We start from the raw sequence: 56075 nt of genomic DNA, 5'->3' as shown, positions 1-56075 counted from the left end.
GCGGGTGGCCAGCAACTTTTTGGGGCCAACGATCACCTGCCGTGCATCCGCATCCAGCTTGACCACATAGAGCGGATCGGCCAGCCCACCGATGCCCAACCCCCGGCGTTGGCCGATGGTGTAGTTGATGACCCCGTCATGCTTGGCCAACACGCGGCCCTCGGTGTCCACGATGTCGCCGGGTGCGGCTGCTTCGGGCCGCAATTTGCGGATGACCGAGGCATAATCGCCATCGGGTACGAAACAAATGTCCTGGCTGTCGGGTTTGTCGGCCACGCTCAATCCGTATTTTTCCGCCAGCGCGCGCGTGTCATCCTTGGACGGCAAGTGCCCGAGCGGGAACCGTAAATAGGACAGCTGCTCCGGGGTGGTGGAAAACAGGAAATAGCTTTGGTCGCGCGCCTCATCGGCTGCTGAATGCAGTTCGGGTCCATGCGCCCCCATCATGCGCTGGATGTAGTGGCCAGTGGCCATGCAATCTGCCTCCAGATCCTTGGCCGTTTCCAGCAGGTCTTTGAACTTCACCCGCTCATTGCAGCGTATGCAGGGCACCGGCGTTGCACCGCCCAGGTAACTGTCGGCAAATTCGTCTATCACCGCGTCTTTAAACACGTTTTCATAGTCGAGAACGTAGTGCGGGAACCCCATTTCCTCGGCCACGCGGCGCGCATCGTGGATGTCGATCCCGGCACAGCATGCGCCTTTCTTAGCCAGTGCCGCGCCATGGTCATAGAGCTGCAGGGTCACGCCCACCACGTCATATCCTTGTGCCTTCAGTTCGGCGGCCACAACGGAACTGTCGACGCCACCGGACATGGCAACGACGACGCGTGTGTCTTCGGGCGCTTTGGCAAAGCCGAGCGAATTGAGCGGACCGGTCTGGTCAAGCATGGCAGGTCTCCGGGGGGTGTTAGGCGCATATATATGAAAATGCGAAATAGTCTCAAGGGGGCGTTTAACGCGCCATTAAATGCGCAGGCTCATGGTCCGCCCAACGCAAAACAAGAGCTGTGCAATGTTTTTAAAGAAAGTCGACGGACCGCGCGCCGTCACCTTGCCCGATGGGTCTGTTCTCTCTCAGGCAGATTTGCCGCCCGCGTCCACGCGCCGTTGGGTCGCCTCACGCAAGGCGGCGGTGGTGCGCGGTGTGCTGTACGGGCTGATCAGCCAAGAGGCCGCATTGGCGAAATACGGGATCAGCGAGGACGAGTTCGCCGAGTGGGTGCGTGCCGTGTCGACGCACGGCGAAGAGGCGTTGAAGGCAACGGCGCTACAAAAATATAGACAACCTTAAGTTGTTATGGTATTAGTTCATCAAGGGTAACGTGTGGTTAACCTTTTCAGTTCACGTTTAGTTCGACCCCTTAGACACCCCCAAGTGCGGAGACCGACGAATGCGTGTGCTGCTTGTAGAAGACGATCCAACGACCTCCAAAAGCATCGAGTTGATGCTGACCCATGCCAACCTGAACGTCTATGCGACGGACCTGGGTGAGGAGGGGATCGATCTGGCCAAGCTCTATGACTATGATCTGATCCTCCTTGACCTCGACCTGCCTGACATGAACGGCCACGAGGTGCTGCGCCAGCTGCGTCTTGCACGCGTAGAAACACCGATCCTGATCCTGTCGGGCGCGGATGACACGGAAAACAAAATCAAAGGTTTTGGTTTCGGTGCCGACGACTATCTGACCAAACCGTTCCACCGTGAAGAACTGGTCGCACGCATCCACGCCATCATTCGCCGGTCAAAAGGGCACTCGCAATCCATGATCGTCACTGGCGAAGTGTCGGTGAACCTTGATGCCAAGACGGTGAGCGTCGACAACAAGACCGTGCACCTCACGGGCAAGGAATACCAGATGCTCGAACTTCTCAGCCTGCGTAAGGGTACGACGCTGACGAAGGAAATGTTTCTGAACCACCTCTATGGCGGTATGGACGAACCGGAACTGAAGATCATCGACGTATTCATCTGCAAGCTGCGCAAGAAGCTCAGCACCGCAACGGGCGGCAAGAACTACATCGAAACGGTCTGGGGCCGGGGCTATGTCCTGCGTGATCCCGAGCCTGTGGAACACGTGGATGACGGCCGCATGGCCATCGGCGCCTGAACAAAACGCAGCTGCAAAATGCAAGGCCGGGCAATCATGTTGCACCGGCCTTTTTTGTGCCCGTGGCTGCGTGGAGATTCCCAAAACCAAGCTATGAATGACTGGACCCTCGGCGCAGGCGCTTCTATCTCTTGACCAGATCGAGCCTGAGGGATGCCGTGACAGCCGAAATCGCCACCACCGACCTGACACCGGACGAGGCCCGCGCGGAATTGGCGCGTCTGGCCCAAGCTTTGGCTGAGGCGAATGCCGCCTATCACACGGATGACGCGCCCGAGATGTCCGATGCCGACTATGATACGTTGAAACGGCGCAACGCCGCGATCGAGGCACGATTCCCCGAGCTCAAACGTTCAGACAGCCCATCAGATCAAGTTGGGGCAGCGCCTGCGGACGGGTTTTCCAAGGTCACGCATGCAGTTGCGATGTTGTCACTGGCCAACGCCTTTGATGACAGCGATGTCACCGAATTCGATGCGCGGATCAGGAAATACCTTGGCGTTCCACTGGATGCTCCGCTGGACTACACGGCGGAGCCAAAGATCGACGGCCTGTCCCTGTCGCTCCGCTATGAGGCAGGCCACCTCGTGCAGGCAGCGACCCGCGGTGACGGCTCGGTTGGCGAAAATGTCACCGCCAATGCCCGCACCATAGAGGACATCCCGCATATTCTGGACGACGCGCCCGAGATCCTCGAAGTGCGTGGAGAGGTCTACATGTCTCATGCCGATTTCGAAGCCCTCAATCTGCGCCAAACAGAGTCCGGACAAAAACCCTTTGCCAACCCGCGCAATGCAGCCGCCGGATCGCTGCGCCAGCTGGATGCAGACATCACGCGCGCCCGGCCGCTGCGCTTTTTCGCTTATGCCTGGGGGGCGCTGTCGGAATCGTTGGCGGACACGCAATTCGGTGCGATCGAACGGCTGAAAGCGCTGGAATTTCAGACCAATCCGCTGACTGCACTCTGCGACGGACCAGATGCCCTGGTCGCTCATTACCGCGAGATCGAGCAACAGCGCGCGGATCTGGGCTATGATATCGACGGGGTGGTTTACAAGGTGAACGACCTGTCGTTGCAAAAGCGCCTCGGCTTTCGATCCACGACGCCGCGATGGGCGATTGCACACAAGTTTCCGGCTGAACTCGCCTGGACCCGCCTCGAAGCGATCGACATCCAGGTCGGGCGGACCGGCGCACTCAGCCCCGTGGCCCGTCTGACGCCGGTGACAGTGGGCGGGGTCGTGGTGTCAAATGCGACGCTGCATAACGAAGACTATATCGCCGGGCGTGACAACAAGGGCGAGGAGATCCGCGGCGGCAAGGATGTCCGCGTGGGCGACTGGGTGCAGGTCTATCGCGCGGGCGACGTCATTCCCAAGGTCGCTGATGTCGATTTGTCCAGACGCCCCGACGATGCCGTGCCGTTCGAAATGCCCGACCGCTGCCCGGAATGTGGCAGCGCCGCAGTGCGAGAGCCCGGCGATGCAGTGCGGCGGTGCACTGGCGGTTTGATTTGCCCCGCGCAAGCCGTTGAGAAAATGAAACATTTCGTTGGTCGCTCCGCCTTCGACATCGATGGTCTCGGCTCCAAGCAGGTCGAGCAATTCTATGCGGATGGATGGATCAAGGAGCCTGCGGATATTTTCGAACTGCGCGCCCGGTACGGGCATGGCATGCAGCAGCTCAAGAACCGCGAGGGATGGGGCGAGAAATCCGCAACGAACCTCTTTGATGCCATTGATGCACGTCGCGAAATAGGGCTGGGCCGCGTCATCTTTGCTTTGGGCATCCGCCACGTGGGCGAGGCTGCGGCAAACCTGTTGGCCAATCATTATGGGACCTGGGATCAATTCGATCAGGCCATGCGGACCGCTCGGGATGGGAATGACGCGTGGCAGGATCTTGTCGGCATCGATGGTGTCGGTGCGGTCATGGCACAATCGCTGGTCACCACGTTCGGGCAAGATGCGGAGACCGCCAGTATCGAACGCCTTGTTGCACAACTGGACATCCAGGCCGCCGCGCGCCCCGACACGGATGGGAGCCCCGTTGCGGGCAAGGTCGTCGTCTTTACCGGCACGCTGGAAAAAATGACGCGGGCCGAGGCCAAGGCCCGCGCCGAGGCGTTGGGGGCCAAGGTGTCGGGGTCGGTCAGCGCAAAAACGGACTTGCTTGTGGCAGGTCCCGGGGCGGGGTCAAAGGCGAAAAAGGCCGCTGATCTGGGCATTGAAACGCTGGACGAAGACGGCTGGCTGGATCTCATCGGCGCGACATGAGCCGCCCCGAGATCCTGTTTCCGCTGTTTGCCGGGCTGGAAACGCTCGAAGGTGTCGGGCCAAAGACCGCCCAGAACATGGCGCAGATGGGGATCTCCGCGCCGCGAGACCTGTTGTTTACCTTGCCGCACACTGGCATAGACCGCGCGCTGCGGGATACGGTCGAAGGTGCGCCGCTGCCGGCCACACTCACCGTTGCGGTCAAGGTTGGCGCGCATCATCCGTCCCGCAATCGCGGTGGCGCGTACCGGATCCATGTCGAGGATGCGCGCACCAGCTTCCAGTTGGTCTTTTTCCATGGGCGCAGCGACTATCTGAACAAGGTGCTGCCCGAAGGCAGCCGCCGGATCGTGTCGGGCAAGGTCGAGATGTTCGATGGCATCGCCAACATGGTTCACCCCGAACACATCCTTCCCGAAAGCGAGGCGGACGAGATACCGGCCTTTGAACCTGTCTATCCCCTGACCGCAGGTGTCACGCAAAAGACGATGTTCAAAGCGTCCAGGTCTGCCCTGACCCGCATGCCGGAGTTTTCGGAGTGGGCGGATCCTGCGCAAGTGGCGCAGGCGCATTGGCCCAGTTTTGGTGCGGCAATGTTGGCGGCGCATGCGCCACAGGCCCAGGCAGACCTTTCGCCTGACAGCCTGGCCCGGACGCGTTTGGCCTATGACGAACTGCTTGCGCATCAGCTGACACTGGCGCTGGCGCGTGCATCGGAACGACAGGTCAAAGGACGCAGGTCTGCTGGCACGGGTGACTTGCAAGCCAAGGTTCTGGAGGATTTGCCCTATGCGCCCACGGGCGCGCAGACCCGTGCCATCGCAGATATCGCGGCCGATATGGCCGGCGCGGCGCGAATGAACCGCTTGCTGCAAGGCGACGTCGGCGCGGGCAAGACGCTCGTCGCGTTCATGGGGCTTTTGATCGCCGCAGAGGCGGGCGGGCAGGGGGTCATGATGGCGCCGACGGAGATTCTCGCGCGGCAGCATCTGGAAGGGTTGCAGCCCCTGGCGCAAAGCGCGGGCGTGGTGTTGGAGATCCTGACCGGGCGGGACAAAGGGGCCGAACGGCGCGCCAAGCTGGCGGCCTTGGCCCGCGGTGACATCCACATTCTGGTGGGCACGCATGCGGTGTTTCAGGATGACGTGCAATTCGCCGATCTGCGCCTCGCCATCGTCGATGAACAACACCGGTTTGGGGTCCGCCAACGATTGGCTCTGGGTAAGAAAGGCGGGGTGGCGGATGTTCTGGTGATGACGGCCACGCCCATTCCGCGATCCCTGGCCCTTGCGCAATACGGGGACATGGACGTGTCCGTCCTCGATGAAAAGCCGCCCGGGCGCAAGCCGATCAAGACCGCCATGGTCAGCACAAGCCGCATGGACGAGGTGGTGGAGCGGCTTTCGGCGGCAATGGCGGAAGGACGTCAGTGCTATTGGGTGTGCCCATTGGTCGAAGAGAGCGAGGCCGTCGATCTGACGGCGGCCGAAGAGCGGTTCAAGCGATTGCGGGCAGTCTTGGGCGAGGGGCGGGTTGGCTTGGTGCACGGCCAGATGCCGCCATCCGAAAAGGACGCCGCGATGGCACGGTTTCAGGCCGGCGAGACCGGCGTGTTGGTCGCAACGACGGTGATCGAGGTGGGCGTGAACGTCCCAAATGCGACGATCATGGTGATCGAGCGGGCCGAAACTTTTGGGCTGGCACAGCTCCACCAATTGCGTGGCCGGGTGGGGCGCGGGGATGCGGCCTCGACTTGCCTCTTGCTTTATCAATCGCCGCTCTCGGACGCAGGGCAAAAACGTCTCGAAGTGCTGCGCGAGACCGAAGACGGGTTCCGCATTTCCGAAACCGATCTGTTGATGCGCGGCTATGGCGACCTGATCGGTACCGCACAGTCGGGTGTACCGCGATTCCGCATCGCCGATCTGGACCGGCAGTCCGGGTTGATGGCCATCGCACAAAGCGACGCGCGCAAGTTGCTGGCGGATGATCCCACCCTGCAAAGCCCGCGCGGGTACGCCGTGCGCGTTCTGTTGTGGCTGATGCGGCAGGACGAGGCGATCCGTTTGATTTCAGTCGGTTAACTCGAGATGTTCCAAAAAGTTCGCAAATGTTCTCAAAAAGTTCTTTACCTTTCGTTAATCATATGAGAACAAAGGGGCAACTCAAGACGGAGACGCCGACATGACCACGTTACGCCACATCAAGGATATCGCCACCCGCGCCGAAGCCACCTTGCTTCAGGATGCAATCGGTGCCGCCGCCCTTGCCGTGATGCTGGTGGTTGGTCTGCACCTTCCCGCCTTGATCTGAGTTCTGCCTGCGATCTTGCCATGATCCCTCACCCGCGCCCGTCCCAATTGGCGCTTTCGTGACCGGCTCTGCCTGTCGGTTCACGCCCCGTCTGCCTTCGGGGTTACCGGATCTGTCCCAGCAAGAGACGCTTTCCTCGCGCCGCCATCCGCCCGGATGTGCGGCGCTTTTTTTGCGTGGGGATCAGAACGTGTAGGCCAGCCGCAATCCACCCCAATGAGATCCGTTCACAACGATGGGGGCCGACAGATCCTTCATCATCTTGAACGCGCCGCCGCCCATATCCCGGCGATAGACCTGTAAGAGGAAGGGCGCGGTATTGCGTCCGGCCTTGAGGCCTACGCGGTCGTCAAAGATGCGGCGATTGCGGCAATGTGCGGTATTCCAGATCACATCCTGCGATTGCGGCTGCGCGAACTTGGCATTGTGCGTTGGCAAATAACCGTTGATGTCCACCGCCGCGCAGAACACCACCTTGGGGTCGAAATCCAGCGCCGGTTCCTGAATGGGCGGCAGGATTTCATCGAACAGATCAACATAGCGGGTGCGCACCTGTTCGGGGGTCGTACCGGGAATGGGTTCGTAGCGCCGGTCAAAAAGCGTAGTTTCGTCCAGGCGCCCAGTGCTCAACAAGGCTTCGAATGCCACGCCGATCGTAGCGGCCCGGTTCCGGACATAGTCGATAAATGGCGCATCCTCGGTCATTCCGCCAAGTGCCGCGCTCGATTGCACTATTGCTTCGGACGTATCGATCAGGCGCTGAATGCGTTCGTGTGCTTCGTGAATGCCGTCCGTTGTCTTGGCGATACTGCCACCAATCCCGCGCATGTCGGGTGCAAATTGATTGATCGCGCCGCGCACCTTTTGCGTCTGCGTATCGATCCGTGCCGCCTGATCCTGCGTGTCGGTTACGGATTTCTCCATCCGTGTCAGGGCCTCATCCGTTTCGCCAGACCGCGCAATCAGATCGGTCGCGGTCTGTGCCACTTCCGTGGCTTCGGCCCCCAGCGTCGCGATCCAGTCGGTCAGCGTCTCGATATTGGCAGAGATTTGCCCTGCCGCATCCTTGGTCTTGCGCGACAACTCGTTGATCGCTTCGGCCACCACCGCGAAACCGCGCCCCGCGTCACCTGCGCGCGCGGCCTCGATCTTGGCGTTGATAGCCAATGTATTCACCTGCATGGAGATTGAGGCGATCTGCGCATTGTTGGATTTGACCGCCTTGAGCGTATCACTGACTGTGCCGCTCCGCTCGGACAAGTCTTGAACCCACGCGGCCACATCGCGGGACTGAACGCCCAAGGCACGGACCATTTCAGCCGATGCCTCAACATCCACCGCAGTCCGCGTCACGCTTTCATCAAGATCGTGCGCGGCGGATTGCACTGCTGTATTTGCCGCTTCGATATCATCCGCACCTTTCTCAACCGCAGAAAGTGCGGCGCGTTGTTGCCGCGCCTGTGCCTCGACCAGATCGAGAAACCCGGCAATATCCACGATTTCATAGCCCAGCGTCGATGCAGCGCGCGCCAGAACATTCAATTCGGGCGCATCGGGGAAATTTGGCTGTACGGTCATGCGCGCACCTTCGTGGCGTTACGGATGGTCCGTGCCTAGGTGCGAAAGGTTCAAATATGCCTAATGGCTGCCGCTCAGGCGCAATCGGATTGCAGTGCCTGTTCCATCGCCTCGGCGGTCGCCTCGATGCTAAGGAGGATCGAGGCGTGGCGGTTCTTGTAGTCCCGCGCGGGCGCCAGCACCTCAAACCCGTCGAAAGGGGCGGCCGGCACAGGGCCACCAGATTTCAACATGGCCCGCAAGGCGTCGCGTGCGGCAAGGACTTCGTTCAATGTCCGGCCGATCACTGCGCCACCCGTTACGGCCGCTGCCGCCTGACCGAGTGCACAGGCTTTTACATCCTGGCCAAAGGCGCTGATCCGTCCGTCCTGCACACTGACATCCACGGTCACGGTCGAGCCGCACAGGGGCGAGCGTTTCTTGACCGTCGCATCCGCGCCGTCGAGCCGTGCGTGGTGCGGGATGTCGGCGGCAAGGGCAAGGATGCGCGTCGAGTAGAGTTTGATCAGGTCTGTATCGGCGGGCATCGGGCGGGTCCGGGCTGGTGTCATACTGTCTTTGTCCTTACATAAGCGGGCCTGACGCAGATGCAAAAAGGTTTTCCCATGTCCACCGCATTCGACCCCGCAAACCTGCTTTATGATGCACGTGGGCTGATCCCCGCCATCGCGCAGGACGCATCCAGCGGAGAGATCCTGATGATGGCATGGATGAACGCGGAGGCGGTTGCGCGCACCCTCGACACTGGGCGGGTCACCTATTGGTCCCGTTCGCGGCAATCGTTCTGGGTCAAGGGCGAAACCTCGGGCCATGTGCAGGAATTGGTGTCGATGCGGGTGGATTGCGACCGCGATTGCATCGTCGTGCAGGTGCGCCAGACCGGGCCTGCCTGCCACACCGGGCGGCGTACCTGTTTCTATACGGACGTCACTGACGGCACGGAAACCGAGCTGATGGCGCCCGAAGCCCCTTAATCCCGGCGCTCCAATCCGACCATGGCGCGGATGTCGTCCGGGCTGCACCCATCGGCGCGGTATTTGGAGATTGCGCGCGCGTCATCCCGTTTGGCCAGCCGCTTGCCTGTATCGTCGCGGATCAGGCGGTGGTGGAGGTAGGTGGGCGTGGGCAGCCCCATCAGCCGTTGCAACACCACGTGGATCTTGGTGCTGTCGTAGAGATCGGCGCCGCGCACCACATGGGTCACCCCCTGAAACGCGTCGTCGAGCACCACGGACAGGTGGTAGGATCCGATAAAATCTTTGCGCGACAGGACGATATCGCCGACGTCCGTACGCAGATCCTTTGCGGAATGAGAGATCGTCGTGGCGGTATGGTTGGTCGGCTCACCGGTTTCGATAAAGCCGAAATCCGTCCGACCCATCGCGGCCTCCATATCCAGCCGCAGCGCTGCGCCGTCGGGGAACGCACCCATGCGGTCGGCCTCATGCCGACACGTGCCGGGATATATCAACCCGTCCGGCCCGGAGGGGAGCGCAGCACCCTCCTGAGGCGCACCCAAAGCGCCAAGAACATCGCGACGCGAACAGGTGCAGGGAAACAGAACACGTTCATTCCAAAGCCCGTGCAGCGCGTCCAGATAGGCCGGGATTCGGTCCGACTGGCGCAGCGGCGGCGCATCCCATGTGACACCCAGCCAGCGCAGATCGTCATAGATCGCCTGTTCCCAGACGGGGCGGGACCGTGTGGTGTCAATATCCTCGATCCGCAGCAAAAACTGCCCGCCCGCCGCGCGCGCCATGTCATGGGCCAAGAGCGCCGAATAGGCATGGCCCAAATGCAAAGGCCCTGTCGGCGAAGGTGCAAATCGTGTGGTGAATCTCACGCTTTTTCAAGCACGTAGACGTTAGAGTTCAAGTCGATACCGGGCAGATGTGCCCCGTGTTCCTTGAACAACAGACGCGCCGCTCCACAGTCGGTCCATTCGGACACGCCACCTTCATTCGCGGGGTCCTCCAGCGCATGGTCGTTGAAGGAGAACACCAGTTTTCCGCCGCGCGGCAGTGCAGACATCAACGTGTGCAGCACCGAGATCGGGGCCGCGCCCGCGCCGATGACTCCGATGGCTGCGATCAAGGTGTAACCGTCGCGCGGCAGAGGGGCGCCGGCCTCGATCTGGTCGAGATGGCGGTACACACCTTTGGCGCGCGCACCTTCCAGCATCTCGGCTGACAGATCCACGCCATCCAGTGTCTCAAAACCCGCAAGCCGCAACGCAAGCCCGGACAGGCCCGTGCCACAGCCGAAATCCAGCACGGGCTGCTGCATGTCATCGGTGAGTGACTTCAATGCTGACGCACAGCGCCCCGGCGTAGCATAGCCGTTTTCGCTGACCTCAGCCTCGTAGCTGGCCGCCCAATCGTCGTAAAGCACACGCGTAGATGCCGCATCCCGCGCCTTGTATGCCTTGTCCAGAAAACCTGTCATGACCCGACACTAGAACCGCGCGCGGGCTGCGTCCAGTCTGTCAGGCCGCACGCGCCTGCGGCGCCAGCCACGCCTGCCAATCGACCTTGGCCCGGTCGGTATAGGCCTTGTAGCGATCCTTGCGACCCCGACGCCCGCCCCGCAGTCCTTCGACCGGGGGAAAGAGACCGAAGTTTACATTCATCGGCTGGAACGTCTTGGCCTCGGCGCCGCCGGTGATGTGGTTGATCAGTGCGCCCATGGCCGTGGTCAGGGGCGGAACCTCCAGCGTGCCACCCAGGATCTCGGTCGCCGCAATCCGCCCAGCCAGCAGCCCCATGGCCGCGGATTCCACATAACCCTCGACGCCCGTGATCTGCCCGGCAAAGCGGATATGCGGCCGCGTCCGCAACCGCATGTCCGCAGTCAGCAAGGTCGGCGCGTTCAGGAACGTGTTGCGATGAATGCCGCCCAACCGGGCAAAACTTGCATTCTCGAGGCCCGGAATGCGTTTGAATACATCGGTTTGTGCGCCGTACTTCATCTTGGTCTGAAAGCCCACGATATTGTACAGCGTACCGAGGCTGTTGTCGCGCCGCAGTTGCACCACCGCATAGGGTTTCACATCCGGCGCATGCGGATTGGTCAGGCCCACGGGCTTCATCGGGCCAAAGCGCAACGTCTCGCGCCCGCGTTCGGCCATCACTTCGATGGGCAGGCACCCGTCGAAATACGTCGCTGTCTCGCCCTCGTGAAACTCGGTCTTGTCGGCGGCCAACAGCGCATCGATAAACGCTTCGTACTGATCCCGGTCCATGGGGCAATTGAGGTAGGCGGTGCGCTCTTCCTCCGTCTCGCCCTTGTCATAGCGCGACTGCATCCACGCCTTCGACATGTCGATGCTGTCGAAATAGACGATGGGTGCAATCGCGTCGAAAAAGGCCAGCGCATCCGCACCGGTTTCGGCCGCGATCGCTTGACCCAGGGTCGACGATGTCAGCGGCCCGGTGGCAAAGATCCAGTGACCATCCTCGGGCAGGGCAGTGACCTCACCATATTCCACGGTGACATTCGGATGCGCCATCAGCGCGTCGGTCACCGACTGGGCAAACGGATCGCGGTCTACGGCCAGCGCGCCGCCCGCAGGCAGCCGGTGCTTGTCCGCGGTCTGCATGATCAACCCGTTGGCTGCGCGCATTTCCCAATGCAACAGGCCGACGGCATTCTGTTCGCTGTCGTCGGACCGAAACGAGTTCGAGCACACCATCTCGCCCAAAAGCCCCGTTTGGTGGGCAAAGGTGCCAACCTTGGGGCGCATTTCGTGGATCACCACGCGCACGCCCATCTGTGCCGCCTGCCAGGCAGCTTCGGACCCGGCCATGCCGCCGCCCACGATGTGCAAGATATCTGTCATGGCGCGGATGTAGGGCACGCGGCGATGCTGTGCAACGAGAAGCTTGCGTTTGCGATTTAAGGGGGGCTTTTGGGGTCGCCGCTGCGGGGATGGTCGGTCAGAGAGAGGCTGACCTGGAGGGACCTTCCGCCCACGGCGACCCAAAAATCGTCACGGTTGCGTTAACCGTGTCCTATTTGTGCCTCATTTGCGCCCAAATTGCCAGCACGCATTTGGAAATAATCGGATGCCGATTTGGAAACAACCATTGGTCGTACGGTTTTTTATGTAAAAAAACGGCTATTGCGACCATTTCGGATCGCGCTTGTCGATGAAGGCGGCGATGCCTTCGCGCGTGTCGTCGCGCAGCATGTTATGCACCATGACTTCGCCTGTAAATTCATAGGCTTGCGCGACCGGCATCTCCATCTGCGCGTAAAACGCCTGTTTCCCGATGCGCACTGCGGATCCCAGTTTGGACGCCACCTGTTCGGCCAGTGCACGGGTCTCCGCCTCCAACGCCTCCTCCGGAACGGCACGGTTGATCAGGCCGAGGTCGGCGGCGCGGTCGGTTTCGATGAACGTGCCCGTGGTTAACATTTCAAAGGCCTGCTTGCGCCCGATGTTCCGGCTGAGCGCGACCATCGGAGTGGAGCAGAACAGCCCGATGTTGACACCGTTGACGCCAAACCGCGTGCCATGGGCGGCTACGGCCATGTCACAGGTGGCCACCAGCTGGCAGCCCGCCGCGGTGGCAATGCCATGCACCTGCGCAATCACCGGCTGGGGCAGGGACTGGACGCGTGCCATCATTGCGGCACAACGGTCGAAAAGGTCCTTGAAATAGGCCGCCCCGCCATCGTCCGCCTGACGCCCCGCCGTCATCTGCTTGAGGTCATGGCCCGCGCAAAACGCTTTGCCCGCACCGGACAGCACGACGGCGCGCACTGACTGATCCTCTGCAATCTCGTCGAGCGCGCCATGCACGGCGGCAATCATCTCGTCCGACAAGGCATTCAACCGCTCCGGCGCATTCATCCGCAAATGCGTGACCGCGCCCGTGACCTCACGTTCCAGAATTGCCATCTTGCTCTCCGTCTGGTTTCCGGCGAACCCTACGTCAGGCAAGCCACGAGGGAAAGCATGGGCGTTGTAATGACAGCCGCAGACATGAACGCGTTTCTGCAAAAGGTATTTCTGGAAGTGGCAGGCGAATTTCACGTCGAAGAGGTGACGGAAACCGGTGTGGTCTTGCGGCTGTTGGTGCAGGACCGGCATTTACGCCCGGGCGGCACGATCTCGGGGCCTGCGATGTTCGGGCTGGCCGATGTGACGGCCTATATGGTGACGCTGGCGCAGATCGGGCCGCGCGCGCTGGCGGTGACGACCAACTGTTCCATCGATTTCATGCGCAAACCCAAGGCGGGGGTCGATCTGATCGCGCATGGGCGCCTGCTGAAGCTGGGCAAGCAGCTGTCAGTATCCGACGTGTTGCTTTACTCCGAAGGCGACGACAAGCCGGTCGCACGTGCCAGTCTGACCTATGCGATTCCGCCCCAGGGCGTTGATCTGCCGGGGTAGGGCCGGACGCAAAAAAAGCGGCCGGGACGAACCCGACCGCCAAGGAAGAGGTCTGGCGGGTGCCACGGGGATGTCACGCCCGCCAGAACACGCGCCGGGCCTCGATATAGGCGTCGGCGGGTGTCAGTCCCACATCGCGCAGCTGATGCGCGCTCAGCTGGCGCAGCGCCAACCGGGTGCGCCGGCGTGTGGCCCATTTCGACAGGACGACCGCGACGCGCAAGGCCAGCACCGACGCCGCAGGCATGCGGGGTTGCGCCGTCAAATAGGCGAGGTGTGGTTCAGCAGCGTGGATCGAACGTGTCATTGGGAAACTCCTAAATTGTATTGACACAATACGGCGCAAGCGCCATGAGATAGTGGTACAATACAGAATTCATCGAATCCACGGATATATTGTAATGGATACAATTTGGTCGCCGGATCTGCTGGACGGGCAGGGGCCGAAATACAAGGCGGTGATGCATGCCATCCGGGACCGGATCGCCGCGCGGCTTCTGGCGCCGGGGGACAAGCTTCCGCCGGTGCGGGATCTGGCCTGGGCTCTTGGGATCACGCCCGGTACAGTGGCGCGAGCCTACACGCTTCTGACTGATGACGGCACGCTGACAGCGGCGGTCGGGCGCGGGACGTTCGTGGCGCAACCCGATGAAAAGGGACCTCTTTTTGCGGATGTCCCTCTCGAGATCGACAGTGCAACACACCTTGCCGAGGAGCAATCCTGGCAGGTCAATCTGTTCTCGCCCCATTTGCCAAGCGTTGGGCAGGCGACGTTGATCCGTGGGTTGCTCGCAGAGGTCGCCCAGGATCCGCCCTCGGGCGTGATGCACTACCCCACGCGCAGTGGTGGTCATGCCGCACGCGTGGCCGCGATGCATTGGCTGGACGAGGCGCCCCTCGGCTCTTTCGACGCGGATGACATCGTTTTGGCCAATGGCGGTCAGAATGCGATTCTCATGGTCTTTCAGGCGCTTCTCAAGGGGCGACGTCCGGCGATTCTGGTCGAGGATCTGGCCTATCCCGGCTTCCGACGCGCAGCTGAGTTGCTGCGCGCGGATGTGATTCCGGTGGAGATGGACGCGCATGGCGTAATCCCCGAGGCGTTGGAGGCAGCCGCGCGCGCACATGATGCCCAGATCTTCTGCACCTCACCTGAAGTGCACAATCCCACCTGCGGGTTCACACCACTGTCGCGCCGCCGGGCACTGGCGGACGTGGCGCGGCGGGCCGATCTGCAAATCCTCGAGGACGATTGTTACAGGTTGGGGCAGGCGCAGGAACCCGGCTACCGGATGATTGTACCAGAGCGGTCTTGGTACATTTCCTCGATCTCCAAATCCATCACCCCTGCATTGCGTATCGGCATTGCCGTCGCCCCAGGCGGGCGGGCCAACGTGTTGCGGCGCACGGCTGAATATTCCTTTTTCGGTCTGGCCACACCGCTCACCGATCTGGCCGCCAAGCTCTTGGTGCATCCCGAACTGCCGCGCCTTATGGCCGCCGCCCGGACCGGGATCGGGACCTATGTGCAGCGTGCGGTGAACATCCTGGGCAGCTACGACATTGTCTGGCGCAAGGATGTGCCCTTTCTCTGGCTGCATCTGCCCGAAGGGTGGCGCGCCAGTGCCTTTGTGCAGGCCGCCGAACAACAGGGCGTGCGCATCCGTGCCGCCGAGGAATACGCGTGCCGTGATGCACGCACCCCCCACGCGGTGCGCATGGCCATCAACGCAGGCGTCAGCCTGCCCACCTTCGAGGCGGCCATTGAACGGTTGCGCGTTCTGTTGGACAACCCGCCAGAGCATATCGGCGTTTGAACCTTGAAAAGTGCGCTCCAATATGGGGTATAATGATACCTTAATTTCAAACCATTGTTTTTCAATAATTTATTCGACCCAGCGGCCATTGACGCGCGTTTGCGCTGCTGTATAACCGCGCAATCTGAAATTCCACACGTCTTGGAAGTGACTTATGAAAACCTTTACCGCAACACCGGCGGATATCGAGAAGAAATGGATCATCATCGACGCCGAAGGCGTGGTGCTGGGCCGTCTTGCCTCGATCGTCGCCATGCGCCTGCGTGGCAAGCACAAGCCGTCGTTCACACCCCACATGGATTGTGGCGACAATGTCATCATCATCAACGCTGAAAAGATCCAGCTGACCGGGAACAAGCGTCAGGAAAGCCATTACTGGCACACGGGCCACCCCGGCGGGATCAAATCGCGCACCAAGGAGCAGATCCTTGAGGGCGCGCATCCCGAACGTGTGGTGACCTTGGCCGTCAAGCGGATGCTGCCCGGCAACCGCCTGAGCCGTCAGATCATGACCAACCTGCGCGTCTATGCAGGCGCGGAACACCCCCACGAGGCGCAAAGCCCCGAAGTTCTGGACGTCAAGACCATGAACTCGAAAAACACGCGGAGCGCATGAGTATGTCCGACGAAATCAACACACTCGAAGACCTGCAGGCAGTTGCAGGCGACGCAGCCCCCGAGGCGGTCGAACTGGTGCACCGTGAGCCCGTCCGCGACGAGCTGGGCCGGTCCTATGCCACAGGCAAACGGAAGGACGCGGTTGCCCGCGTCTGGATCAAACCCGGTTCGGGCAAGGTCACCGTGAATGGCAAAGAGATGAACACCTACTTTGCCCGCCCCGTGTTGCAGATGATCCTCGCGCAACCCTTCACCGTTGCCGGTGTCGAAGGTCAGTTCGACGTGGTCGCAACCGTCAAGGGCGGTGGCCTCTCCGGTCAGGCCGGCGCGGTCAAGCATGGCGTGTCCAAGGCGCTGCAGCTTTATGATCCCTCGCTGCGTCCCGCGCTGAAGGCCGCAGGCTTCCTGACCCGCGACAGCCGCGTGGTCGAGCGTAAGAAATACGGTAAGGCCAAAGCGCGTAAGAGCTTCCAGTTCTCCAAGCGTTAAGCCATTCGATATTCTTGGAAAAGGCCGCTCCGTTTTGGGGCGGCCTTTTTCGTGGGTGGTTGGTGTTAACCGACGGGAAACCACTGTCGCGTTAGGTGTCCTTCACTCGCAAGGACAAACATGCCGTGACCACAGGCGCTTTGAACACTCAGACCACGCCCGCCTACTATGAGCCTGAGGCGGCCGGGTCTGACCCGACTCAGCACCAGTTGCGTATTCTGATTGATGAGGCCGCCACATTGCGGGGGCTGACAATCCAGATGTCGATGCGGCTCATGGCACTGGCGGCGGCGGACACCGACGCACAGCGGGCGCAGGTCCGCGATGAATTCCGGGTGTTGCTGTCGCAGTTCCACGTGAACATGGACCTCCTTTTCGGCACTGGCACGCCCCAAGGCGCGCAGCGCGAACACATCCTCTGGATCCGCGCGATCGTGGCCAGAAACACCGAACGGCGCGTTACCCTGCTCGCGGCGATGCGCCGGTTTGATGATCTGTCTGACCAACTCGACACCGGCCATGTTCCGGATTTTGAGGCCGCACGACAGGTTTTTGACCAGAACTGGCCCGTTATCCGTGACAAGATCACCGAGGTGATCTGGGACCTTTGGGCCGATCTGGACGCGCAAAAGGCAGATGCTATCGGCGAAAACGCGGCATTGAAATCGACGCTCAAACACACGTTGTCGGATATCCGGCAATTCTCGGCCGCCATTCGCATGATCGCGATCAACACGGCCGTGTTGGCCACGCGACCGGACGAGGCAGGCGCGGGTTTCAAGCTGATCGCCAAAGAGGTCAAGCAACTGTCCGAAGACATTGATCAAAGCACCGGGCGCGCCACGGACGCGTTGTCCGGACTGATGTAACCCTGTTAGCTGTCGGGCCGGATCAGCCCCAGACCCCGCAGATAAATCCCGATCCCGGTCTCAAGCAGGTCCTCAGGCGGAAACGGCGATGCGCGGCCCGGAGAGTTGCGCGCAAAGAGCTCGACTACCCCGTGGCTCATGGCCCAGATATGCGCTGAGAACATCGAGGCAGGGGGGCGTTTGTCCGCAGGGATATGTTCGCTCAGATCCCCGGCGGCCTTTTCCAGCACCGCGTTGGCGCGGCCCGCCACATCGGCCAGTTCCGGCGTGCGGTTCACCGAAATGCCGCTTTCGAACATCGCGATGTAGTGGCCGGGGAACCGGCGGGCAAAGGCCAGATAGGCCCGGCCCGTTGCCTCGAACGCGGCCAGCGCCGAGGGTTGGCCGGATTGGTAGGCGTGTTCCATCAGGTCCGCAAAGATGCCGTATCCCTGCCGGGCGCATTCCGCGATCAGATCTTCGCGGCCTTCGTAATGACGATAGACCGCCGCGGGCGTCACACCCGCCTGCTTGGCCGCTTCGGACAGGGTGAACCCGGTGGGCCCCTTTTCCTCGATCAGCACAAGGGCGGCATCGATCAGCGCCTGCCGCAGGTTACCGTGATGGTAGCCGCGTTTAGGCATCCCAGATGTCCGGCGTGCCACAGATGGAAGTGTCAATGCTTCCAATGGATTCTGCGTCTTTGTTCGTGTAATCCAGCCCGTGCAGAACCGTGCGGATGGCATTCAACCGCGCGCGTTTCTTGTCATCCGACCGCACCACCGTCCAGGGCGCATGATCGGTATGGGTCTTGGTCAGTGTCTCACGGATCGCGTCGGTGTAGGCATCCCATTTCTGCAATCCCTTTACGTCGATCGAGCTGAGCTTCCACTGTTTCAGTGGATCGCGTTCGCGGGCCATGATCCGCCGCAACTGTTCGGCACGGCACACGTTCAGCCAGAACTTGAACACGTGGATACCGTCATCGACCAGCATCGCCTCGAATGGATTGACCTGGGCAAAGAAGTGCGTGCGCTGTTCGGGCGTGCAAAAGCCGAACACATGTTCCACCACGCCGCGATTGTACCAGCTGCGATCGAAAAAGGCGATGTCACCTCCCGCAGGCAAGTGCCTGATATAGCGCTGGAAATACCATTCCGACGCTTCGGTTTCCGTGGGTTTGGACAGGGCCACGACACGTGCGCCGCGTGGGTTCAGGTTCTCGCGAAACCGTTTGATCGTCCCGCCCTTGCCAGCCGCATCGCGCCCCTCGAACACGCAGGCCACGCGCGCGCCGGTGGTCGACACCCAGTCCTGCATCTTGACCAACTCGATCTGCAGCGCCTCCATCTCGCGCTCGTATTGCTTGCGGCCCATGCGCGCGCTGTGCGGATAGGTGGGGGTCAGGATGTCTTTTTTGTCCGCCGTGCGGATCTTGTCACGGATGTCGTCCGGGGCCTCGGTTTCGTAGAAATCCGTGATGGCTCCGTCAAAGGGAAGGCGCATGGCGTGTCCTGTCCAAGTTACTGCTCTTAACATGTAATATGGGGGAGTGCCGCCCTTAACGCAAACCCGCGCGCTCCGCGACGCGGTCGATTGCGGCGATTACGGACCGGGGATGGGTGTGGTGCGGCATATGCCCCACACCTTCGAGGACAGTGACGCTGGCTCCTTCGATCTGGTCCGGCAATTTGGCCGAATGCACCGCAAGCGGCACAATCGTGTCGGCGTCGCCGTGCACAACCTCGACCGGGACCGTGATCGAACCATATTGCGCCGACATCTCGACCACATGGGGCCGCAGCCAGTTCACCTGCCGCGCATTGGCCCGCATCGATGCACGGCGCAGTGTCAGGGCCGGGCCCACATGCTCAAGATACCCGTCCGGCGCGGTTTGCGGGGCAAAGATGCTGGCCAGAGCGCTGTCGATATAGCTCTGCGGGACAAAGGCGGACAGGACCGGCACGACCAACGCGCCACCCCAGGCCGACCCGTTCACCGTGTAGGTCCAGCCCAGATCGCCGGGCCATGGGTTGGCCACGCCCGCCACGGACACAACGCCTGCCAGATCGTCGTATTCCAGCGCCCAGGCCAGCGCCACGATGCCGCCAAAGGAATGGCCCAGAACGATAGGGTTTTCGACACCCAGCTGATCCGTGGCACCGCGCAGCAGCCGAGCCTGCGCCCGCGGATCGGCGTGCCCGGTCGACCAGGCTGCCTTATGTTCGGGCGCGATCTGTTCCGTCCAGCCAAGGCCCGGCCGGTCGAGGATCGTCACGCGGTAGCGATCCCGCACCAGATCGGCGAAGGCAAAGGTATAATCGCGCGTATTGCCCGACGCGCCGTGGATCAGCACCAGATCCGGGCCGGACCCCATCTGCACCGCATGCACCGCGACCCCGTCCACATCGACCAGTTGCCCCGTGGGGGGATAGGCCGCGGCTGCATCGCGCTCGCGTTTCAGGGCAAAAAGCTGTACTGCGGCAAAGCACAGGACGCCAATGCCCAGCAGGAAAAACAACCCTGTTTTCATCACACTACCCTCGCAGGTCGGTCCGGTCCTGCCCAATGCGGTCCATATCGTATGGGGTCGTCAGATAGATCTCTGACAGCCAGTTTCCATAGAGAAGATGTGCATGGCTGCGCCAGCGATTGGCGGGTGGCTGCGTGGGATCGTTTTCGGGGAAATAACCTACGGGCAGGGCGATCTCCGCGCCCTCCACCTGCACCGAGTCTAAGTCGCGGTCATATTCCTGTTTTAGCGTGTCGCTGTCATATTCGAAATGGTTCAGGATATAGAGCGCGCGGTGGCCCGGATCTTCGATCAGGCAGGGCCCGGTGACGTTGGATCCCAGCAGGATCTGGAGGCCTGCGGCCTCGACCTCGGGTGCTCGCACTTCTGTCCAGCGGCTGACCGGCACAACACAGTCATCCGAGAACCCGCGCAGATAGGGCGACGCCGGGGCGAGGTTGCTGTGCCGGTAGGTGCCGAACAGTTTCGACCCCAACAGGTGTTTCGGCACCTTGTGGAAATGGTGCAGCATCGCCATCCCGCCCCAGCAGACGCCAAAGGTGGAATGCACGTTGGTCTGGGTCCAGTCCATGACCTCTTCAAGCTCTGTCCAGTAGTCGACATCCTCGAAATCGAGATGTTCGATGGGCGCCCCTGTGATGATCAGCCCGTCGAATTTCTGCGCCTTCACCTCCTGAAAGGTGCGGTAAAAGCTCTCCATATGTTCGGCGGCGGTGTTGCGCGTCTCGTGGTTGGACATGCGGATCAGGGTCAGTTCGATCTGTAGTGGGGTCGCGCCGATCAGACGGGCAAACTGGGTTTCCGTCTGGATTTTCTTGGGCATCAGGTTCAACAACCCGATCTTGAGCGGGCGGATGTCCTGGTGCTGCGCCAGATCTTCGTCCATGACCATCACGCCTTCGTTCGTGAGAACGGAATAGGCGGGCAGGGTGGAAGGGAGCTTGATCGGCATTTTGTCTGTCCTGACAGGTGTTTGGGATCGGTGCGGCCGGGGTTCTTTGCATATTTGAAGAACAATGAAGGCCCTAGATAGAGCTAGGGCATGCGACGCTCAAGAGCGGCAGCAACGAGGTCGATGAAATCGGCTTCACCTTTGAGAGAGGCAACCTCGTCCGCGGTGACGGTGACACCCCAACGGGCCATTGCCTCGTATCGCGGCTGGCGGTGGGCGAGGGCACGGGCATAGGTCCAGCGGACAAAGGCGTCGGGATCGACGCGCGCGGGTGCGGTTCCGGTCTCGGCCAGGTAGGTCTGCCAACAGGTCAGCAGAAAGTCGGGCTGATAGGCCATCGGTTTGGGGGCCGCGTCAAAGCGCGCAATCAGCGCCTGTGTGTGTGCCGCGTCGCCCTTGATCCACAGCGGCAGGCAAGTGGCGCTGAGCGTGGTCATCAGCGGGTCGGCGTCATCGTCCGGGTCAACCCATTCACAGATCGATCCGCCGGTGTCGCAGATGAAATGCGGATAGCCATAGAGCCGCTGTGCCCGGTCGGCGAAGTGGGCGGTATCGTGCAGGGCGGCCAGTTCCGATTGCCGGAACTGTTCCTGACGGCGGCGGTATTCGTCGATCGGCAGGCCGCCGCGTGCGGGGTCACCGGGCTTGCCCAGATAGGTCGAGACGGGGCTGAGGTTGTCGAATGTGATGTTGGAGCCGATATAGATGCTGTCGCTCAGCAGAAGATCCCGCAGGAACGGCACCTTCATTGCTTCGGCCTTGGCGTTGTCGGCGATCAGTTCGCCCATGTAGCGCGTGCCGATGCGGTAATCGATGGAATAGTGGAACCAGTCCCCCGAGGCGCGCACGGTGGTCGACATATGCGTCTTGCCCAGGCCCGACATGCCATAGACCAGCACCCGTTTCTGCGGGGCGGCCCGCCAGTGTTCCGCGTCGCGGTAAAGCATGCAATCAGTTCCTGTCCCCGGTTTGCAGGCTGTCCTAGCGGGGGCCGCCCGCCCGGTCAACGGCGCGGCGTCTGATCAGGGTCCAGATGCGACCATCGAGGATCGCCAGACCCAGAGCGAGCAGCACAAAGCCGGCAAATGCATTGGGGTTCAGCGCCTCGTCCCGCACCAGAGCGCCCAACGCGATGGCGACGGGTGCAATCAGGAGCGTGACCAGCATCAGGTTGCCCGACCCGGCCATGGCCAGCACACGGTAGTAGAGCAGGTAAGCGCCCGCCGTCGCGATCAGCGCGTAGTAGGCGATGGCGGCCAGCGTCGTGCCCTCCAGCGCCAGCGAGATGGGGCCGTCGACAACCCAAGCCATTGGCACCGTCACCAGTGTCGCCCCGGTCAGCATGCCTGCGGCGGCCACCTGGGGGGGCAGGCCGCCCAGAAACACCCGCGCCCACGCGCCGGCCAGTGCATAGCTGACCGTGCCGGCGATGATGGCGATCTGGGCGAGGCTGCGCAGATCAAAGCTGCGCAAATTCTCGAGGCCAATGGCGGTCGCCACCCCGACAAAGCCAAGGCCGACGCCCACGCCCTTGCGCAGCGTCATCCGTTCGTCAGCAAAGAACAGTGCCGCCACCAGCACCCCAAAGATCGCCGTTGCGGCATTCAGGATCGAGGTCAGCCCGGTCTCGATGTGAACCTGCCCCCATGCCATCAACCCGAAGGGGATCACGTTGTTCAGCACCCCCATCCCCAGGAACCCCAGCCAGATCCGGGGCGACCGCGGCACCGGCAGCCGCATGGCCCAGACCACGCCCCACAGGGCCAGCATCGCCCAGCCCGTGCGGTGGGCCACGCTGGTCAGGGGCGTGATTTCATCCAGCGCGATGCGGATCGACAGGAACGACCCGCCCCAGATCGCGGCCAGCAAAATCAATTCGGCCCAGGCGCGGCCACTTAGAGTCTTTTGTGGTGTCATGGGATGTTCATGGCAGATGTGACCCGGTGCGCCCACCCGAATCCTGTGCAAATGAAAAACCCCGCCACGAGGGCGGGGTTTGCTGAAATGCCTGACGCGGTCAGATCAGAACTGGTAGGCGAATTTCACACCAAAGGATGTGGCGCTGTTGCCGTCAAAATTGGCGACGCCGCGGCCGCCGGGCGAGGATACCGCGTCACCCAGCTGAGTATAACGGACACCGGCCGACACGGAGAAGTTCTCGTTCACGTCGTATTTTGCACCGACCGCGATGTGACGCGAGCCGTTCGTGGGCGACAGCGGCGAGACAAAGTTGTCTTCACCCACGGTCGAGAACCCGACCGCGACCGACCCCGACCACTTTTCGCTAAAGCGGCGGCCGACGCCGATCTCGAAGTCATACCCGTCTTCGAGGTCTGTCAGCGGGTTGCCTGTCGCACCAAAGAAGCCGGTGGGTTGCACCACCGTTTGGCTGTAGCGCGCATAACGCAGGTTGCCGAACAGCAGGGTGTTCTGTGCGATCCCGGTCTGGAAATCCAGGTTGATGCTCTCGGGTGTGTCGACGGACGTTGTGCCCGGAGGGGCGATGACTGCACCGCGAATGGTTTCCGAGGTGGGCAGGCTGTGTGTCGTACCCGAATTGTAGGTCAGCGCCACGCGCAGGGCGATGGCAGGAATTTCATACGCCGCACCAATGACATAGCCCCAATCCCCATCAGAAGAGAAGTTGCCTTCGTACCCGTTCACGCCACTGGGTGTGAAGGGCGTGGCGGGGCTGTTGAAGGCCAGACCGCCCAGCGTCACGTTTGCAGACACTTCCTGATAGCGCAGGCCGCCGTGGACCGACCAGCTGTTGTTGAACTTGTAGCGGGCGAGCGCCGTGATGGCTTGGCTGTCAACCGTGGCGCCCGTGCCGCCAAGGATCGTGGTAAAGTTCGATCCGGGATAGAGCGTGTCCGACCCATAGGGTTCGTCGGCAATGATCGCGAGGGACAGTTTGTCCGACAGATCGTATTTCAGGCCGAGGTTCCAGATCGAGAACGAGTCCGCGACATTGGCGATGGGCGCGCCGCCAAAGGCTGCGAATGTCTGTCCGGTCACGTCAGGGTCGGTATAGCCAAAGCTCAACTCGACGCGGTTGCCTTCTTCGAACAGGATTCCGATGCGCTGTCCCGAACGGTCAAGCCCGACAGCATGTGCGGATGCGGTGGACGCCAAGAGCGCCGCCACCGTCAGTAGACGGGTCTTCATGTGTATTCCTCCCAAAACCGCGCAAAGAACGTGTTGAGTGGGTGCGCGTTGGTTACGAAATGACAATTTCAAGGGGGATGCGTCAATATTGACCCTAGGGAACAACCCGCCCAAGTGACGGAGCGTCATAATTGTGTGACAATGGCATCACAGCGGTTTGGAACCGCGTGTTTCTACCCAGATGTTCAAATAATTGCCTGCGAAAATGATCACCGCGCCCACCAGAACCCAGATATCGATCACCTCTCCGTAGACCAGCATGCCGACAACGGCGATGGTGGGCAGGCGGATGAAATCGATGGGCACGACCACCGTGGCGGGCGCAATGGCCAGCGCATTGGTCAGGCAGTAATGCGCCAAAAGGCCCGCACAGCCGATCAGGAAGACCCAAGGGGCGGCCCGTGCATCCGGCACCGCGATGTCCCCGTCATAGCCTGCAATGATCAGGCCCATGACCAGCTGCATCGCCGTCAGCCAGAACAGGATGGAGCCAATGCCCTCGTTGCGGGTCAGTTTCTTCGTCAGCATCATGGTCAGCGCGAAAAAGATCGCGGAGCTGGCGGCGGTAATGACGCCGGGCGTGATCCCGGCCATATCTGGCCGCGCCACGATCAGGATACCGATAAAGCCCATGATGGCCGCCAGCGCGCGCACCGCCGTCAGCCGTTCACCGAGGATCAGCGGGCTCAGCACGATCACCCAGATCGGTGAGGTGAATTCCAGCGCAAAGACCTGCGCCAGCGGGATAACGGTCACCGCATAGAACCACAGGTTCTGTCCGGTGAAGTGGGCCAGGTTCCGAAACAGATGGGTGCCAAGGCGGGCGGTTTGCACCTGTGCCCATGACCCCGTGACGGTCAGCAGGGCACAGACGACAATCACGCCGACAACGCTGCGATACATCATGATCTCGAACGTATCGAGCTGTGTCGCCACCTCGCGGCCCGCCACCGCCATGATCGAGAACGACCCGATCGATCCGCTCATCCACAGGGCGGCCTTGAGCACCGGGTTCATGGCGTGCCTTTGATGACGTAGTCCCGTTCGATGCCTGCCGTGTCGCGCGCCCAGTCCGAAGCCGCCGCCCGCGCCTGATGCGCATCGAATGCGGCGGGGTCTGTGAATTCTTCGGCGACGGCCCAGATCATCGGATCGTCCGTTGGTGTCACCTCAAAGGAAACACAGCCCGGCTCCGCCCGTGTCAGCACCACATGCGCGGGCAAGGCGGCGCGCACACGGGTGGCCTCTTCGGTCGTCTTGCACCGCAGCGTTCCGGTCAGGGTCACTCCCATTCGATGGTGCCCGGAGGTTTCGAGGTGATGTCATAGGTCACGCGATTGATGCCCGGCACTTCGTTGATGATGCGCGTGGCGGTCTCGCCCAGGAAATCATGGGTGAACGGATAGTAATCCGCCGTCATGCCGTCCACGGATGTCACCGCGCGCAGGGCGCAGGCATAATCATAGGTGCGCCCATCGCCCATCACACCAACGGTGCGCACGGGCAGGATCGCGACAAAGGCCTGCCAAATGTCATCATAAAGCCCGTGTTTGCGGATCTGGTCGATATAGACCGCATCCGCCTCACGCAGGATTTCCAGCTTGGGGCGGGTGATCTCCCCGGGGCAGCGGATGGCAAGGCCCGGACCGGGGAAGGGGTGCCGCCCGATAAAGCTCGGCGGCAGACCCAACTCGCGCCCCAGCGCACGGACCTCGTCCTTGAACAGCTCTCGCAGCGGCTCCACCAACTTGAGGCCCATCTTTTCCGGCAACCCGCCCACATTGTGGTGCGACTTGATCGTGACGGATGGCCCGCCCGAAAAGCTGACGGATTCGATGACATCCGGATATAGCGTGCCTTGGGCAAGGAACTCGGCCCCCTCGACTTGATCGGCGTATTTCTGGAACACGTCGATAAAGAGCCTGCCGATGATCTTGCGCTTGGTCTCGGGGTCGGACACGCCGTCCAGCTCGCCCAGGAACAGATCGCTTTCATCCGCGTGGATCAGCTTGAGGTTATAGTTGTCGCGGAACATGCCCACGACTTCTTCGGCCTCGTTCTTGCGCAACAGGCCGTGGTCGACAAAGACGCAGGTGAGGTTGTCGCCAATCGCTTCGTGAATGAGGATCGCGGCCACCGAACTGTCGACGCCCCCCGACAGGGCACAGATCACCTTGCGGTCGCCCACCTGATCGCGGATCGCCTCGATCATCTTTTCGCGGTAGGCGCCCATGGTCCAGTCTCCCGCGAACCCGGCCAGCCGGACAAAGTTCTCGTAGAGCTTTGCGCCCTTGGGTGTGTGGTGGACCTCCGGGTGGAACTGCACCGCATAGAAATTGCGCGTGGTGTCAGCCGTGATGGCGTATGGCGCGTTGGGCGAGGTGCCATAGACCTCAAAACCCGGGGCCAGTTTCGACACGTGGTCGCCATGGCTCATCCAGACCTGTTCGTCGCCCGCCTCGAACCAACCGTCAAGCAGGGGCAGGGCGGTCGTGGGCGTGACAAAGGCACGGCCGAATTCGGCGGTACCACCGCCGCCCGAGATCTTGCCGCCTTGGACCAGCCCGCCCAGCTGCTGCATCATGACCTGCTGGCCATAGCAGATGCCAAGAATGGGCAAGCCCATTGTGAACAGCGCCTCGGGCGCGCGGGGGGATCCGGGGCGCGTCACACTGTCGGGTCCGCCGGACAGAATCACGGCGCGCGGCTGCATCTCGCGCAGGAACGCCTCCGTCACATTCTGGTAGGGGTGGATTTCGCAATACACGTTCAACTCGCGCAAACGACGCGCAATCAGCTGCGTCACCTGGCTGCCGAAATCGATGATCAAGAGGCGGTCATGGGTCTGGTCGGTCATGTTCTGTCCAATAGGCCCGTGCGGGGATGGTGGCAAGCGCCGGACGGGGCTCTGCCCCGGACCCCGGAGTTTATTTGGCAAGATGACCGGGGGATGTCGCTTTTTTCCCTTGGGGGGCGCTAACCGCGCACCTGTCGGGGCGTGCAGGCGGTAGCACCGTGCCACTGAGATTCCGTAGACAAGGGGATGACCGATGGCCGAGGCAACAGCAGCACGCAGACGGGGTCGTGGCGGAGGCGGTGCCGCGCGGCGTGCCGAACGCAGTGCGGTGTCGTTCGAGACGGCGAAGTTCATCGAACGCAACATTCCCAATTTCGAAGTGCTGACCGAAGAAGCGCTGGAGATCATCGAGCACAACGCCGAGACGGTGCTGGAAGAGATCGGTGTCAACTTTCCCGACAATCCCCCCGCGCTGCAACGGTGGCGCGATGCTGGCGCGGACGTCGACGGCGAGCGGGTGCGCATCCCGCGCGGGCTGGCGCGCCAGCTGTGCAAGACGGCGCCCGCCTCCTACACCCAGCACGCGCGCAACCCCGCGCGGTCGGTCGAGGTGGGCGGCAAGAACCTGGTGCTGGCCCCGGTCTATGGTCCGCCCTTTGTCCATGACGCCGAAGGGGGCCGCCGCTATGCCACGATGGAGGATTTCCGCAACTTCGTGAAGCTGGGCTATATGTCCAAGTGGTTGCACCATTCCGGCGGCACCGTGTGCGAGCCCACGGACGTGGCCGTCAACAAGCGCCACCTCGACATGCTGCACGCGCACATGACCCTGTCGGACAAGCCGTTCATGGGATCGGTCACCGAACCCAGCCGAGCGCGCGATTCGGTCGAGATGTGCGAAGTGCTGTTCGGAAAGGACTTCGTCGCACAGAACACGGTGATGACGTCGCTCATCAACATCAACTCGCCCATGACATTCGATGATGTGATGATGGGTGCGCTCGAGGTCTATGCCCAGGCCGGGCAGGCCTGCATCATTTCGCCCTTTATCGTGGGCGGGGCCATGGCGCCGGTGTCGGTGGCCGGTACGCTGACCCAGGTGCTGGCCGAAGTGCTGGCCGGCATCGCCTATTCACAGCTGTGCCGCGCGGGCGCGCCCGTGATCATGGGCGCGTTCGTGACCTCGATCGACATGAATTCCGGCGCGCCCACCTTCGGCACGCCAGAGGCTGCGCACATCACCTATGGCGCAGGCCAGCTGGCGCGGCGTCTGGGCCTGCCATACCGGTCGGCGGGGTCGTTCTGCGGCTCTAAGCTGCCTGATGCGCAGGCGGCCTATGAAACGGCGAACTCGCTCAATATGGGGTTGTTGTCGGGCGTGAACTTCATGCTGCATTCCTGTGGCTGGATGGAAGGCGGGCTGGTCAGTTCTTACGAGAAATTCGTGATGGACGCCGATCAGCTGGGCACGCTGCACCATCTGGCGGCGGGCGTTCAGATCGACGAGAACGCGCAGGCAATGGATGCGATCCGCGAAGTAGGGCCCGGCGGGCACTACCTTGGCTGCGCCCATACGCAGGCGAATTTCAAGGCCGCGTTCTGGAAATCGGACCTGCTGGATTACAAGCCCTTCGAGACATGGGAAGACGAAGGCGGGCGCGACACCATGCAACTGGCGTCGCTGCGCGTGAAAAAGATGCTGGGCGATTACCAGCAACCGGCCATGGACCCCGCCACCCGCGAGGCGCTGGACGCATTTGTCGCCCAAAAGAAGGCAGCGGAACCCGACAGCTTTATGTAGGGCCCGCGCGGCGGGGTCAGTGTGCTGGCTCCGCCTGTGCCGCGCGCAGAATGCGGGCTTCGCCGACGATGGCGATCAGCACATCGATGTGGCGCAGCAGGCTGTAGGACGAATCGTCGCCCAGCCGCATGGCATTCAATTCCCCTTCGATTTCCATCAGCCGCATCAACGCCGCTCCATGGCGTGGCAGGTTTCCATAACCCAAAAGACGCGGCAGATGCGCCGATCGGCGGTAGTCTTCCGCACCGATTCGCGCGGCGCGCATCAACAGGCGCGGGCGGCGCAGGGCGTTCAGCATAGAGAGAATATCTTTCATTTCCGGTGCTCCTTGGTCGATTTCCAGCCCGATCCCCATCGGTGCTGCAACTGGACCATGACACAACCTGAACGGGTGTTGCGTGCCGCCGAACGGCGGCGTGCGTTGGTTTAGCAACTGTTTATCTTTTAGAAACAATGCTTGCGATATCGACGAATGTTAACGAACGAGTAACCAATGCACTTCTAGGTTGTGTGGATAACCCTGTGGGCAACTGAAGCATAAGACTTCGGACCAACACGCGAAGAGGACGGACAAGACCCATGCATCAGATGAACCGATCAGACCCCGTGCTGGCAGGATTGCCCGCTTGGGTGCCGGATGCGGCGCTGCACTATCTTGCCCACACAGAGGCGGGATTGCCGATCCGCGAACTGGCCCGCAAATCGGGATGTCATGCCTCGACCGTGTTGCGCCAAATCCGCCGGTTTGAAACCCGCCGCGACGATCCGTTGATCGACGCCGTGCTGCGAAAACTCGGGGCGACAGTTGGCCAGACGCATTCGTCCGCTGCACCTGCGCAACAAAAGGAAAGCACCGTGATGCAAGCTGCTCTGAAGGATCAAGCGCCCGACACCACCACCCTGAACCGCGATGCCCGCCGCATTCTGCGCCGGCTTTGCGAAACGGGGGCCGTGCTCGCCGTGGCGGTGGACATGGAAAAGGCCGTCGTCGTGCGCGACGGCGCCACAGGCTCCAGCACCCGCACGGCCGTGGTCGACCGCAAGGTGGCCGAAGCGATGGCGCTCCAGGACTGGATCAGCGCCGAACGCGCGGGCCGGATCACGCGGTACCGGATCACGCCAGCGGGCCGCGCCGCGCTCGAAGAGATGATGGACAGCGACGCGGCACAGACCGGCCCGGGCCTGTCCGAAGCGCCTGCGGATTTCGCCGACCAGCACCGTGTCTGGGGCGAACGCACCGTGCGCGACAATGAAACCGGCCAGCCGCGCAAGGTGCGTTACAACCTTGCGGAATCGCCCCTGACAGCGCTCGCGCGCCGCCGTGACAAGGATGGCAGCCCGTTTCTGAGCGACGATCTGGTCACCGCAGGCGAACGGCTGCGCGAGGATTTCGAACTGGCGCAGATGGGCCCGCGCGTGGCGCAGAACTGGGACAGGTTCCTTACAGGCGGCGGGCGCGGCGGCTTTGCCGCCGACAGCGGCGTGGGCAATGGCCCGGCACAGGCGCGGGGCCGCGTGGCCCATGCGCTCAAGGATCTGGGGCCGGGCCTGTCGGATGTGGTGCTGCGCTGCTGCTGCTACCTCGAAGGGCTCGAAAGCACCGAAAAGCGGCTGGGTTGGTCGGCGCGGTCGGGCAAGATCGTACTGCGCATCGCGCTGATGCGGCTCAAGCAACACTATGACGAAACGACGGGACCGGGGGGCGGCCTGATCGGCTGACACAACCGGTCCTCGGAAAATGGCGCTGCGTCCCTCCCCGCAGCGCCATTTTTTGTGCGCGTCTCGCCGGGACGTGATTTGGTGATCGGGCTGGCGTGCGATATGCCGCGCCGAACACCGGGGAAGGCGACCACCATGTCACATCACGCGCGCGAAGCGCTTGCGCTCTTGATCATGCGGCTGGGGCTGGCGTGGTTCATCTTTCTCTGGGCCGCGCACAAGATCATCACGCCGAAACAGTATCAGGGGCTGGCCCGCCATTTCGACGGGGTCGAGCTGGAGTTCACTACCATCTACGCCGTTGCGGGCGCGCAGATCCTGATCTGTGTGCTGGTCGCGCTGGGCGCGGTGCGCTGGGTCAGCTATCCGGCTCTGGCGCTCATGCACTTCTTTACCGTCCTGCGCCGGTGGGAAGGGTTCCTCGACCCCTTTGCCCTCAACGCGCGCGGCTTTCCCATCCACCGCAACCAAGTGATTGACCTTGCCGTGCTGGCGGCGATGGTGGCTCTGATCCTGCTGATCCACCGCGATCACTACAGCCTCGGCGCATGGGTCCGGCGCAAAGGCGCATAGCGGCCATGCGCCGCGTGGTATTCCCCGCACGGGTTTCTATGTTAGAAACAAGTTTAACGTTGAACGACCCCGGGGGGACCCCATGCGTGACCTGAAAATTCCCGAACAGCGCCACCCCGAAAAGGCGCGCCGCCCGGACAATCCCCAGCCCAAGAAACCCGACTGGATCCGCGTCAAGGCACCGGGCGGCGATGGCTATACCGAAACCGCCCGCATCATGCGCGAGAACAAGCTCGTCACCGTCTGCGAAGAGGCCGGTTGCCCCAATGTCGGCGAATGCTGGAGCCAGGGCCACGCCACCATGATGATCATGGGCGAGGTCTGCACCCGCGCCTGCACCTTCTGCAACATTGCCACCGGCAAACCACCCGAGGATCTGGACGCGTTCGAACCCGGCCGCGTGGCCCATGCGGTCGAAAAACTGGGGCTGAACCACGTGGTCATCACCTCTGTGGACCGCGACGATATCGAGGACGGCGGCGCCGACCACTTTGCCCAGACCATCCGCGCCATACGCCACCGCAGCCCCGGCACCACCATCGAAATCCTGACCCCGGACTTTATCCGCTGTGATCCGTCCGTGCTCGAGGTTGTCGTCGAGGCGCGGCCCGATGTCTTCAACCACAACCTCGAAACCGTGCCCGGCCTCTATCCAGAGGTGCGCCCCGGCGCGCGTTATTTCCACTCCCTGCGCCTGCTGCAACGGGTCAAGGAACTGGACCCGACCATGTTCACCAAATCGGGCATCATGGTTGGCCTGGGCGAAGACCGCCAATCCGTCATTCAGGTGATGGAGGACATGCGCGCCGCCGATATCGACTTCCTCACCATCGGCCAATACCTGCAACCGACACCGAAACACCACCGCGTCGATCGGTTCGTCACGCCCGAGGAATTCGCGTCTTATGAAAAGGCCGCCTACGGCAAAGGGTTCCTGATGGTATCGGCCACGCCGCTCACCCGGTCGTCCTACCACGCGGGCGACGACTTTGCCCGCTTGCGGGACGCACGTCAGGCCAAACTGGGCCGCGCCTAGGGCGACGGGATCGGGGGCAGGGCGGCCACATAGGCCGCCAGCGCCTCCCGGTCGGCCTCGGGCAATTGGCTCAGGTTTTCAATGACTTCGGCCATCTCTCCGCCCGCACTGTCATAGTCGGGCGTAAAGCCGGACGTGAAATATTCCACCAGATCGCCCTGCGACCACTGCAGTGCGGCAGGGGTGATATTGGGAATGCGCCCCTTGCCCGACGGGTTTGGCGCGCCCGCCATCCACTGATCCGTCTGCAAGGCGCCCACCGCGTTGCGCGGCGTGTGACATTCGGCGCAATGCGCCAGCCCTTCCGCCAGATAGCGGCCCCGCGCCACCACCGGATCGTCGGGATCGGGCATTACAAAGCCACTTGGCAGAAACGCGCGTTTCCACAGGCCCAGACCGCGCCGTATGTTGAACGGAAACCCCACATCATGGGGCCGGCTGACCGTGTCGCTGGCGGGCAGCGTCTGCATATACGCATAAAGGTCGGCGACATCGCCGTCAGTCATGTTCTGGTAGGATCCGTAGGGAAAGGCCGGATAGTAATGCGCTCCGCCGGGCGACACGCCAAGCGTTACGGCGCGGGCGAACTCGGGCAGGCTCCAACCGCCAATCCCTGCCGCGGGATCAGACGAGATATTGGGCGCATAGAACGTGCCGAAATCACTGGGAAAGGCCAACCCACCGGCCAGAACGGGGGCCTCTGCCGCTTCGGCCTCGGGCGCGGTGTGGCAGGATGCGCACCCCGACGCGGCAAAGACCAGTTGTCCGGCCTCAGGGTCGGGCGTGTGGGTCGCGCCATACCCGTCCGGCAGCGAAGCGGGCGCGGTCAGAAACCACCCCGCACCGGCGGCGCACAGCGCCACCAGCCCAAGTCCACGCCAGATCGCCATGGCCCGCGATCAGTTGCGCGGGCCGCGATAGGCCTTGTGACACGCGCCACAGCTGGCGCCCACGTCCCCCATCGCCGCACGCAGCGCATCCAGGTCGGTGCCCGCCGCTGTCACCATTGCTGCCGTGGCGGCCTCGAGCATCATGGCCTTTTCCTCGAACCCGGCCGCATCGCTCCAGATCTCGGGCTTGGCCCGCGATCCTTCGACAGCACCCTGCTCGGTGCCTTCGATCCACAGGACGGCGCGGTTCATCGCCGCTGCGGCGGCCAGGTTTTCGGCGGCGGCTGTCGCCGTGGCGGCGTCGTAAGGCACATCACCCTTGGCCATGCCGCCCAAAAGGCCCGTGTGATAGCCAATCATCGACATCTGCGCGTTGCGCGCGTCCACCGCGCCCTTCAATGCGGGGTTCGCGTGGCTGCCGGCAAAGGCGGCCACCGCAACAGTGCAGGCGGCAAGGGTGAGTCCGAACAGACGGGTCATGGCAATCTCCTGATTTTCGATGCGACAAGACCTAGCGCGATTTGTCGCACCTCCAAAGGCAATTCCGCGTGAAGAGGCGAACAAGTGGCCTCAGGTGAACCGCACCTTGCCGATAAACGGCAGGTTGCGGTTGCGTTGGGCAAAGTCGATGCCATAGCCCACGACAAATTCATCCGGGATCTCGAACCCGGTCCAGTTCGCCTTGACGTCCACCTCGCGGCGGCTGGGTTTGTCCAGCAATGCAATCGTGCGCAGCTTGGCCGGGCTGCGCCCTTCCAGCAGGCGGATCACGTGGTGCATGGTGTAGCCGGTGTCCACGATATCCTCGACCACCAGCACGTCGCGCCCCTCGATGGCGCCGCGCAGGTCCTTGAGAATGCGCACTTCCCGGCTCGACTCCATGCCATCGCCATAGGACGACGCCTCGAGGAAATCGACCTCGATGGGCAGGTCCAGCTCGCGCACCAGATCGGCGATGAAAACGAAAGACCCCCGCAAGAGCCCCACCACAACCAGTTTGTCAGTGCCCGCAAATTCGGTCTGGATCTCCCCGCAGAGCGCCTCGATCCGCGCCGCGATTGCCTTGGCCGAGATCATCCGATCTATGACATATGGACGCTCTGCCATGCCCATCCCCTTGATTTCACGCGCCGTTCGCGACACATCCTCAGGCAACACATGGCCCGAGGTTCTTTCTAGCGCAATGCCCACCCATTCCGAAACCCGCTTCCTGCCCTATACCGCCCAGCAAATGTACGACCTTGTGGCGGATGTGGGATCGTATCCCGAATTTCTGCCGTGGTGCGCGGCCGCGCGCGTGCGCAATGTCAGCCCCCAAGGCGATCACGAGGTGATGGAGGCGGACCTGGTGATCAGCTTCAAGGTGTTCCGCGAACGCTTCGGCAGCCGCGTGGTGCTCTGGCCCGACGCGCACCGGATCGACACCGAGTACCTCGACGGCCCCTTCCGCTACATGAAATCCAACTGGTCCTTTGCCCCCGCCGAGGGCGGCTGCGAGGTATCGTTCTTTGTCGATTTCGAATTCCGGAACGCGATCCTCCAGGGCATCATCGGCGTGGTCTTCAACGAGGCGATGCAGCGTATCGTGCGCGCCTTTGAACGCCGCGCCGCCGCTCTCTACGGCTGACCACGATGGCCACCGACATCACCGCACTGCTGATCCGCTATGCCACGGCCACGCCCGACGCGACCGCGCGCGACATCATGCGGCTGTCGCTGCTGGACTGGGCGGCCTGCGGGATCGCCGGGCGGGCGGAGGGGGCCTTCGACGGCTGGTCCGCCACGCTCACCACCCAAGGCCCCGCCACGCGGTTTGACGGCGCGTGCAGCACGGCAGCCGAGGCGGCGCTGGTCAACGGAACCCTGTCCCACGCGCTCGACTATGACGATACGCATTTTGACCATATCGGCCATCCGTCCGTCGTGGTCTGCGCCGCGGCCCTCGCCGTGGGCGAGGCGCAAAACGCCCCGCTGGACGCCATCATCGACGCAGCCCTGGTGGGCGCGGAGGCATCGATCGCCGCCGGGCTCTGGCTGGGCCGGGCGCATTACCAGATCGGCTTTCACCAGACCGCAACCGCAGGCGCCTTCGGGGCCACGGTCAGCGCGGCACGGCTGCTGGGCCTGACCCCGGCCCGAACCCGCGCGGCACTTGGCCTCTGTGCCACCATGGCTTCGGGCCTGAAATCGCAATTCGGCACCATGGGCAAACCGCTGAACGCGGGCCTTGCGGCACGCACGGGCGTAGAGGCCGCGCACTGGGCGCAGGCGGGCATGACCGCGCCCGATGACGGGCTGCACGGCTTTGGCGATACCCACCACGGGGCAGGGGCCACGGTCGCCTTCGACTGGCGCATGCCGCGCGTCAGCCACAAGTTCCATGCCTGCTGCCATGGGCTGCACGCCTGCCTCGAGGCGCTGCGCGACGCCCCGTTGGCACAGGCGCAGCACATCAGCGTGCACACACACCCCCGCTGGCTGACCGTCTGCAACCAACCCGACCCCGACACGGGGCTGGGGGCCAAATTCTCCTATCGCCAGGTGATCGCCATGGCGGCACACGGGCACGACACCGGCGATATCGCGGCTTTTTCCGATGCCTGCGCGCGTGATCGCAACCTTGTCGCCTACCGCGCCCGCGTGAGCGTGCAGGGCGACGACAGCCTGACGGAAATGCAGGCCCGCGTGATCGTCGACGGCCAACGCTTTGACCACGACCTCGACGCCGCCCTGCCGCTTGACGCGCGCAAAACCCGAATCCAGCAAAAAGCCCGCGCGCTGGTGGGCGCACGGGCGGATGATCTGTGGGCCGCGATCACCACCGGTGACCGCGATACGTTTGCTCAGCTGCTGACGTCATAGGCACGTTCGCCGTGCACGATCAGGTCAAGGCCCTGTTCCTCGGTGTCCGCATCCACGCGCAAGGGCGTGATCAGACGCACGACGAACACCAGAACCACCGACACCACAACCGTGTAGACGCCGACAATCACCAGTGACCCCAGCTGCGCGGCCCAAGCGCCCGCACCAAAGACCGCGATCATGATCGTGCCAAAGATACCGCCCACACCGTGGACCGCGAACACATCCAGCGTGTCGTCGATCTTCAGCGCGTTGCGGATCAGGTTCACCGCCTCCTGACACAACACACCGGCAACCGCCCCGATGATCAGCGCCTCGACCGGCCCGACAAAACCCGACGCGGGCGTGATCGATGCAAGCCCCGCAATCGTGCCGGTGACCATGCCCACAAGGCTCGCCTTGCCGAACTTGATCTTTTCCCACAGCGCCCAGGTCAGCGACGCCATCGCCGCCGAGATATGCGTGACCGTCAGCGCCATCGCGGCACCGCCATCGGCGGCCAGCTGCGAACCGCCGTTAAAGCCGAACCAACCGACCCACAGCAACGCGGCCCCCATCATCACCATGCCGGGATTGTGCGGCGGCGTGGTCTGGTTCTTGCGCGGGCGCAGGAACACGGCCAGCACGAGGGCCGCGATACCTGCGGTCTCGTGCACCACGATGCCGCCCGCAAAATCGCGCACGCCCGTCTCGCCAAAGATGCCGCCATCGGCCAGCATCCCGCCGCCCCAGACCCAATGCACCACCGGCGCATAGCACAAGAGCATCCACAGCCCCGAGAACAGCAGGACAAAGCCAAAGCCGATCCGCTCCACATATGCGCCCACGATCAGCGCGGGCGTGATGATCGCAAATGTCATCTGAAACGCGAAAAACAGCACTTCTGGCAGGGTGCCCGACAGGCTGTCCGCCGTCACACCGCTCAGCAGCAGCTTGTCCAGACCACCCCAGTAGCCCGAGGTGCCGCCGCCAAAGGCGATCGAATACCCCGCGACGAACCACAGAATGCTCATCAGACAGGCGATGGCATAGCAGTGCATGAAAACGCTCAACACGTTGCGGGCGCGTACAAGCCCCCCGTAAAACAGCGCAAGGCCCGGCAAAGTCATCATCAGCACCAAGGCGGTCGCCACGATGATCCAGGCTGTATCGGCTCCGTTCATTGTCCCCTCCGGAATTTTTATGTGCGAGGGGCTTTGGCGGAGTGCGCCTGCGGAAAAAAGAAGCAATGACGGTTTGTTGCGCCCTTTAATTGCGCAAAATACATACTGCACATTAATCAGGCATGAATTTAGACGCTTTGATTAAATGGCGGGCGGTTTAGGGATCGCGGCGCAGCCCGTCCAGCAGCAAGCGCAGCGCATGATCCCGCGCCGCCGCCCGCACCTCGCTGCGGCCCCGTGCGCCGAACTCCACGGTTTCGGTGGCGACGTGATGCGCCGTGGCGATGCCGAAACAGACCCGCCCCTCGGGCTTGAACTCCGACCCGCCGGGCCCCGCGATCCCGGTGATGGAAACGGCGATCCAGACAGGGGCATGGGCCAGGGCGCCCTGCGCCATCTCGGCGGCGACCTCCTCGCTCACCGCACCATGGGCGGCCAGCGTGTCGGGGCGCACGCCCAGCATCTCGGTCTTGGCCCCGTTGGTATAGGTGACAAACCCCCGTTCCACCGCCGCGGACGCGCCGGGAATGTCGGTCAGCGTGGCCGCGACCATGCCCCCGGTACAGCTTTCTGCGGTGGCGATCATGCGGCCCGTTTGTGTTGCGATTTCAACGATATCGCGGGCAAGGCTCATGTCATGATCACCCCGTGTGCCAGCGCGGCCAGCGCCAGCACGCCGATGGCCGCGAACACGCCCGCGATCACATCGTCAAGCATCACGCCCAACGCATCCCCCCGCCGGTCCGCCATTCCCACCAGCCACGGTTTCCAGATGTCGAACAGGCGAAAAAGGACAAAGGCCGCGATCCATCCCGGCCACATCGCCAACACCTCGATCCCCCGGTCCCACGCGGCATAGCTCAGGGGGGCCAGCGCGATCCACTGGCCCGCCACTTCGTCCACCACGATCTCCGACGGGTCGTGGTCGTCACTGCCCGCGGTCATGCGCGCTGTGGCCCACCACCCGGCGGCAAAAATGGCGAGGGTGGCCACGGCCAGACCGGGGAACCCCGCCAACTGGTGCAGCGCCCAGGCCAGCGGCAGCGCCGCCAGCGACCCCCACGTGCCGGGGGCCGGGCGCAGATGCCCCACGCCGCAGACCGTGCCTATCATTTGGGCAATCATGTCTTCACCAGCGCGGCCGTGGCGATGCAGGCAATGCCTTCGCCCCGCCCGGTGAACCCCAGCCGTTCGGACGTCGTGGCCTTGACCGACACCCGCGCAGGATCCAGCCCCATCAGCTCGGCCATCACCGCCCGCATCCGCGCGGCATGTGGCCCGATCTTGGGGCTTTCGCAGATCAGCGTGCAATCGACGTTGCAGATCTCGAACCCCATCTCCGCGGCAAGATCCACCGCATGGCGCAGAAAGATGGCGCTCGCCGCCCCCTTCCACTGCGGATCCGAGGGCGGGAAATGCTGGCCGATGTCGCCCTGCGCCAGCGCGCCATAGATCGCATCCGTCACCGTGTGCATGCCCACATCCGCATCCGAATGCCCCACAAGGCCCGCGTCATGCGGCACGTCCACGCCGCACAGCGTCACGTGGTCTCCAGGGCCAAAGGCATGCACGTCAAACCCGTTTCCCAGCCTAATATCCATTCCGCCCCCGCATGATCCGCTCGGCCCGGTCAAAGTCGCCGGGCATGGTGATTTTCAGATTGTCTTCGTCCCCCGAAACGATGGCGACGTCCAGACCAAAGGCGCGCGCCACCTCGACATCGTCCGCCGCCCCGCCGGGATGCGCCGCATGGGCCGCCCGGATCGCCTCCAGGTGAAACCCCTGCGGCGTCTGCGCGCGAAACAGGCCCGTCCGGTCCTGCGTGCCCGTCACCACACCCGCCGCCCCGGTCCAGAGCGCATCCGTCACGGCCAAAGCAGGGGCCGCACCCGCATGGGTCCCCAGCGCGTCGATCACCGCGTCAATCGTGCGCGCCGACACCAGCGGGCGGGCCACATCATGGATCAACACGTGATCCGCCGCACCAATTGCCGCCAACCCGCTGCGCACGGATCCCGCACGGTCCGCCGCCCCATGGGCCAGCACCACGCCCGCCCGCGCAAACGGTGCCGCGCGGGCGGCGTCATCAGGATGCACCACCAGCACGATTTCGGCCACGCGGGGATGGGCCGCAAACGCCTCCAGCGTCCACGACAGCACCGGCGCACCGGCCAGCATTTGCCACTGCTTGGGCACGTCACCACCCGCCCGCTGGCCACGCCCCGCCGCCACAATCACCGCCGCAACCCGGCTCATCCCGAGATCCCCTTGTCCATGCGCCCGGTCTAGGCTCTCGGGCGCGGCCTGTCCATCGCACGCCGCAAATGCACAAAAATGAGGCAAAGGCGCTAAACCACGCCAGTGAATGCGTTTGGCGTCATTGTGATGGACCAAACCGTGATATAGCTCGGTCTAAACGCACAAGGATTAAGCACCCCTTCATGGCCGCGCACCCGCTTGATATGCCCGCACCCGTGATGCTGGCCCCCATGGCCGGAATCACGGACCTGCCGTTCCGGTCGCTCGTGTCGCGCTTTGGCGCTGGCATGGTCGTGTCCGAAATGGTGGCCAGCCACGACATGCTCAACGCCCGCCCCGGCAGCCGGGAAAAGGCGGAACTGGGCCTCGATGCAATCGGCACCGCGGTGCAACTTGCGGGCCGCGAGGCCGCGCCCATGGCCGAAGCCGCCCGCATGGTCGCAGGCCAGGGCGCGCAGGTGATCGACATCAACATGGGGTGCCCCGCGAAAAAGGTGACCCAAGGCTATTCCGGCTCCGCGCTGATGCGCGACCCCGAGCATGCGTTGACCCTGATCGAGGCAGTCGTGAATGCCGTCGACATCCCCGTGACGCTGAAAACCCGGCTGGGCTGGGACGACGGGATGCTGAACGCGCCCCATATCGCCGCCCGCGCCGAGGCCGCAGGCATCCAGCAGATCGTGATCCACGGGCGCACCCGCTGCCAGTTCTACAAGGGGCGGGCCGACTGGGCCGCCATCCGCGCGGTCAAGGACGCGGTGACCATCCCCGTGATCGCCAATGGCGATATCACAGGCACCGACAGCGCCCGTGTGGCGCTGGCCCTGTCGGGGGCCGACGGCATCATGGTCGGGCGTGGCGCACAAGGGCGGCCATGGGCTCTGGCGCAGATCGCGCATGACCTCTACGGCATGCCGGCACCCTGCATACCAACCGGGGCTGCACTGACCGACCTCGCTTGCGCCCATTACCAGGAGATGTGCGCTTTCTACGGTGAAACGCTGGGCCTGCGCGTGGCGCGCAAGCATCTGGGCTGGTACATGGACACGGCCGGCACACCGGCCGATCTGCGCCGCGCGGTCCTGACGGCCAAGACACCCGCCGCCACGCTGGCGCTCCTGCCTCAGGCGCTGGGGTCTCATGCAAAGGCAGCTGCGGCATGACGGGGGTGGGCGATCTCTGGGCCTCGCTGCCGGTGCCGACCATCGTGATCGGGCCGGGCGACGACATCGTGGATATCAACTCCGCCGCCGAAGGGTTCTTTAACGCCTCCGCCAAGACAATGCGCGGCTTGCCGCTCTGGGATCAGCTGGCCGTCGACGCCCCGCTCGAAGACAGCCTTGCCCGCGCGCGCAAGAACGGCACACCGCTTTTCGTGAACGATGTGGATGTCGGCAACGGTCAGCGCGCGCCGCTGCAATGCGCGCTCCAGATCGCGCCGCTGGTGGGTGCGCCCGATCACATGGTGCTGATGATCTCGCCCCGCGAACTGGCCGGGCGCATGACCCAGAACCATTCCGTCAAATCGGCGGCCAAATCCGCCATCGGCATGGCCGAAATGCTCGCCCACGAGATCAAGAACCCGCTGGCCGGGATCACCGGGGCTGCGCAACTGCTGTCCATGAACCTGACGCAGGACGATCTGGAACTGACCGACCTCATCGTCGCCGAAAGCCGCCGCATCGTGAAACTGCTGGAGCAGGTGGAGCAGTTCGGCAACCTGTCGCCGCCCGACTTGCAGCCCGTGAACATCCACGACGTGCTCGACCGCGCGCGGCGCTCGGCGCTGCTGGGCTTTGGCGCGCAGATGAACATCATCGAGGAATACGACCCCTCGCTGCCGCTGGCCTTTGGCGATGCGGACCAGTTGTTGCAGGTGGTGCTGAACCTGCTCAAGAACGCTTCCGAGGCCGCAGGGCCCGAGGGCGGGACGATCCGGCTGCACTCCTATTTCGAACATTCCTTCCGGCTGCGCCGCGCCGACGGCTCCGGGCAGTCGCTGCCGCTCCAGATCGAGATCATCGATGACGGCCCCGGTCTGCCCGATGGCATCGCCGCCGATATCTTTGACCCGTTCGTGTCGGGCAAGGAAAACGGCACCGGCCTTGGCCTTGCCCTGGTGTCCAAGATCATATCGGACCACGACGGCTGGATTTCCGTCACCTCCGTTCCGGGCAAGACGGTGTTCCGCCTGTCACTGCCCCGGGCCCCCAAAACTGCCCAGACACCCCCACCGAAGAATGAGGATTGATCCATGGATGGCACCGTTCTTGTCGCAGATGACGACCGTACGATCCGCACCGTCTTGACCCAGGCGCTGACGCGCGCGGGCTGCAAGGTGCACGCCACCTCGTCGCTGACGACGCTGATGCGCTGGGTGGGCGAGGGCAAGGGGGATGTGGTGATCTCGGATGTGATGATGCCCGACGGCAACGGACTCGAGATGCTGCCCAAGATCAACCAGGACCGGCCCGGCCTGCCGGTGATCGTGATCAGCGCGCAAAACACGATCATGACCGCCATTCAGGCCGCCGAGGCCGAGGCCTATGATTACCTGCCCAAACCCTTCGATCTGCCCGACCTGATGAAACGCACGGCCAAGGCGCTGGAACAGAAGGCCCACTTGCCCGCCCGCCCCGCGGACGAGGACGAGCGGCCCGACGATCTGCCGCTGGTGGGGCGCACCGCGGTGATGCAGGCGCTGTATCGTGTCGTGGCGCGGGTGATGAACACCGATCTGCCGGTGCTGATCTGGGGCGAAAGCGGGACGGGCAAATCGCTGATTGCACGGGCGATCCACGACTTTTCCGACCGGCGCACGCTGCCCTTCATCACCGTTACCGCCGCCGAGTTGCAGGACCTCGAAGGGCCCGCGCGGGTGCTGGCCAAGGTCAAGGGCGGCACGCTGCTCTTTGACGAGATCGGCGACATCCCCGAGGAACTTCAGGCCCGCATCGTGCGCATGATGGACACGCCCGGCGAATACGTGCCGCGCTTTCTCGCCACGTCCCAGACCGATCTGGCCGGCGCGATGGAGGCGGGGCAGGTGCGCAAGGACCTCTACTACCGCCTCTCCGGTGCCACCCTGACCGTGCCCGCCCTGCGCGAACGGGTCGACGACATCCCGCTCCTGGCCGAGCACTTCCTCATCCGCGGCGAGAAAACCGGCCAGCCGCGCCGCCAGCTGTCCGCCGACGCGGCCGAAATCTTCCGCACCTATTCCTGGCCCGGCAACGTCCGCCAGATGGAGAACGCCATCCGCCGCCTCGGCCTCACCAGCAGTGCCGTGGAAATCACCGCAGGCGAGGTCGAACAGGTCCTCGGCAGCCAGCCCGAACAGGAACCCATCCGCAGCGCAGGCGATACCGAGAAACTGGGCGCTTCCGTCGCGCGCCACCTCAAACGCTACTTCGACCTGCACGGCAACATGCTGCCGCCCCCCGGCCTCTACCAACGCATCCTGCGCGAAGTCGAAGCCCCCCTGATCGAGATTGCCCTCGACGCCACCGGCGGAAACCAGGCCAAATGCGCCGACCTGCTCGGCATCAACCGCAATACCCTGCGCAAGAAAATCACCGATCTGGATATAGAGGTGACACGCCGTCGCAAATTGATGTAATACTGCCACACAACCCGTGGCATCTGCGCCGCACAGGCGCAGCTGACCACCGGATATGGCGGTAAAGGCACAAAGTGCCACATCATCGAGGACGTGCCACGTGGCATTCGGGACACGCAGCAGCTGGTGGCTGACGATCGGGCGTTTGCGCAGGCGGCGGCGCGTGCGCAACGCGGCCACGCTGGGCCTCGTCATCCTCGGGCCCATCCTCGCCCTCGTCACCTTCCTCGTGCTCGGCCCGCTCGACCAGCAGTCGGGCGTGCTGTCACTGCGACTGGTGCTGCTGGCCGACCTTGTCTATGCGCTTGTGGTCGCGGCACTGGTCCTGTCGCAAATCGGACGGCTCATCGCCGCGCGCCGCGCCAAATCCGCAGGCTCCCGACTGCACCTGCGCCTCACCGGCGCCTTCGCGCTGCTCGCACTGATCCCGACGGTGACCGTGGCGATCTTTGCCGGGCTCACCCTCAATATCGGTCTCGAAGGCTGGTTCTCCGACCGGGTCAGCCGCGTGGTCGGTGCCTCCCTCGCCGCCGCCGAAGCCTACGAAACCGAACAGCGCAGCGACCTGATCACCGACGCCCGCGCACTGGCGCGCTATATCGACGACGTGCGCGCGCTGAAAACCGTGGGCGACCGCGAGGTCCTGACCGATGGTCAATTGCAGGTCCAGCGTGGCCTGCGCGAGGCCTACCTGATCGACGGCACGGGCGAACTGCGCGCACGCGGCAACCGCTCCTACCTCTTTGACTTCGAAAAACCGGCGCAGGACCTGATCGCACAATCCATCGAAACCGGCGGTCTGGTGATCGAGGACTGGGCGAACAACGAATTTCGCGCGCTTGTCCCCCTGGCCAGCTTTGTGGACCGGTTCCTCTATATCAGCCGCGAGGTCGACGGCGAAATCCTGTCACTGCTGGATGAAACGCAGGAAACCGTGCGGCTCTACCAGCAACTCGAAAGCGACCGGGGGCGGGTGCTTTTTGACTTTGGCCTGCTCTATTTCGGCTTTGCTCTGGTGCTGATCCTTGCCGCAATCTGGCTGGGGCTGTGGTTCGCCGAACGGCTCTCCGGTCCCGTGGGCCGGCTGACCGGCGCGGCCCAGCGGGTCGGCGCGGGCGATCTCGACGTGCAGGTCCGCGAAGAAGAAGGCGACGACGAAATCGCCATGCTGGGCCGGTACTTCAACCAGATGACCAAGCAGCTCAAGGGCCAGCGCGAAACGCTTTTGGCGAACACCCAACAGATCGAACGCCGCCGCAGGCTCTTTGATTCGGTGCTGTCCTCGGTGACGTCGGGCGTGGTGGGGGTCGATCCCGAGGGCCGCGTGACCTTCGTAAACAAATCGGGTGCGCGCCTGCTTGACTGGCAGGAAGACCGCGAAACCGTGCCGCTGTCCGTGGCCGTTCCCGAATTTGCCGCGCTCTTTGCCCTCTTGCGTGCAGGGCCCGAAGAGGTTGCGCAGGGCGAGGTCAAGGTGACGCGCAACGGGCGGCTGGAAAACCTGCTGGTGCGCATGGCGACACGGCGCAACTCCGATGGCGCGCTGGAAGGTTACGTGCTGACCTTTGACGATGTCACCGATCTGGTCAGCGCCCAGCGGATGGCGGCATGGGGCGACGTCGCCCGCCGCATCGCCCACGAGATCAAGAACCCGCTGACCCCGATCCAGCTCAGCGCCGAGCGCATCAAGCGCAAGTTCGCACCCAAGCTCGGCGACGACAGCGACAGCCTTGAACAGATGACGGATGTGATCGTGCGACAGACGGGCGATCTGCGCCGCATCGTGGACGAGTTTTCGAAATTCGCCCGCATGCCCGAACCCGACCGTCAAAGCCACGATCTGGTCGCCATCGTGCGCGACGCGGTTGTGTTGCAACGCGCGGGCCAGCCTGACGTGACATTGGTGGATGATCTGCCGGATCATCCGATCCTGGGCGATGTGGACGCCACCATGATCTCGCAGGCGTTGACAAACTTGATCAAGAACGCGGGCGAAGCCATTGAAACCCTGTATGAAAAGGGCCCCGTGCCCGAGGGTCACACACCGCGCATTGCCGTGGCGATGGGGGTTGGTGGGCGCGGCACGCAGATCACGATTTCCGACAATGGCATCGGCCTGCCCGAGGATCGCGCGCGGCTGTTTGAGCCTTACGTGACCACCCGCGACGAGGGCACCGGCCTTGGCCTGCCCATCGTCAAGAAGATCATCGAAGAACACGGGGGCACGCTGACCCTCGATGACGCGGCCCCGTTCGAGGGCCACACCCATTATGGGGCCATGGCAGTGATCACCTTGCCCGTGGCAACAGCACATGTTGAGCAGGAGGAAGCGGTATGAGCGATATCTTGATCGTGGATGATGAACGCGACATTCGGGAACTGATCTCGGATATTCTCGAGGACGAGGGCTATGCCACGCGGCTTGCGGGCAATTCCGATGACGCGATGGCGGCGATCAACGCGGCCGAACCGGCGCTGATCATTCTGGATATCTGGCTCAAGGACAGCCGCATGGACGGGATCGACATCCTCAAGGCGGTCAAGCGCGACAATCCCGGCGTGCCCGTGGTGATCATTTCGGGCCATGGCAACATCGAGATCGCGGTGGCGGCGATCAAGCAGGGGGCTTACGACTTTATCGAAAAACCCTTTAATATCGACCAGTTGCTGGTCGTTATTCGTCGCGCGATGGAGACAAGCCGCCTGCGCCGCGAGAACAGGTCGCTGCGCCGCCCCGAGGCCGCGCAAGCCAAGATGATCGGCACCTCCGCCAGCTTCCGCGGGCTGATCTCGCAGCTGGACAAGGTGACCAAGTCGAACGGACGCGTGATGCTGACCGGGCCTGCGGGCTGCGGCAAGGAAGTGGCCGCGCGCTATATCCACGCCAACTCTAACCGCGCCGATGGGCCGTTTGTGACGGTGAACTGTGCGGGCGTTGCCCCTGAAAACATGGAAGAAGTTCTCTTTGGCCGCGAGACGCCCGAGCGCGGCGTGGAGCCCGGCCTGCTGGAACAGGCGCATGGCGGCGTGATCTATTTCGACGAGGTCGCGGACATGCCCGTGGGCACGCAATCCAAGATCCTGCGCGTGCTGGTTGATCAGCAATTTCAAAGGGTTGGGGGAAATGACAAGGTGCGTGTCGATCTGCGGGTGATCTCGTCGACGAACCGCGACCTGCAACAGGCCATCGCCGCCGAGACCTTCCGGCAGGAGCTGTACCATCGTCTGAACGTCGTGCCGATCCCGGTGCCCAGCCTCGAGGAACGGCGCGAGGACATCCCGCTGCTGGCCGATCACTTCATCGACGAATGCAACAGCGCGCAGGGCTTGCCCAAACGCGCGCTCAGCGAGGATGCGTCGGCGTTGTTGCAGACGATGGTGTGGCCGGGGAACGTGCGGCAGCTCAAGAACATGGTGGAGCGGATCCTGATCCTTGGCGACGGCACCGGCCCGATTGACGCGCGCGAGCTGCCCGGCGCGGACGAGCCCGAGGGCGAGGAGGGGCGCGTGGTGCTGTCGGGGGCGCTGGCGACGCTGCCGCTGCGCGAGGCGCGCGAGGCCTTCGAGCGCGAGTACCTGCTCACCCAGATCAACCGCTTTGGCGGCAACATCAGCCGCACCGCGAACTTTGTCGGGATGGAACGGTCGGCGCTGCACCGCAAGCTCAAGTCGCTGGGCGTCGTCACCTCGTCGAAGGCAGGCGCGCGTGTTGCGCATCTGGATGATGAAGAGGCGCAGGCGTCGTGATCTGTCCCCGCGGGGACAGAAATTAAACGCACGAAATCAACGATCTAACCGTTAAAATCCGGTTAACGTGCCCGTACGTCCAGTTGCGCCAGCACATCGAGGCCCTGCATGTTCAGGAAATGCAGGATGTCGATAAAGACCCAGTTCTCGGCCAGCTTGTCGCCGTCGCGGCGGTAGATGTCGACCACGCGCATGTCGGCCCTGGCCCCCGAGGGCGGCAGTCCCAGATAGGGGCCGGTGCAGTCCATCGTCAGGTTCGGCCAGCCAAAGAACCCGCCATAGTGCCCCTCGGCCATGCGGCAGATATGTCCGTTGAAGGTGCGCGCGCCCAGTTGGGTGCGGAACGGGCGCTGGTGCTGTTCGATGTAGCGGTCAATCGTATAGGTCGCGCCGATGCCCGTGGGCCCCCACCAGATCATGTCGTCATGCCAGTCGCGCGCCAGCTCGTCCTCGGGTGCGGGGGGCGTGGGCAGGGCGTTGGCCGCCGTGATGGCGTCCATCATCGCGTGGATCCGGTCGAGCGTGGCCTGTCCCACCGCCGGGTCCTGATCGTCAAAGAGGAGGCCGTCATGGGTCATCGGCCCCGGTTGGACCAGTTGCGCACCGGTCATGCCCGGCAGGGGGTATTGCCCGGCCTGCGCCATCAGGTGCAGCAGATCGACAAAGAGGGCCTGTTCGACAATGCGGTCGCCCTCGACGCGCGAAAATTCGGCATAGCGGAGCATGACAATCTTGCGCGTCGGCTGGATGCCCAGAAACGGCGCATCAAAGAGCGCCATCAGATGCCCCATCGAGGCCACCCAGGTGCCGCCGCCCTCATCAAGGTGGTTGTGCCCGGCAAAGAAGATGTCCTGCCGCCGTTGTATCCGCGACATGGCCGTCAGGAAGGGCGCCCAGAATGTCGTGGCGATGGCGTCTGGCCCGGTCTGTTCGTGAAACGGGTGCATCCCGCGCCAGAACGTGTCGGGGGTCATGTGCGTGGCCAGCGCCTCTGCAACGGTATCGGGGGTGGCGCGCGCAAGGGCGGCGTGGTGGGCCTGCACGCAGGCCTTGGCACGGGAAAGATCGGTCATGGTTATCCTTGGGTGACGATCCGCAATCCGCCGTCGGTGCGGATCGCGCAGCTTGCGGCGTTCAGCCGGGGCAGGACGGGCGAGGGGCCGGGCGGTGCGGCCTTGGCCACGCCGGGCGGGCAGGCGGGCAATTCGACGGGGGTATAGCCGCGGTCGCCCATGCACTGGGCCTTGACGCGTTGGCGCAGGCCCGCGTTGACGTCGACGGAATAGACCTCTCCCGGTATCCAGTAGCCGCCGCTGGTGTGGCAGTGCCCTGCGGCATTGCAGACCTGCCTCGGGATATAGCGGGGGGCATGCTGGCGCGTCTGGTTGGCCACGGGCGCATCGCGCAGGGCGACCACGTCGCAGCGGGTGTTGTCGCGGTCCAGCTGGGCAAAGCTGACGCCCTCGGCGTAGTAGGTCGAGACCGGCAGGCAGCCGCATAAGGCAAAGGGGAGAAGGGCAAGCGCACGCATGGGCGCAGAGTGGCGAATGTGACGCGTCTTGGCAATCGCGGTTGCGACCTTTGTGGGTGACTTTGCGCAAACATTGACCGTCTGGCCGGGGTCTGTCATGGCTGTGGGCTGAGACGGGCGGCGCGCAGGCACGCCGTAACGTGGAGACAGGGATGAAGGTCATCATCTGCGGCGCAGGCCAGGTGGGGTGGCAGATTGCCCGCCATCTGTCCGGCGAACGGAACGACGTCACGGTGGTCGACAGTGACCCCGATCTGGTGCGCCGTGCCACGGATACGCTGGATGTTCAGGGGGTTGCGGGCTTTGCCAGCTATCCCGACATTCTGGACCGGGCAGGCGCGCGCGACGCCGACATGATCATTGCCGCAACCCATTCGGACGAGGTGAACATGGTCACCTGTCAGGTGGCGCATTCGGTGTTCGGCATCAATCGCAAGATCGCGCGGCTGCGCAGCCAGTCCTATCTGACGGCGATCTATTCGGACCTTTACCGCCGCGATCATATGCCCATTGATGTGGTGATTTCGCCCGAGCGCGAGGTGGCGGCGGCGGCGCTCCAGCGGCTGAGCGCGCCTGCGGCCTTTGACACTGAGCTGTTCATTGACGGGCAGGCGCAGCTGTTGGGCATTGCGCTGGACGAGGATTGCCCGGTGCTGAACACGCCGCTGCGGCAGTTGACGGACCTGTTTTCGACCCTGCGGGTGGTGGTTGTGGGCGTGCGTCGGGAAGGCACGCTTTTTGCGCCCGAGGCGTCGGACCAGCTTTTTGCCGGGGACGAGGCTTATGTGTTTGCGCATGTGGATGACGTGCCGCGCACGATGGAGGTCTTTGGCAAGACCATTGCCAAGCAGGAGCGCGTGGTGCTGGTGGGCGGCGGCAATGTCGGTCTGGCGGTGGCGCGGGCGCTGGAAAAGCGCACGACCCGCGTGCGGGCCAAGGTGATCGAGCGCAACCGCAAATGCGCGGAACTGGCCGCCGAGGCGCTGGAGCGGACGATTGTTCTGAACGGTGACGGGTTGGACGTGGCGCTGCTCGCAGAGGCGGGCGTGGCGCGGGCGGACGCGATGCTGGCGGTGACGGATGATGACAAGACCAACCTTTTGGCCGCGGTGCGCGCGAAATCCGAGGGCTGTCCCTATGCCATTGCGCTGATCAACGATCCGACGCTGGTGCCGATGATGGGGCCGTTGGGCATTGACGCCTATATCAACCCGCGCGCGACGACCGTGAGTTCGATCCTGCGCCATATCCGGCATGGGCGGGTGCGGTCGGTTTACTCAATCGGCGACGCGGATGCGGAGGTGATCGAGGCGGAGGTTCTGTCGACCTCGCCCATGGCGGGGCAGCGCATCAACGAGATCGATTTCCCCGAGGGCGTGCTCGTTGGGGCGGTGCGCAAGGGCGACAAGGTGCTCCGCCCTGTGGGCAAGACGCGCATCGACGAGGGCGATGTGATCGCTCTTTTTGCGCTGACCAAGGATGTGCCGGAGGTGGAGCGCCTGATGCAGGTGTCCATCGACTTTTTCTGATGGGCGCGCGCCCCGGTTTCGGTGCGACCGTTCTGGCGCTGCCGCTGTTCTTGTTGCTGGTGGGGATCTTTTCCGCGTCGATGCTGGTGCCGGCGGTTTACGGCGGTGTGGTGCGCGAGTTGGCCACGGCGCGGGCGTTTCTCTACAGCGGGGTGCTGGGGGTTGTTGTGTTTGCGCTGGTGGGGCTGGCCCATGCGGGGCGCGATCCGCGGCATGGGGCGCTGGGGCCTTTGGTGTCGCTTTTTTGTGCGTTCACGGTGTTGCCGGTGATCCTGGCGGTGCCGTTCCACGAGGCGCTGCGCACGACGACCTTTTTGAACGCCTATGTGGAGATGGTGAGTGCGATCACCACCACCGGGGCCACGATGTTCGACGACCCCGAGCGGCTGAACGGACCGCTGCACCTGTGGCGGGCGCAGGTGGGGTGGATGGGCGGCCTGATGATGTGGATTGCCGCCTCGGCCATTCTGGCGCCGCTGAACCTTGGCGGGTTCGAGGTAACGGCGCGGGCCGAGCCGGGGCGCAGTGCCAGCCGCGAGATCGGCATGACCGCGCCCGAGGTGCGGGTCCGCATCGCCAAGGTCGGCGCGGTATTGGTTCCCATTTACCTTGCGCTGACGCTGCTGCTGTGGATCCTGCTGGCGCTGGGGGGCGACAGTGCGCTGGTGGCGATCTGCCACGCGATGTCGATCATGGCGACCTCGGGCATCTCGCCGGTGGGCGGGTTGGAGGACACCGGCGCGGGCATGGCGGGGGAGGCGGTCATGCTGCTTTTCATGCTGTTTGCGCTGTCGCGGCTGACCTTTTCCACGGACACGGTCACCTCCGAAGGGGGTGGGTTGGCGCGCGATCCGGAGTTTGGCATCGGCCTTGCGCTGGTGATCATCGTGCCCGTGGTCCTGTTCGTGCGCCATTTCCTGGGCGCCATCGATGTGTCGGCGGAAAACGACACGCTGGATGCGGCCCGTGCGCTGTGGGGCAGTGCGTTCACCGTTCTCAGCTTTCTGACCACCACCGGGTTCACCTCGGGCTTCTGGACGGACGCGCAGGCGTGGTCGGGCCTTGAGACACCGGGCCTGTTGCTGATGGGGCTGGCGCTGGTGGGGGGCGGGGTCGCCACCACGGCCGGTGGCGTCAAGCTGCTGCGGGTGTTCGCACTTTACCTCAACGGCCTGCGCGAGATGGAGCGGCTGGTGCACCCGTCCTCGGTCAGCGGGGCGGGGCCGATGGGGCGGCGGCTGCAAAAGGACGGGGCGTTCATCGCGTGGATCTTCTTCATGCTGTTCGCCATCAGCCTTGCGCTGATCAGCATCCTGCTGGCCGCGGCGGGCACCGATTTCGAAACGGCCATCGTCATCGCGATTGCGGGCCTGTCCACCACCGGCCCGCTGCTGACCCATGGGGCCAGCGAGCCCATCGCCCTGATCGAGCTGGGCGGGGCGGCCAAGGCCATTTTCGTGGCCGCGATGGTGCTGGGACGGCTGGAAACGCTGGCGATTATCGCGCTCTTTACACCGGATTTGTGGCGCGGCTGAGGTAGGTCCGTAACGGACTGTTTTTTGGGCTGGAATCTTCGGAAACCGCGCGACATACTCGCGCCCGAGGGACGGTCTGATCCGCAGGCCTAAGCAAGAAAAAAAGGGTTACCCGACATGGCTTCGGACCGACAGAATTTGCAGGATGCATTCCTGAATCACGTGCGCAAAACCAAGGTGCCCGTGACCATTTTTTTGATTAATGGCGTTAAATTGCAAGGTGTTATCACGTGGTTCGACAACTTTTGCGTGTTGCTGCGCCGGGATGGTCAAAGCCAGCTGGTGTACAAGCACGCGATCTCGACAATCATGCCGAGCCAGCCGATCAGCCTTTACGAGGGTGAAGACGCGTCCTGATGGGTGAGTTGCCGGAGACCACCCGCGCCTGGGTGCTCCATCCCGATATCAAATCCGATCCTGACCGGCGCGAAGCGAAATTCGCGCTGGCCGAAGCCGTGTCTTTGGCCCATGCCTTGCCCGAGCTTGAGGTTGTGGGCAGCGAGATTGTGCCACTGCCCCGCGTGCGGGCCGGATTGCTGTTCGGGTCGGGCAAGATCGAGGAACTGGCGCAGCGGCTGAAAGCGGCCGAGGTCGAGCTGGTGTTGATCGACGGGCCCGTCACCCCGGTGCAGCAGCGCAACCTTGAAAAGGCGTGGAAGGTCAAATTGCTGGACCGGACGGGCCTGATCCTCGAGATCTTCAGCGACCGGGCGGCGACACGCGAGGGCGTCTTGCAGGTCGAGATGGCCGCGCTGTCCTATCAGCGGACGCGGCTGGTGCGGGCATGGACCCACCTTGAGCGCCAGCGTGGCGGTCTGGGGTTTGTGGGTGGTCCCGGCGAGACGCAGATCGAGGCGGACCGGCGTGCCATCGACACGCAACTGGTGCGGTTGCGGCGGCAGTTGGACAAGGTGGTCAAGACGCGCACGTTGCACCGTGCGGCGCGGGCCAAGGTGCCCTATCCGATCGTGGCGCTGGTGGGGTATACCAATGCGGGCAAGTCGACCCTGTTCAACCGTCTGACGGGGGCGGATGTGATGGCCAAGGACATGCTCTTTGCCACGCTGGACCCGACGATGCGGCGGGTCGAGTTGGAGGACGGGCCGGAGGTGATCCTGTCGGACACGGTGGGGTTCATTTCCGATCTGCCGACCGAATTGGTCGCGGCGTTTCGTGCCACGCTCGAAGAGGTGCTGGCGGCGGATGTGATCCTGCATGTGCGCGACATCTCGCATCCAGAGACCGAGGCGCAGGCCGAGGATGTGATGACCATCCTGGGCGATCTGGGCGTGGGCGAAGGGCGCACGATGTTCGAGGTCTGGAACAAGGTGGACCTGCTGGACGATGACGCGGCAGAGGCCGTGCGCGCCCGTGCGGCGCGCGAGGACGGTGTATTCGCGATTTCCGCCATCACCGGCGAGGGGATACCCGCGTTGCTGGATCAGGTGGCTGCGACCTTGCAGGGGGCTGTCACGCAGGAGGTTCTGGTGCTGCCCTATGCTGAGGGACGCAAGCGCGCGTGGCTGTTCGCGCAGGACGTGGTGCAGGACGAGCGGCAGGGCGAGGACGGTTTCGAGCTTGACGTGCGGTGGACCGCGATCCAGAAGGCGCGGTTCGAGGGGCTGTAGCGTCTGTTTCAGGCGGGGCGCCAGTGGCCCGGCGCGAGATCGCCCAGTGACCAATCCCCGACAGACATGCGGATCAGCCGCAAGGTGGGAAAGCCCACATGGGCGGTCATGCGGCGCACCTGACGGTTGCGCCCTTCGGTGATGGTGAGTTCAATCCAGCTGTCGGGGACGGATTTGCGCACGCGGATTGGCGGGTCGCGGTCCCAGAGGGGCGGCGGTGTCACAGCGCGTGCGCTGGCCGGTCGGGTGGGGCCGTCGCGCAGGATGACGCCCTTTTGCAAGCGGTCCAGCGCCTCTTGGGTCACGGTGCCTTCGACCTGGGCGAGGTAGGTTTTGGGGGCCTTGAATTTCGGGTCGGCGATGCGGGCCTGAAGCTTGCCGTCGCTGGTCAGGATCATCAGCCCTTCGCTGTCGCGGTCGAGCCGGCCTGCGGGGTAGACGCCGGGCAGGTCGATATAGGCCGAAAGCGTCGGGCGTGTGGAGCCTTGGGTGCCCTTGTCGGTGAATTGCGACAGCACGCCGAAGGGTTTGTTGAACAGGATCGTGGTCACGGGGTGCGGCCGGGTTTGCATATTTGTGGAACAATGAAGGGTTGGGTCATTGCAGGGGTTCGAGCCGTGTCACGCCCACGGCGGCGGCGCGGGCGAGCCCTTCGTCCAGCGACATGGGGATATATTCGCCGCGGCGCCAGAGTTGCGCGAGATCGTCGTAGTGGCGGGACAGGAAGTGGCCGGATTGGCCGGTTGCGGTGATGAACACGGATGAGTTGGGGTCGGCGAAGTCGTAGACCCCGCGGTAGCCTGCGCCGTGCACGTTGTCGAAGGGCGTGTCGCCGGTGCCGCGGGTGAGGCCGCGTTGCAGGGTGTTGTCCCCGCCCGAGGTCGATTGGCGGATGTTCACGAAGTAGCGCAGGATCGGCACGTCGCCCAGCACAGGGTGATCGTGTGTGGCCTGGTGGGCATCCCCCCAGCGCAGCGATTCCAATTGGGTGCCCCAGGTTTCGCCGATGTCGATCAACGCGTCATCGAGGGCCAGCCGGGCCATGTCGGCGCAGGTTTCGGTGGGGGCGGATTGGCGCACGTCGCACCAGATCGCGGCGCCGTCCACATCGCGGAAGGCGCGTTCGATGAAGAGCGGTTCTGCGTGGGTGAGCGCGTTGGCCATGGGGCCCAGTTCATCGCGGACCATGCGGTCCTGGAGTTTGCGCAGCCAGGCGGCGTAGATCAGCGGCTCGGGCCAGTGTTCGTTCATTTCGCCGTTCCATTCGGCGAGCAGGGCCAGCGCGCGTTGGCGTTGGCGTTCGGCGGTGCCTGCGGGGGCGGCCTCGCCGGTGAACCACAGCTCGGCCCCGATCAGCGGCAGGAGCGAGCGGGCGGTGAAGGAGACGGTGTCAAGCTGGGCTTCGATGAAGCTGTCGCGGGTGTGGACCTCGCGGGTCTGCATCAGGCGGCGCCAGCGTTGGACCCTTTGCGTGTCGCCCCAGTGAAAGCTGACATGGTTGGGAAAGGGGCGGTCGACGGTCTTGTTGTTGGTGTTGCCGAGGATGCCACCCACGGGCGAGACAAAGCCGGGGTTGGAGGCATAGGGCATGCGGCCCTGCCAGCGATTTTCGGGGCGCCATCCGAACGCGGGCATGCGCCCCTGGCTTTGATGGGCGGCGTCGCGGCGCGGGATCGCGCCGATGGTTTTCATGGCGATGCTGCCGCGGTCCACGAGGGTCAGGTTCTGGGCGGGGGCGATGTAGGCTTCGGAGGCGGTGATGGCCTCGGCCACGGTCTGGGCGCGCATGACGCCGAGGCCTGCGCTGAGGGAGGTGTCATTGGGGCTGAGCACGGTCCAGCTGAGTGCTGCGACATGGCCCGGCGGGGTGATGGTGCCGAGATCGCGGAAGCTGCCGGGCATGACGGGGCCGTTGTCCGTCCAGCGCAGGGTGAGGGTGATCGGCTGCTGGTCGGCAATCTCGATGATGGAGGCGCGGCTTTCGAACTCTTTCCATCCGTCGGGCGTGCGGTATTGGCCGGGATTGTCGGGGTTCAGCTCTTCGATCAGGACGTCCTGGTCGTCGACATAAGCGCTGGTCAGGCCCCAGCCCAGCCGTTGCGAGCGCCCGGTGAGGACCAGCGGGATGCCGGGGATGGTGCCGCCGATCACGCCGCCGCTGCGCAGTTCCAGACGCGCCAGATACCACACGCCTGGCGCGGTAAAGCCCAGATGCGGGTCATTGGCCAGCAGCGTGCCGCCCGAGGCCGAGCGCGAAGCGGCAGCAGCCCAGGCGTTGGAGGCGCCCGCGAGGCCGCGCGGTTTGAACGGCGAGAGCGGGTGCGGCGCGGTGTCCGTCACGGCAAACTGGCGGGGCGCGCCGGGTACGAGGCTGGCATATTCGGGCAGGCTGGCGATGCCGTCGCCCGGTACATCAGGCAGGATATCGGCAAGCCGCGCGGGATCGTCCAGCACCAGCGACATGCGCGCGCGCAGCACCTCGTCCGTCATGTGGCCCGACAGTTGCAGTGCCATCAGTTTGGCGATGGCCACGCTGTCCGCGGGGCGCCAGGGCGCCAGAGCCGTATTGAAAAGGAACATTTCCGGTGCGCCGCGGCCCAGGGCTTCGGCATTGATCTGGTCGAGGCGCGCGTTGACGCCCGCGGCATAGGCATCGAGTGCGCGGCGGGTCTGGGCATCTTGCGCGTCGACCGACTGCACCGCGAGGCGGTAGAGGTCGAGACGGCGCACAAAGCTGTCCACGTCGACGGTGGCGGTGCCGAAAAGCTCGCTCAGCCGCCCTTGGGCCGTGCGGCGGAGCATCATCATCTGCCACAGCCGGTCCTGGGCATGGGCAAAGCCCAGCCCGTGGAATACATCTGCGTCCGTGGGGCCAAAGACATGGGGGACATTGGCATTGTCGCGCACAATCTCGACCAGGCCGGAGATGTTGGGCACGCGCACCACGGCATCGTAATTGGGCAAGGACCGCGCGGCGAGATAATAGACCATGCCCACGGCCAGCACCGCCAGCACAATGAGCGCAGCGGTGAGCCGGACCAGCCATTGAAAGACAACTGCCATCTGCGCGCTCGTGCTCCTGTCATGTGCCGTTGACCCTTGGGCCCTGACTGTTAGGTAGGCAGGCAGGGAAGCGCAAGCCGTCAGCTTGGGCAAAATTGCGAAGACAGGATGAGGATCGAACATGGCGAAACTGGCATTTCTGGGCATGGGCGTCATGGGCGCACCGATGGCGGGGCATTTGCAGCGGGCCGGCCACGATGTGACGGTCTATAACCGCAC

General features: G+C 63.7%; 56 protein-coding genes and 1 pseudogene (2 of these 57 cut by a window edge). 27 read left to right on the top strand and 30 right to left on the bottom strand.

What is annotated here, in order from left to right; all coding sequences use genetic code 11:
- Positions 1–891 carry the 5' portion of a tRNA 2-thiouridine(34) synthase MnmA gene (mnmA, locus tag Q0949_RS06965; protein WP_299369959.1) on the bottom strand. It extends 249 nt beyond the left edge of the window, so the window shows 891 of its 1140 coding nt (coding positions 1–891); the start codon lies at positions 889–891; the stop codon falls past the left edge of the window.
- Between the two features lie 124 nt (positions 892–1015).
- On the opposite strand from mnmA, the gene Q0949_RS06960 reads away from it, so the two are divergent.
- The 5 genes from Q0949_RS06960 to Q0949_RS06940 all read left to right on the top strand — a co-directional run bounded on the left by Q0949_RS06960 (position 1016) and on the right by Q0949_RS06940 (position 6703).
- The gene (locus Q0949_RS06960) at positions 1016–1294 is read left to right on the top strand and encodes a DUF1153 domain-containing protein (RefSeq protein WP_299369958.1); all 279 of its coding nucleotides are present in this window, start codon (positions 1016–1018) and stop codon (positions 1292–1294) included.
- A 100-nt stretch (positions 1295–1394) separates the two neighbouring features.
- Positions 1395–2114 (top strand): response regulator transcription factor CtrA, encoded by a 720-nt coding sequence (gene ctrA, locus Q0949_RS06955; protein WP_299369957.1) that lies wholly within the window; start codon positions 1395–1397, stop codon positions 2112–2114.
- Positions 2115–2272: 158 nt separating this feature from the next.
- Entirely contained in the window at positions 2273–4390 is a 2118-nt protein-coding gene (gene ligA, locus Q0949_RS06950; RefSeq protein WP_299369956.1) for an NAD-dependent DNA ligase LigA, read from the top strand.
- Positions 4387–6474 carry an ATP-dependent DNA helicase RecG gene (recG, locus tag Q0949_RS06945; protein ID WP_299369955.1) on the top strand — a complete coding sequence of 696 codons (2088 nt, stop codon included), beginning with the start codon at positions 4387–4389 and terminating at the stop codon, positions 6472–6474. Before ligA ends, recG begins: the two co-directional genes overlap by 4 nt.
- 100 nt (positions 6475–6574) lie before the next feature.
- Positions 6575–6703, top strand: coding sequence for a hypothetical protein (locus Q0949_RS06940; RefSeq protein WP_299140883.1), 129 nt, complete (start codon positions 6575–6577; stop codon positions 6701–6703).
- 183 nt (positions 6704–6886) lie between these two features.
- Here Q0949_RS06940 and Q0949_RS06935 read toward each other — a convergent pair whose 3' ends face one another.
- Both Q0949_RS06935 and Q0949_RS06930 read right to left on the bottom strand, forming a co-directional pair.
- Entirely contained in the window at positions 6887–8281 is a 1395-nt protein-coding gene (locus tag Q0949_RS06935; RefSeq protein ID WP_299369954.1) for a methyl-accepting chemotaxis protein, read from the bottom strand.
- A 74-nt stretch (positions 8282–8355) separates the two neighbouring features.
- Positions 8356–8808, bottom strand: coding sequence for an iron-sulfur cluster assembly scaffold protein (locus Q0949_RS06930; RefSeq protein ID WP_299370833.1), 453 nt, complete (start codon positions 8806–8808; stop codon positions 8356–8358).
- A gap of 78 nt (positions 8809–8886) precedes the next feature.
- Here Q0949_RS06930 and hisI point away from each other — a divergent pair, with 78 nt between their 5' ends.
- On the top strand, positions 8887–9255 hold the full coding sequence (gene hisI, locus Q0949_RS06925; protein WP_299369953.1) for a phosphoribosyl-AMP cyclohydrolase: 369 nt from the start codon (positions 8887–8889) through the stop codon (positions 9253–9255).
- On the opposite strand, the gene gluQRS is transcribed toward hisI, so the two are convergent.
- From gluQRS to Q0949_RS06905, 4 genes are all read right to left on the bottom strand, one after another.
- Entirely contained in the window at positions 9252–10124 is an 873-nt protein-coding gene (gluQRS, locus tag Q0949_RS06920) for a tRNA glutamyl-Q(34) synthetase GluQRS (protein ID WP_299369952.1), read from the bottom strand. The two genes, hisI and gluQRS, sit on opposite strands and share 4 nt — an antisense overlap.
- The gene (locus Q0949_RS06915; RefSeq protein ID WP_299369951.1) at positions 10121–10726 is read right to left on the bottom strand and encodes a methyltransferase domain-containing protein; all 606 of its coding nucleotides are present in this window, start codon (positions 10724–10726) and stop codon (positions 10121–10123) included. The genes gluQRS and Q0949_RS06915 overlap by 4 nt, the downstream gene beginning before the upstream one ends.
- A 40-nt stretch (positions 10727–10766) precedes the next feature.
- The gene (gene trmFO, locus Q0949_RS06910) at positions 10767–12119 is read right to left on the bottom strand and encodes a methylenetetrahydrofolate--tRNA-(uracil(54)-C(5))-methyltransferase (FADH(2)-oxidizing) TrmFO (RefSeq protein ID WP_299369950.1); all 1353 of its coding nucleotides are present in this window, start codon (positions 12117–12119) and stop codon (positions 10767–10769) included.
- Between the two features lie 279 nt (positions 12120–12398).
- Positions 12399–13226 (bottom strand): enoyl-CoA hydratase, encoded by an 828-nt coding sequence (locus Q0949_RS06905; protein ID WP_299369949.1) that lies wholly within the window; start codon positions 13224–13226, stop codon positions 12399–12401.
- Between the two features lie 15 nt (positions 13227–13241).
- Here Q0949_RS06905 and Q0949_RS06900 point away from each other — a divergent pair, with 15 nt between their 5' ends.
- Positions 13242–13679, top strand: coding sequence for a PaaI family thioesterase (locus Q0949_RS06900; protein ID WP_299369948.1), 438 nt, complete (start codon positions 13242–13244; stop codon positions 13677–13679).
- A 73-nt stretch (positions 13680–13752) separates the two neighbouring features.
- Here the strand turns inward: Q0949_RS06900 and Q0949_RS06895 are convergent, their stop codons facing one another.
- Positions 13753–13986, bottom strand: a complete 234-nt coding sequence (locus tag Q0949_RS06895; protein WP_299369947.1) for a DUF1127 domain-containing protein — start codon at positions 13984–13986, stop codon at positions 13753–13755.
- Positions 13987–14080: 94 nt separating this feature from the next.
- On the opposite strand from Q0949_RS06895, the gene Q0949_RS06890 reads away from it, so the two are divergent.
- The 4 genes from Q0949_RS06890 to Q0949_RS06875 all read left to right on the top strand — a co-directional run bounded on the left by Q0949_RS06890 (position 14081) and on the right by Q0949_RS06875 (position 17472).
- Positions 14081–15496: a PLP-dependent aminotransferase family protein gene (locus Q0949_RS06890; RefSeq protein WP_299369946.1), complete on the top strand. Its 1416-nt coding sequence runs from the start codon at positions 14081–14083 to the stop codon at positions 15494–15496.
- Positions 15497–15650: 154 nt separating this feature from the next.
- Complete coding sequence (gene rplM / locus Q0949_RS06885; RefSeq protein ID WP_299369945.1) at positions 15651–16112, top strand: 50S ribosomal protein L13; 462 nt, start codon at positions 15651–15653, stop codon at positions 16110–16112.
- Positions 16113–16114: 2 nt separating this feature from the next.
- Positions 16115–16603 (top strand): 30S ribosomal protein S9, encoded by a 489-nt coding sequence (gene rpsI, locus Q0949_RS06880; protein ID WP_299140911.1) that lies wholly within the window; start codon positions 16115–16117, stop codon positions 16601–16603.
- Between the two features lie 125 nt (positions 16604–16728).
- On the top strand, positions 16729–17472 hold the full coding sequence (locus Q0949_RS06875; protein ID WP_299369944.1) for a hypothetical protein: 744 nt from the start codon (positions 16729–16731) through the stop codon (positions 17470–17472).
- A gap of 5 nt (positions 17473–17477) precedes the next feature.
- Here Q0949_RS06875 and Q0949_RS06870 read toward each other — a convergent pair whose 3' ends face one another.
- The 10 genes from Q0949_RS06870 to guaA form a co-directional block, all read right to left on the bottom strand.
- Complete coding sequence (locus Q0949_RS06870; RefSeq protein ID WP_299369943.1) at positions 17478–18095, bottom strand: TetR/AcrR family transcriptional regulator; 618 nt, start codon at positions 18093–18095, stop codon at positions 17478–17480.
- Positions 18088–18957: a polyphosphate kinase 2 gene (ppk2, locus tag Q0949_RS06865; RefSeq protein WP_299369942.1), complete on the bottom strand. Its 870-nt coding sequence runs from the start codon at positions 18955–18957 to the stop codon at positions 18088–18090. Before ppk2 ends, Q0949_RS06870 begins: the two co-directional genes overlap by 8 nt.
- Positions 18958–19012: 55 nt before the next feature.
- Positions 19013–19984, bottom strand: coding sequence for an alpha/beta hydrolase (locus Q0949_RS06860; protein ID WP_299369941.1), 972 nt, complete (start codon positions 19982–19984; stop codon positions 19013–19015).
- A 4-nt stretch (positions 19985–19988) separates the two neighbouring features.
- Positions 19989–20936, bottom strand: a complete 948-nt coding sequence (gene metA / locus Q0949_RS06855) for a homoserine O-succinyltransferase (RefSeq protein ID WP_299369940.1) — start codon at positions 20934–20936, stop codon at positions 19989–19991.
- A gap of 83 nt (positions 20937–21019) precedes the next feature.
- Entirely contained in the window at positions 21020–21883 is an 864-nt protein-coding gene (locus tag Q0949_RS06850) for an ATPase (protein WP_299369939.1), read from the bottom strand.
- 34 nt (positions 21884–21917) lie between these two features.
- On the bottom strand, positions 21918–22853 hold the full coding sequence (locus Q0949_RS06845) for a DMT family transporter (RefSeq protein WP_299369938.1): 936 nt from the start codon (positions 22851–22853) through the stop codon (positions 21918–21920).
- Positions 22854–22958: 105 nt separating this feature from the next.
- Positions 22959–24104, bottom strand: coding sequence for an outer membrane protein transport protein (locus tag Q0949_RS06840; RefSeq protein ID WP_299369937.1), 1146 nt, complete (start codon positions 24102–24104; stop codon positions 22959–22961).
- A 147-nt stretch (positions 24105–24251) separates the two neighbouring features.
- Entirely contained in the window at positions 24252–25121 is an 870-nt protein-coding gene (locus Q0949_RS06835) for a DMT family transporter (RefSeq protein WP_299369936.1), read from the bottom strand.
- The gene (locus Q0949_RS06830) at positions 25118–25396 is read right to left on the bottom strand and encodes an antibiotic biosynthesis monooxygenase (protein ID WP_299369935.1); all 279 of its coding nucleotides are present in this window, start codon (positions 25394–25396) and stop codon (positions 25118–25120) included. Before Q0949_RS06830 ends, Q0949_RS06835 begins: the two co-directional genes overlap by 4 nt.
- On the bottom strand, positions 25387–26961 hold the full coding sequence (gene guaA / locus Q0949_RS06825) for a glutamine-hydrolyzing GMP synthase (RefSeq protein ID WP_299369934.1): 1575 nt from the start codon (positions 26959–26961) through the stop codon (positions 25387–25389). The genes Q0949_RS06830 and guaA overlap by 10 nt, the downstream gene beginning before the upstream one ends.
- A gap of 193 nt (positions 26962–27154) precedes the next feature.
- On the opposite strand from guaA, the gene Q0949_RS06820 reads away from it, so the two are divergent.
- Positions 27155–28702 (top strand): trimethylamine methyltransferase family protein, encoded by a 1548-nt coding sequence (locus Q0949_RS06820; protein ID WP_299369933.1) that lies wholly within the window; start codon positions 27155–27157, stop codon positions 28700–28702.
- Positions 28703–28718: 16 nt separating this feature from the next.
- Here Q0949_RS06820 and Q0949_RS06815 read toward each other — a convergent pair whose 3' ends face one another.
- A complete protein-coding gene (locus Q0949_RS06815; RefSeq protein WP_366524011.1) occupies positions 28719–29135 on the bottom strand; it encodes a DUF6477 family protein in 417 nt (138 codons plus the stop codon).
- 155 nt (positions 29136–29290) lie between these two features.
- Between Q0949_RS06815 and Q0949_RS06810 the strand changes: the two genes are divergently transcribed.
- The 3 genes from Q0949_RS06810 to lipA all read left to right on the top strand — a co-directional run bounded on the left by Q0949_RS06810 (position 29291) and on the right by lipA (position 32030).
- Positions 29291–30421 carry a DUF6456 domain-containing protein gene (locus Q0949_RS06810; RefSeq protein ID WP_299370829.1) on the top strand — a complete coding sequence of 377 codons (1131 nt, stop codon included), beginning with the start codon at positions 29291–29293 and terminating at the stop codon, positions 30419–30421.
- 135 nt (positions 30422–30556) lie between these two features.
- Positions 30557–30994 (top strand): hypothetical protein, encoded by a 438-nt coding sequence (locus tag Q0949_RS06805; protein ID WP_299369932.1) that lies wholly within the window; start codon positions 30557–30559, stop codon positions 30992–30994.
- An 82-nt stretch (positions 30995–31076) separates the two neighbouring features.
- Positions 31077–32030: a lipoyl synthase gene (gene lipA / locus Q0949_RS06800; protein WP_299369931.1), complete on the top strand. Its 954-nt coding sequence runs from the start codon at positions 31077–31079 to the stop codon at positions 32028–32030.
- Here the strand turns inward: lipA and Q0949_RS06795 are convergent.
- From Q0949_RS06795 to hpt, 3 genes are all read right to left on the bottom strand, one after another.
- Positions 32027–32920: a cytochrome c gene (locus Q0949_RS06795; RefSeq protein WP_299369930.1), complete on the bottom strand. Its 894-nt coding sequence runs from the start codon at positions 32918–32920 to the stop codon at positions 32027–32029. The genes lipA and Q0949_RS06795 overlap by 4 nt on opposite strands.
- Before the next feature lie 9 nt (positions 32921–32929).
- The gene (locus Q0949_RS06790) at positions 32930–33400 is read right to left on the bottom strand and encodes a cytochrome c (RefSeq protein ID WP_299369929.1); all 471 of its coding nucleotides are present in this window, start codon (positions 33398–33400) and stop codon (positions 32930–32932) included.
- 90 nt (positions 33401–33490) lie between these two features.
- A complete protein-coding gene (gene hpt / locus Q0949_RS06785; protein ID WP_299369928.1) occupies positions 33491–34027 on the bottom strand; it encodes a hypoxanthine phosphoribosyltransferase in 537 nt (178 codons plus the stop codon).
- A 76-nt stretch (positions 34028–34103) separates the two neighbouring features.
- On the opposite strand from hpt, the gene Q0949_RS06780 reads away from it, so the two are divergent.
- Together Q0949_RS06780 and Q0949_RS06775 are read left to right on the top strand one after the other, a co-directional pair.
- Entirely contained in the window at positions 34104–34547 is a 444-nt protein-coding gene (locus Q0949_RS06780; protein WP_299370827.1) for a type II toxin-antitoxin system RatA family toxin, read from the top strand.
- Between the two features lie 5 nt (positions 34548–34552).
- Positions 34553–35782, top strand: coding sequence for an MmgE/PrpD family protein (locus tag Q0949_RS06775; RefSeq protein WP_299369927.1), 1230 nt, complete (start codon positions 34553–34555; stop codon positions 35780–35782).
- On the opposite strand, the gene Q0949_RS06770 is transcribed toward Q0949_RS06775, so the two are convergent.
- The 4 genes and pseudogenes from Q0949_RS06770 to Q0949_RS06755 all read right to left on the bottom strand — a co-directional run bounded on the left by Q0949_RS06770 (position 35764) and on the right by Q0949_RS06755 (position 39201).
- Positions 35764–36945: an ammonium transporter gene (locus Q0949_RS06770; protein WP_299369926.1), complete on the bottom strand. Its 1182-nt coding sequence runs from the start codon at positions 36943–36945 to the stop codon at positions 35764–35766. The two genes, Q0949_RS06775 and Q0949_RS06770, sit on opposite strands and share 19 nt — an antisense overlap.
- Before the next feature lie 157 nt (positions 36946–37102).
- Positions 37103–37579: a CinA family protein gene (locus Q0949_RS06765; RefSeq protein ID WP_299369925.1), complete on the bottom strand. Its 477-nt coding sequence runs from the start codon at positions 37577–37579 to the stop codon at positions 37103–37105.
- On the bottom strand, positions 37576–38070 hold the full coding sequence (locus Q0949_RS06760) for a phosphatidylglycerophosphatase A (protein WP_299369924.1): 495 nt from the start codon (positions 38068–38070) through the stop codon (positions 37576–37578). The genes Q0949_RS06765 and Q0949_RS06760 overlap by 4 nt, the downstream gene beginning before the upstream one ends.
- Positions 38067–39201, bottom strand: a pseudogene (locus Q0949_RS06755) (bifunctional 2-C-methyl-D-erythritol 4-phosphate cytidylyltransferase/2-C-methyl-D-erythritol 2,4-cyclodiphosphate synthase). Before Q0949_RS06755 ends, Q0949_RS06760 begins: the two are co-directional and overlap by 4 nt.
- A 185-nt stretch (positions 39202–39386) precedes the next feature.
- On the opposite strand from Q0949_RS06755, the gene dusB reads away from it, so the two are divergent.
- From dusB to Q0949_RS06730, 5 genes are all read left to right on the top strand, one after another.
- Positions 39387–40367 (top strand): tRNA dihydrouridine synthase DusB, encoded by a 981-nt coding sequence (gene dusB, locus Q0949_RS06750; RefSeq protein ID WP_299369923.1) that lies wholly within the window; start codon positions 39387–39389, stop codon positions 40365–40367.
- Positions 40364–41455, top strand: a complete 1092-nt coding sequence (locus tag Q0949_RS06745) for an ATP-binding protein (RefSeq protein ID WP_299369922.1) — start codon at positions 40364–40366, stop codon at positions 41453–41455. The genes dusB and Q0949_RS06745 overlap by 4 nt, the downstream gene beginning before the upstream one ends.
- A 3-nt stretch (positions 41456–41458) precedes the next feature.
- On the top strand, positions 41459–42823 hold the full coding sequence (locus tag Q0949_RS06740) for a response regulator (protein ID WP_299369921.1): 1365 nt from the start codon (positions 41459–41461) through the stop codon (positions 42821–42823).
- 100 nt (positions 42824–42923) lie between these two features.
- Positions 42924–45161 carry a PAS domain-containing sensor histidine kinase gene (locus tag Q0949_RS06735; RefSeq protein WP_299369920.1) on the top strand — a complete coding sequence of 746 codons (2238 nt, stop codon included), beginning with the start codon at positions 42924–42926 and terminating at the stop codon, positions 45159–45161.
- A complete protein-coding gene (locus Q0949_RS06730) occupies positions 45158–46570 on the top strand; it encodes a sigma-54 dependent transcriptional regulator (RefSeq protein WP_299369919.1) in 1413 nt (470 codons plus the stop codon). The genes Q0949_RS06735 and Q0949_RS06730 overlap by 4 nt, the downstream gene beginning before the upstream one ends.
- A 62-nt stretch (positions 46571–46632) precedes the next feature.
- Here the strand turns inward: Q0949_RS06730 and Q0949_RS06725 are convergent, their stop codons facing one another.
- Together Q0949_RS06725 and Q0949_RS06720 are read right to left on the bottom strand one after the other, a co-directional pair.
- Positions 46633–47643, bottom strand: a complete 1011-nt coding sequence (locus tag Q0949_RS06725; RefSeq protein WP_299369918.1) for an ester cyclase — start codon at positions 47641–47643, stop codon at positions 46633–46635.
- Between the two features lie 2 nt (positions 47644–47645).
- Positions 47646–48101, bottom strand: coding sequence for a hypothetical protein (locus tag Q0949_RS06720; RefSeq protein ID WP_299369917.1), 456 nt, complete (start codon positions 48099–48101; stop codon positions 47646–47648).
- A 152-nt stretch (positions 48102–48253) separates the two neighbouring features.
- On the opposite strand from Q0949_RS06720, the gene trkA reads away from it, so the two are divergent.
- The 4 genes from trkA (at position 48254) to hflX (ending at position 52793) form a co-directional block, all read left to right on the top strand.
- Complete coding sequence (trkA, locus tag Q0949_RS06715; protein WP_299369916.1) at positions 48254–49630, top strand: Trk system potassium transporter TrkA; 1377 nt, start codon at positions 48254–48256, stop codon at positions 49628–49630.
- Positions 49630–51165: a potassium transporter TrkG gene (locus Q0949_RS06710; RefSeq protein WP_299369915.1), complete on the top strand. Its 1536-nt coding sequence runs from the start codon at positions 49630–49632 to the stop codon at positions 51163–51165. The genes trkA and Q0949_RS06710 overlap by 1 nt, the downstream gene beginning before the upstream one ends.
- Positions 51166–51282: 117 nt before the next feature.
- Positions 51283–51522: an RNA chaperone Hfq gene (gene hfq, locus Q0949_RS06705; RefSeq protein ID WP_007119530.1), complete on the top strand. Its 240-nt coding sequence runs from the start codon at positions 51283–51285 to the stop codon at positions 51520–51522.
- Positions 51522–52793, top strand: coding sequence for a GTPase HflX (gene hflX, locus Q0949_RS06700; RefSeq protein WP_299369914.1), 1272 nt, complete (start codon positions 51522–51524; stop codon positions 52791–52793). The genes hfq and hflX overlap by 1 nt, the downstream gene beginning before the upstream one ends.
- An 8-nt stretch (positions 52794–52801) precedes the next feature.
- Here the strand turns inward: hflX and Q0949_RS06695 are convergent, their stop codons facing one another.
- Complete coding sequence (locus Q0949_RS06695; RefSeq protein ID WP_299369913.1) at positions 52802–53344, bottom strand: pseudouridine synthase; 543 nt, start codon at positions 53342–53344, stop codon at positions 52802–52804.
- A gap of 46 nt (positions 53345–53390) precedes the next feature.
- Positions 53391–55856 (bottom strand): penicillin acylase family protein, encoded by a 2466-nt coding sequence (locus Q0949_RS06690; RefSeq protein ID WP_299369912.1) that lies wholly within the window; start codon positions 55854–55856, stop codon positions 53391–53393.
- 121 nt (positions 55857–55977) lie between these two features.
- Here Q0949_RS06690 and Q0949_RS06685 point away from each other — a divergent pair, with 121 nt between their 5' ends.
- On the top strand, positions 55978–56075 hold the beginning of the coding sequence (locus Q0949_RS06685) for an NAD(P)-dependent oxidoreductase (protein WP_299369911.1). The gene runs 775 nt beyond the window's last position; 98 of the gene's 873 nt are visible here — the first part of the coding sequence; it begins with the start codon at positions 55978–55980; its stop codon lies beyond the right edge, outside the window.

This window comes from uncultured Tateyamaria sp., assembly GCF_947487805.1.
Classification (GTDB): Bacteria; Pseudomonadota; Alphaproteobacteria; order Rhodobacterales; family Rhodobacteraceae; genus Tateyamaria.
Note: the sequence above shows the minus strand (reverse complement) of the source record. Positions and strands in the feature narration are given on the sequence as shown.

Bases quoted from the DNA above. Each gene is read 5' to 3' on its own strand.
- Q0949_RS06960 (WP_299369958.1), top strand. From the start codon at position 1,016: ATGTTTTTAAAGAAAGTCGACGGACCGCGCGCCGTCACCTTGCCCGAT.
- ctrA (WP_299369957.1), top strand. From the start codon at position 1,395: ATGCGTGTGCTGCTTGTAGAAGACGATCCAACGACCTCCAAAAGCATC.
- recG (WP_299369955.1), top strand. From the start codon at position 4,387: ATGAGCCGCCCCGAGATCCTGTTTCCGCTGTTTGCCGGGCTGGAAACG.
- Q0949_RS06940 (WP_299140883.1), top strand. From the start codon at position 6,575: ATGACCACGTTACGCCACATCAAGGATATCGCCACCCGCGCCGAAGCC.
- Q0949_RS06935 (WP_299369954.1), bottom strand. From the start codon at position 8,281: ATGACCGTACAGCCAAATTTCCCCGATGCGCCCGAATTGAATGTTCTG.
- Q0949_RS06930 (WP_299370833.1), bottom strand. From the start codon at position 8,808: ATGCCCGCCGATACAGACCTGATCAAACTCTACTCGACGCGCATCCTT.
- hisI (WP_299369953.1), top strand. From the start codon at position 8,887: ATGTCCACCGCATTCGACCCCGCAAACCTGCTTTATGATGCACGTGGG.
- Q0949_RS06915 (WP_299369951.1), bottom strand. From the start codon at position 10,726: ATGACAGGTTTTCTGGACAAGGCATACAAGGCGCGGGATGCGGCATCT.
- trmFO (WP_299369950.1), bottom strand. From the start codon at position 12,119: ATGACAGATATCTTGCACATCGTGGGCGGCGGCATGGCCGGGTCCGAA.
- Q0949_RS06900 (WP_299369948.1), top strand. From the start codon at position 13,242: ATGGGCGTTGTAATGACAGCCGCAGACATGAACGCGTTTCTGCAAAAG.
- Q0949_RS06895 (WP_299369947.1), bottom strand. From the start codon at position 13,986: ATGACACGTTCGATCCACGCTGCTGAACCACACCTCGCCTATTTGACG.
- Q0949_RS06890 (WP_299369946.1), top strand. From the start codon at position 14,081: ATGGATACAATTTGGTCGCCGGATCTGCTGGACGGGCAGGGGCCGAAA.
- rplM (WP_299369945.1), top strand. From the start codon at position 15,651: ATGAAAACCTTTACCGCAACACCGGCGGATATCGAGAAGAAATGGATC.
- rpsI (WP_299140911.1), top strand. From the start codon at position 16,115: ATGTCCGACGAAATCAACACACTCGAAGACCTGCAGGCAGTTGCAGGC.
- Q0949_RS06870 (WP_299369943.1), bottom strand. From the start codon at position 18,095: ATGCCTAAACGCGGCTACCATCACGGTAACCTGCGGCAGGCGCTGATC.
- ppk2 (WP_299369942.1), bottom strand. From the start codon at position 18,957: ATGCGCCTTCCCTTTGACGGAGCCATCACGGATTTCTACGAAACCGAG.
- Q0949_RS06860 (WP_299369941.1), bottom strand. From the start codon at position 19,984: ATGAAAACAGGGTTGTTTTTCCTGCTGGGCATTGGCGTCCTGTGCTTT.
- metA (WP_299369940.1), bottom strand. From the start codon at position 20,936: ATGCCGATCAAGCTCCCTTCCACCCTGCCCGCCTATTCCGTTCTCACG.
- Q0949_RS06850 (WP_299369939.1), bottom strand. From the start codon at position 21,883: ATGCTTTACCGCGACGCGGAACACTGGCGGGCCGCCCCGCAGAAACGG.
- Q0949_RS06845 (WP_299369938.1), bottom strand. From the start codon at position 22,853: ATGACACCACAAAAGACTCTAAGTGGCCGCGCCTGGGCCGAATTGATT.
- Q0949_RS06840 (WP_299369937.1), bottom strand. From the start codon at position 24,104: ATGAAGACCCGTCTACTGACGGTGGCGGCGCTCTTGGCGTCCACCGCA.
- Q0949_RS06835 (WP_299369936.1), bottom strand. From the start codon at position 25,121: ATGAACCCGGTGCTCAAGGCCGCCCTGTGGATGAGCGGATCGATCGGG.
- Q0949_RS06830 (WP_299369935.1), bottom strand. From the start codon at position 25,396: ATGGGAGTGACCCTGACCGGAACGCTGCGGTGCAAGACGACCGAAGAG.
- guaA (WP_299369934.1), bottom strand. From the start codon at position 26,961: ATGACCGACCAGACCCATGACCGCCTCTTGATCATCGATTTCGGCAGC.
- Q0949_RS06820 (WP_299369933.1), top strand. From the start codon at position 27,155: ATGGCCGAGGCAACAGCAGCACGCAGACGGGGTCGTGGCGGAGGCGGT.
- Q0949_RS06810 (WP_299370829.1), top strand. From the start codon at position 29,291: ATGAACCGATCAGACCCCGTGCTGGCAGGATTGCCCGCTTGGGTGCCG.
- Q0949_RS06805 (WP_299369932.1), top strand. From the start codon at position 30,557: ATGTCACATCACGCGCGCGAAGCGCTTGCGCTCTTGATCATGCGGCTG.
- lipA (WP_299369931.1), top strand. From the start codon at position 31,077: ATGCGTGACCTGAAAATTCCCGAACAGCGCCACCCCGAAAAGGCGCGC.
- Q0949_RS06795 (WP_299369930.1), bottom strand. From the start codon at position 32,920: ATGGCGATCTGGCGTGGACTTGGGCTGGTGGCGCTGTGCGCCGCCGGT.
- Q0949_RS06790 (WP_299369929.1), bottom strand. From the start codon at position 33,400: ATGACCCGTCTGTTCGGACTCACCCTTGCCGCCTGCACTGTTGCGGTG.
- hpt (WP_299369928.1), bottom strand. From the start codon at position 34,027: ATGGCAGAGCGTCCATATGTCATAGATCGGATGATCTCGGCCAAGGCA.
- Q0949_RS06780 (WP_299370827.1), top strand. From the start codon at position 34,104: ATGCCCACCCATTCCGAAACCCGCTTCCTGCCCTATACCGCCCAGCAA.
- Q0949_RS06775 (WP_299369927.1), top strand. From the start codon at position 34,553: ATGGCCACCGACATCACCGCACTGCTGATCCGCTATGCCACGGCCACG.
- Q0949_RS06770 (WP_299369926.1), bottom strand. From the start codon at position 36,945: ATGAACGGAGCCGATACAGCCTGGATCATCGTGGCGACCGCCTTGGTG.
- Q0949_RS06765 (WP_299369925.1), bottom strand. From the start codon at position 37,579: ATGAGCCTTGCCCGCGATATCGTTGAAATCGCAACACAAACGGGCCGC.
- Q0949_RS06760 (WP_299369924.1), bottom strand. From the start codon at position 38,070: ATGATTGCCCAAATGATAGGCACGGTCTGCGGCGTGGGGCATCTGCGC.
- dusB (WP_299369923.1), top strand. From the start codon at position 39,387: ATGGCCGCGCACCCGCTTGATATGCCCGCACCCGTGATGCTGGCCCCC.
- Q0949_RS06745 (WP_299369922.1), top strand. From the start codon at position 40,364: ATGACGGGGGTGGGCGATCTCTGGGCCTCGCTGCCGGTGCCGACCATC.
- Q0949_RS06740 (WP_299369921.1), top strand. From the start codon at position 41,459: ATGGATGGCACCGTTCTTGTCGCAGATGACGACCGTACGATCCGCACC.
- Q0949_RS06730 (WP_299369919.1), top strand. From the start codon at position 45,158: ATGAGCGATATCTTGATCGTGGATGATGAACGCGACATTCGGGAACTG.
- Q0949_RS06725 (WP_299369918.1), bottom strand. From the start codon at position 47,643: ATGACCGATCTTTCCCGTGCCAAGGCCTGCGTGCAGGCCCACCACGCC.
- Q0949_RS06720 (WP_299369917.1), bottom strand. From the start codon at position 48,101: ATGCGTGCGCTTGCCCTTCTCCCCTTTGCCTTATGCGGCTGCCTGCCG.
- trkA (WP_299369916.1), top strand. From the start codon at position 48,254: ATGAAGGTCATCATCTGCGGCGCAGGCCAGGTGGGGTGGCAGATTGCC.
- Q0949_RS06710 (WP_299369915.1), top strand. From the start codon at position 49,630: ATGGGCGCGCGCCCCGGTTTCGGTGCGACCGTTCTGGCGCTGCCGCTG.
- hfq (WP_007119530.1), top strand. From the start codon at position 51,283: ATGGCTTCGGACCGACAGAATTTGCAGGATGCATTCCTGAATCACGTG.
- hflX (WP_299369914.1), top strand. From the start codon at position 51,522: ATGGGTGAGTTGCCGGAGACCACCCGCGCCTGGGTGCTCCATCCCGAT.
- Q0949_RS06690 (WP_299369912.1), bottom strand. From the start codon at position 55,856: ATGGCAGTTGTCTTTCAATGGCTGGTCCGGCTCACCGCTGCGCTCATT.